The organism is Arthrobacter sp. NPDC057013 (assembly GCF_042674585.1).
Lineage (GTDB): Bacteria > Actinomycetota > Actinomycetes > Actinomycetales > Micrococcaceae > Arthrobacter.
The window spans coordinates 171,747-229,417 of sequence record NZ_JBHUSE010000004.1 but is presented as its reverse complement, the minus strand read 5'-3'; the positions used below and the strand labels follow the sequence as shown (position 1 = coordinate 229,417).

47 protein-coding genes, 1 tRNA gene and 2 pseudogenes (2 of these 50 cut by a window edge) are annotated in these 57,671 nt (G+C 65.2%); 18 read left to right on the top strand and 32 right to left on the bottom strand.

Annotated elements, in window-relative coordinates:
• Positions 1-792 carry the 3' portion of a restriction endonuclease subunit R gene (locus tag ACFTSA_RS08300; protein ID WP_377950795.1) on the top strand. 219 nt of this gene lie to the left of the window's left edge, so 792 of the gene's 1,011 nt are visible here — the last part of the coding sequence; the start codon falls outside the window, past its left edge; its stop codon occupies positions 790-792.
• 90 nt (positions 793-882) lie between these two features.
• Here the strand turns inward: ACFTSA_RS08300 and ACFTSA_RS08295 are convergent, their stop codons facing one another.
• The 14 genes from ACFTSA_RS08295 to ACFTSA_RS08230 form a co-directional block, all read right to left on the bottom strand.
• Positions 883-1,887, bottom strand: a complete 1,005-nt coding sequence (locus ACFTSA_RS08295) for a sugar phosphate isomerase/epimerase family protein (RefSeq protein WP_377950794.1) — start codon at positions 1,885-1,887, stop codon at positions 883-885.
• A gap of 9 nt (positions 1,888-1,896) precedes the next feature.
• Positions 1,897-3,084: a Gfo/Idh/MocA family protein gene (locus ACFTSA_RS08290; protein ID WP_377950793.1), complete on the bottom strand. Its 1,188-nt coding sequence runs from the start codon at positions 3,082-3,084 to the stop codon at positions 1,897-1,899.
• Positions 3,081-3,479, bottom strand: coding sequence for a DUF6379 domain-containing protein (locus ACFTSA_RS08285; protein WP_377950792.1), 399 nt, complete (start codon positions 3,477-3,479; stop codon positions 3,081-3,083). Before ACFTSA_RS08285 ends, ACFTSA_RS08290 begins: the two co-directional genes overlap by 4 nt.
• Before the next feature lie 203 nt (positions 3,480-3,682).
• The gene (locus ACFTSA_RS08280) at positions 3,683-3,979 is read right to left on the bottom strand and encodes a nuclear transport factor 2 family protein (RefSeq protein WP_377950791.1); all 297 of its coding nucleotides are present in this window, start codon (positions 3,977-3,979) and stop codon (positions 3,683-3,685) included.
• 10 nt (positions 3,980-3,989) lie between these two features.
• On the bottom strand, positions 3,990-5,015 hold the full coding sequence (locus tag ACFTSA_RS08275; protein ID WP_377950790.1) for a sugar phosphate isomerase/epimerase family protein: 1,026 nt from the start codon (positions 5,013-5,015) through the stop codon (positions 3,990-3,992).
• A 20-nt stretch (positions 5,016-5,035) separates the two neighbouring features.
• Positions 5,036-6,139, bottom strand: a complete 1,104-nt coding sequence (locus ACFTSA_RS08270) for a sugar phosphate isomerase/epimerase family protein (protein ID WP_377950789.1) — start codon at positions 6,137-6,139, stop codon at positions 5,036-5,038.
• On the bottom strand, positions 6,136-6,531 hold the full coding sequence (locus tag ACFTSA_RS08265; RefSeq protein ID WP_377950788.1) for a DUF6379 domain-containing protein: 396 nt from the start codon (positions 6,529-6,531) through the stop codon (positions 6,136-6,138). The genes ACFTSA_RS08270 and ACFTSA_RS08265 overlap by 4 nt, the downstream gene beginning before the upstream one ends.
• A 67-nt stretch (positions 6,532-6,598) precedes the next feature.
• Entirely contained in the window at positions 6,599-8,158 is a 1,560-nt protein-coding gene (locus tag ACFTSA_RS08260) for a GMC oxidoreductase (protein ID WP_377950787.1), read from the bottom strand.
• On the bottom strand, positions 8,155-8,931 hold the full coding sequence (locus tag ACFTSA_RS08255) for a TIM barrel protein (RefSeq protein WP_377950786.1): 777 nt from the start codon (positions 8,929-8,931) through the stop codon (positions 8,155-8,157). The genes ACFTSA_RS08260 and ACFTSA_RS08255 overlap by 4 nt, the downstream gene beginning before the upstream one ends.
• A 269-nt stretch (positions 8,932-9,200) precedes the next feature.
• Entirely contained in the window at positions 9,201-10,037 is an 837-nt protein-coding gene (locus ACFTSA_RS08250; RefSeq protein ID WP_377950785.1) for a carbohydrate ABC transporter permease, read from the bottom strand.
• 3 nt (positions 10,038-10,040) lie between these two features.
• Positions 10,041-11,000, bottom strand: a complete 960-nt coding sequence (locus tag ACFTSA_RS08245; RefSeq protein ID WP_377950784.1) for a carbohydrate ABC transporter permease — start codon at positions 10,998-11,000, stop codon at positions 10,041-10,043.
• Positions 11,001-11,054: 54 nt separating this feature from the next.
• A complete protein-coding gene (locus ACFTSA_RS08240; RefSeq protein WP_377950783.1) occupies positions 11,055-12,350 on the bottom strand; it encodes an ABC transporter substrate-binding protein in 1,296 nt (431 codons plus the stop codon).
• 722 nt (positions 12,351-13,072) lie between these two features.
• Positions 13,073-14,551, bottom strand: a complete 1,479-nt coding sequence (locus ACFTSA_RS08235) for a DUF6379 domain-containing protein (RefSeq protein WP_377950782.1) — start codon at positions 14,549-14,551, stop codon at positions 13,073-13,075.
• Positions 14,552-14,584: 33 nt separating this feature from the next.
• Positions 14,585-15,877, bottom strand: a complete 1,293-nt coding sequence (locus ACFTSA_RS08230; protein WP_377950897.1) for a DUF6379 domain-containing protein — start codon at positions 15,875-15,877, stop codon at positions 14,585-14,587.
• Positions 15,878-16,510: 633 nt separating this feature from the next.
• On the opposite strand from ACFTSA_RS08230, the gene ACFTSA_RS08225 reads away from it, so the two are divergent.
• A complete protein-coding gene (locus ACFTSA_RS08225; RefSeq protein WP_377950781.1) occupies positions 16,511-17,098 on the top strand; it encodes an HdeD family acid-resistance protein in 588 nt (195 codons plus the stop codon).
• Positions 17,099-17,410: 312 nt separating this feature from the next.
• Here ACFTSA_RS08225 and ACFTSA_RS08220 read toward each other — a convergent pair whose 3' ends face one another.
• From ACFTSA_RS08220 to ACFTSA_RS08210, 3 genes are all read right to left on the bottom strand, one after another.
• Positions 17,411-18,967 carry a CoA transferase gene (locus ACFTSA_RS08220; protein WP_377950780.1) on the bottom strand — a complete coding sequence of 519 codons (1,557 nt, stop codon included), beginning with the start codon at positions 18,965-18,967 and terminating at the stop codon, positions 17,411-17,413.
• Positions 18,968-19,245: 278 nt separating this feature from the next.
• Entirely contained in the window at positions 19,246-19,479 is a 234-nt protein-coding gene (locus tag ACFTSA_RS08215) for a DUF6480 family protein (RefSeq protein WP_377950779.1), read from the bottom strand.
• 246 nt (positions 19,480-19,725) lie between these two features.
• Complete coding sequence (locus tag ACFTSA_RS08210) at positions 19,726-20,547, bottom strand: MBL fold metallo-hydrolase (RefSeq protein ID WP_377950778.1); 822 nt, start codon at positions 20,545-20,547, stop codon at positions 19,726-19,728.
• Between the two features lie 565 nt (positions 20,548-21,112).
• Between ACFTSA_RS08210 and ACFTSA_RS08205 the strand changes: the two genes are divergently transcribed.
• From ACFTSA_RS08205 to ACFTSA_RS08175, 7 genes and pseudogenes are all read left to right on the top strand, one after another.
• Positions 21,113-21,613, top strand: coding sequence for a VOC family protein (locus tag ACFTSA_RS08205; protein ID WP_377950777.1), 501 nt, complete (start codon positions 21,113-21,115; stop codon positions 21,611-21,613).
• 38 nt (positions 21,614-21,651) lie between these two features.
• On the top strand, positions 21,652-21,819 hold the full coding sequence (locus ACFTSA_RS08200) for a hypothetical protein (RefSeq protein ID WP_377950776.1): 168 nt from the start codon (positions 21,652-21,654) through the stop codon (positions 21,817-21,819).
• A complete protein-coding gene (locus ACFTSA_RS08195; protein ID WP_377950775.1) occupies positions 21,816-23,186 on the top strand; it encodes a dihydrolipoyl dehydrogenase family protein in 1,371 nt (456 codons plus the stop codon). Before ACFTSA_RS08200 ends, ACFTSA_RS08195 begins: the two co-directional genes overlap by 4 nt.
• A 205-nt stretch (positions 23,187-23,391) precedes the next feature.
• Positions 23,392-23,784 (top strand): annotated as a pseudogene (locus tag ACFTSA_RS08190) (SDR family oxidoreductase); the annotation flags it as partial.
• Between the two features lie 235 nt (positions 23,785-24,019).
• Positions 24,020-24,481, top strand: coding sequence for a hypothetical protein (locus ACFTSA_RS08185; protein ID WP_377950774.1), 462 nt, complete (start codon positions 24,020-24,022; stop codon positions 24,479-24,481).
• Positions 24,482-25,355: 874 nt separating this feature from the next.
• Complete coding sequence (locus ACFTSA_RS08180) at positions 25,356-26,189, top strand: alpha/beta hydrolase (RefSeq protein ID WP_377950773.1); 834 nt, start codon at positions 25,356-25,358, stop codon at positions 26,187-26,189.
• A gap of 1 nt (position 26,190) precedes the next feature.
• Complete coding sequence (locus ACFTSA_RS08175) at positions 26,191-27,750, top strand: MFS transporter (RefSeq protein WP_377950772.1); 1,560 nt, start codon at positions 26,191-26,193, stop codon at positions 27,748-27,750.
• A 631-nt stretch (positions 27,751-28,381) separates the two neighbouring features.
• Here ACFTSA_RS08175 and selB read toward each other — a convergent pair.
• From selB to ACFTSA_RS08160, 3 genes are all read right to left on the bottom strand, one after another.
• Entirely contained in the window at positions 28,382-30,178 is a 1,797-nt protein-coding gene (selB, locus tag ACFTSA_RS08170; RefSeq protein WP_377950771.1) for a selenocysteine-specific translation elongation factor, read from the bottom strand.
• Between the two features lie 3 nt (positions 30,179-30,181).
• A complete protein-coding gene (gene selA / locus ACFTSA_RS08165; RefSeq protein WP_377950896.1) occupies positions 30,182-31,513 on the bottom strand; it encodes an L-seryl-tRNA(Sec) selenium transferase in 1,332 nt (443 codons plus the stop codon).
• Positions 31,514-31,550: 37 nt separating this feature from the next.
• Positions 31,551-31,645, bottom strand: a tRNA-Sec gene (locus tag ACFTSA_RS08160).
• Between the two features lie 44 nt (positions 31,646-31,689).
• On the opposite strand from ACFTSA_RS08160, the gene selD reads away from it, so the two are divergent.
• Positions 31,690-32,715, top strand: coding sequence for a selenide, water dikinase SelD (selD, locus tag ACFTSA_RS08155; protein ID WP_377950770.1), 1,026 nt, complete (start codon positions 31,690-31,692; stop codon positions 32,713-32,715).
• A 15-nt stretch (positions 32,716-32,730) separates the two neighbouring features.
• Here selD and nrfD read toward each other — a convergent pair whose 3' ends face one another.
• The 3 genes from nrfD to fdh form a co-directional block, all read right to left on the bottom strand.
• A complete protein-coding gene (nrfD, locus tag ACFTSA_RS08150; protein WP_377950769.1) occupies positions 32,731-33,819 on the bottom strand; it encodes an NrfD/PsrC family molybdoenzyme membrane anchor subunit in 1,089 nt (362 codons plus the stop codon).
• Positions 33,816-34,826, bottom strand: coding sequence for a 4Fe-4S dicluster domain-containing protein (locus ACFTSA_RS08145; RefSeq protein WP_377950768.1), 1,011 nt, complete (start codon positions 34,824-34,826; stop codon positions 33,816-33,818). The genes nrfD and ACFTSA_RS08145 overlap by 4 nt, the downstream gene beginning before the upstream one ends.
• A 104-nt stretch (positions 34,827-34,930) precedes the next feature.
• Positions 34,931-38,266 carry a formate dehydrogenase gene (gene fdh, locus ACFTSA_RS08140; protein ID WP_377950767.1) on the bottom strand — a complete coding sequence of 1,112 codons (3,336 nt, stop codon included), beginning with the start codon at positions 38,264-38,266 and terminating at the stop codon, positions 34,931-34,933.
• Between the two features lie 281 nt (positions 38,267-38,547).
• On the opposite strand from fdh, the gene ACFTSA_RS08135 reads away from it, so the two are divergent.
• Both ACFTSA_RS08135 and ACFTSA_RS08130 read left to right on the top strand, forming a co-directional pair.
• Complete coding sequence (locus ACFTSA_RS08135) at positions 38,548-38,997, top strand: rhodanese-like domain-containing protein (protein ID WP_377950766.1); 450 nt, start codon at positions 38,548-38,550, stop codon at positions 38,995-38,997.
• A 408-nt stretch (positions 38,998-39,405) separates the two neighbouring features.
• Entirely contained in the window at positions 39,406-39,693 is a 288-nt protein-coding gene (locus ACFTSA_RS08130; protein ID WP_377950765.1) for a hypothetical protein, read from the top strand.
• Here ACFTSA_RS08130 and ACFTSA_RS08125 read toward each other — a convergent pair.
• Complete coding sequence (locus tag ACFTSA_RS08125) at positions 39,673-40,002, bottom strand: gamma carbonic anhydrase family protein (protein WP_377950895.1); 330 nt, start codon at positions 40,000-40,002, stop codon at positions 39,673-39,675. The two genes, ACFTSA_RS08130 and ACFTSA_RS08125, sit on opposite strands and share 21 nt — an antisense overlap.
• 1,220 nt (positions 40,003-41,222) lie before the next feature.
• Positions 41,223-41,801 carry a TetR/AcrR family transcriptional regulator gene (locus ACFTSA_RS08120; RefSeq protein ID WP_377922903.1) on the bottom strand — a complete coding sequence of 193 codons (579 nt, stop codon included), beginning with the start codon at positions 41,799-41,801 and terminating at the stop codon, positions 41,223-41,225.
• Positions 41,802-41,894: 93 nt separating this feature from the next.
• Between ACFTSA_RS08120 and ACFTSA_RS08115 the strand changes: the two genes are divergently transcribed.
• From ACFTSA_RS08115 to ACFTSA_RS08105, 3 genes are all read left to right on the top strand, one after another.
• Positions 41,895-42,908, top strand: coding sequence for an NADP-dependent oxidoreductase (locus tag ACFTSA_RS08115; RefSeq protein WP_377950764.1), 1,014 nt, complete (start codon positions 41,895-41,897; stop codon positions 42,906-42,908).
• Positions 42,905-43,273, top strand: coding sequence for a hypothetical protein (locus ACFTSA_RS08110; RefSeq protein ID WP_377950763.1), 369 nt, complete (start codon positions 42,905-42,907; stop codon positions 43,271-43,273). The genes ACFTSA_RS08115 and ACFTSA_RS08110 overlap by 4 nt, the downstream gene beginning before the upstream one ends.
• 77 nt (positions 43,274-43,350) lie before the next feature.
• On the top strand, positions 43,351-44,484 hold the full coding sequence (locus ACFTSA_RS08105; RefSeq protein ID WP_377950762.1) for an epoxide hydrolase family protein: 1,134 nt from the start codon (positions 43,351-43,353) through the stop codon (positions 44,482-44,484).
• A gap of 186 nt (positions 44,485-44,670) precedes the next feature.
• Here ACFTSA_RS08105 and ACFTSA_RS08100 read toward each other — a convergent pair whose 3' ends face one another.
• Positions 44,671-44,802, bottom strand: coding sequence for a hypothetical protein (locus ACFTSA_RS08100; RefSeq protein WP_377950761.1), 132 nt, complete (start codon positions 44,800-44,802; stop codon positions 44,671-44,673).
• Positions 44,803-44,809: 7 nt separating this feature from the next.
• On the opposite strand from ACFTSA_RS08100, the gene ACFTSA_RS08095 reads away from it, so the two are divergent.
• Positions 44,810-45,355, top strand: a complete 546-nt coding sequence (locus tag ACFTSA_RS08095) for a hypothetical protein (RefSeq protein WP_377950760.1) — start codon at positions 44,810-44,812, stop codon at positions 45,353-45,355.
• A 132-nt stretch (positions 45,356-45,487) separates the two neighbouring features.
• Here ACFTSA_RS08095 and ACFTSA_RS08090 read toward each other — a convergent pair whose 3' ends face one another.
• The 5 genes from ACFTSA_RS08090 to ACFTSA_RS08070 all read right to left on the bottom strand — a co-directional run bounded on the left by ACFTSA_RS08090 (position 45,488) and on the right by ACFTSA_RS08070 (position 52,841).
• Positions 45,488-46,405, bottom strand: a complete 918-nt coding sequence (locus ACFTSA_RS08090; RefSeq protein ID WP_377950759.1) for a diguanylate cyclase — start codon at positions 46,403-46,405, stop codon at positions 45,488-45,490.
• Positions 46,402-49,494 carry a response regulator gene (locus ACFTSA_RS08085; protein ID WP_377950758.1) on the bottom strand — a complete coding sequence of 1,031 codons (3,093 nt, stop codon included), beginning with the start codon at positions 49,492-49,494 and terminating at the stop codon, positions 46,402-46,404. The genes ACFTSA_RS08090 and ACFTSA_RS08085 overlap by 4 nt, the downstream gene beginning before the upstream one ends.
• Positions 49,495-50,238: 744 nt before the next feature.
• Positions 50,239-51,315, bottom strand: coding sequence for a response regulator (locus ACFTSA_RS08080; protein ID WP_377950757.1), 1,077 nt, complete (start codon positions 51,313-51,315; stop codon positions 50,239-50,241).
• 369 nt (positions 51,316-51,684) lie between these two features.
• Complete coding sequence (locus ACFTSA_RS08075) at positions 51,685-52,368, bottom strand: nucleotidyl transferase AbiEii/AbiGii toxin family protein (RefSeq protein ID WP_377950756.1); 684 nt, start codon at positions 52,366-52,368, stop codon at positions 51,685-51,687.
• Entirely contained in the window at positions 52,335-52,841 is a 507-nt protein-coding gene (locus ACFTSA_RS08070) for a hypothetical protein (RefSeq protein ID WP_377950755.1), read from the bottom strand. Before ACFTSA_RS08070 ends, ACFTSA_RS08075 begins: the two co-directional genes overlap by 34 nt.
• 496 nt (positions 52,842-53,337) lie before the next feature.
• Between ACFTSA_RS08070 and ACFTSA_RS08065 the strand changes: the two genes are divergently transcribed.
• Together ACFTSA_RS08065 and ACFTSA_RS08060 are read left to right on the top strand one after the other, a co-directional pair.
• Entirely contained in the window at positions 53,338-55,482 is a 2,145-nt protein-coding gene (locus tag ACFTSA_RS08065) for a glycogen debranching N-terminal domain-containing protein (RefSeq protein ID WP_377950754.1), read from the top strand.
• A 442-nt stretch (positions 55,483-55,924) separates the two neighbouring features.
• Positions 55,925-56,683, top strand: a pseudogene (locus ACFTSA_RS08060) (plasmid pRiA4b ORF-3 family protein); the annotation flags it as partial.
• A 95-nt stretch (positions 56,684-56,778) separates the two neighbouring features.
• Here ACFTSA_RS08060 and ACFTSA_RS08055 read toward each other — a convergent pair.
• On the bottom strand, positions 56,779-57,671 hold the 3' portion of the coding sequence (locus tag ACFTSA_RS08055) for a low temperature requirement protein A (protein ID WP_377950753.1). The gene runs 361 nt beyond the window's last position; 893 of the gene's 1,254 nt are visible here — the last part of the coding sequence; its start codon lies off the right edge, out of view; the stop codon is at positions 56,779-56,781.

Genomic DNA, 57,671 nt, shown 5'->3' with positions numbered 1-57,671 from the left:
GGCGGGCGTATCAGCATCGTGGGTGCCAGCCTCGACGAATTCACCTCGCCGACGGAGCGCCGCTCGCTGCACGAGCGCCTGGCGTTCCTGGTCCCGCAACTTCGCGCCGCGCAGCGGGTGGGGGCCAGCGGGGTCCGTCTGCCCATCGGACAGGCCGGCGGCGAACTCCTCAGGCTGCTGCTGCCGCTGCTGCACGAGCTGGACCTGGTGCTGTACGAGGAGATCCAGGGGCAGCAGAACCCGGCCAATCCTGCCGTGGCTCCGGCACTGGATGAGATCGCCGGTCTCGACGACGGGCACGTCCGTGTCCTCGCGGACATCAGCATGCTGATGCCCGCACTGCCCGTGACCTACCTCGACGAGCTGCGCCGCGGCGGCGTGGACCCGGAGCTCCTCCGGCGCCTGGAGAATGACTGGCGTGATCCGGCCACCCTCGACGCCGTGACCGCGCTGCTCCGATCCGGAGGCGTTCCGCCCCGGATCCACACTCTCTTCATGAATTTGCTCATCAGGTTTGGCCGCAGCGATGCCGCAGACCTGCAGGGTATCCTCCCGCTGGTGGGTGCGTTCCACCTGAAGTTTTGGGATTTGGACGATGACGGCGGGCGGGTTTCGCAGCCGCTGCGTGACCTCGGCGGCGTGCTGGGAAGGCACGGTTTCACCGGCACCCTGACCAGCGAGTGGGGCGGCCACGAGTGGCTGAAGGAGGACCCGGCGGAGATGACGCGGAAGCATCTGGCGCTGGCCGGGTCGGCGTTGGTTGAGCCGGCCGCAACCCGCGTGGGAGGCTGAGCGGTTTCAGAACCAGCTCGACCCCGTTTTCCACCAACGCAAGGAACGGCCGGCCCTTCAAGGACCGGCCGTTCCTGGCATGCCGTGCTGCTACTTGGTGCTGAAGGCTGCGTCGAAAGCGGCGGCGGAGGGTTCGTAGCTGGCGAGCCTGCGCACGAATGCCAGCGCCTCGGGGGCGCCGTCCAGGCGGTTCATGCCGGCGTCCTCCCACTCCACCGACAGGGGGCCGCGGTAGTGGATGGAGTTCAGCATCCGGAACGCGTCCTCCCAGGGCACATCGCCGTGGCCGGTGGAAATGAAGTCCCAGCCGCGGCGCGGGTCGGCCCAGGCCAAGTGCGATGAAAGCCGCCCGCTGCGGCCGTTGGCCAGGCGCTTCTTCGTATCCTTGCAGTGCACGTGGTAAATCCGGTCCTGGAAGTCCCAGAGGAAGCCCACCGGGTCGATGTCCTGCCACACCATGTGGCTGGGGTCCCAGTTCAGGCCGAACGCCTCACGGTGTCCGATCGCTTCGAGGGCGCGGTGCGTGGTCCAGTAGTCGTAGGCGATCTCGGACGGGTGCACTTCATGCGCGAACCGGACCCCGACCTCGTCGAAGACGTCCAGGATGGGGTTCCACCGGTCGGCGAAGTCCTGGTAGCCGGCGTCGACCATCTTTTCGGACGCCGGCGGGAACATTGCCACGTACTTCCAAATGGATGATCCCGTAAACCCGGTCACGGTCTTCACGCCGAGCTTCGCGGCGAGCCGCGCCGTGTTTTTTAGCTCCTCGGCGGCGCGGCGGCGGACGCCCTCGGGGTCGCCGTCGCCCCAGACGACGTCCGGCAGGATGCCGCGGTGACGTTCGTCGATGGGATCGTCACATACGGCCTGGCCCTTGAGGTGGTTGGCGATGGTCCACACCTTGAGGCCGTGGCGTTCAAGAATGTCCAGCTTCCCCTGCACATAAGCGTCGTCATCCCAGCGCCACGGGTCCAGGTGGTCGCCCCAGCAGGCGATCTCCAGCCCGTCGTAACCCCACTCCCCCGCGAGCCGGGCCACCTCCTCGAAGGGCAGGTCCGCCCACTGGCCGGTGAACAAGGTGATTGGTCGTGCCATTTTCCCCTCCTAAACAGCCTGCACAGGAACGCCGGCGGCGACGCGTGTCCAGGCGGAATCATTCTCGGAACTGCGCTCCACGGCGTCGAGCACCCGCTGCACCTGCAGACCGTCAGCGAACGAAGGACGCGGGTCCGTGCCGCCCGCGATGCCCTCCACCAGGTCCTTGACCTGGTGGGAGAACCCGTGCTCATAACCGAGCATGTGGCCGGCGGGCCACCATGCCGAGACGTAGGGGTGCTCCGGCTCGGTGACCAGGATCTTCCGGAAGCCCTGCCGGTCTGACGGTGCCGTGCGGTCGTAGAGCTGGACGCTGTTGAGGTCCTCAAGGTCGAAGGCCAGGGCGCCTTTGTCTCCCGAGACCTCGATCTGCAGCGCGTTCTTCCGGCCGGTGGCAAAGCGTGAGGCCTCGAACGAGGCCAGCGCACCGGATTCGAAGCGGCCGGTGAAGATCGCGATGTCGTCCACAGTCACCTGGCCCTTGCCAACACCGGCGGTGCCGGACAGAGCTGAACCTGAGTCCAGGAGGGGCCGCTCCTTCACGATGGTGTCGATGACGCCGGACACCTTCTCCAGGTTCATCCCGGTGACAAACTGGGCCAGGTCGATGGCGTGCGCTCCGATGTCCCCCAGCGCCCCGGAACCTGCGTGCTCCTTTTGCAGGCGCCAGGCCAGCGGCATTTGCGGGTCCACCAGCCAGTCCTGCCGGTAAGAGGCCCGGACGTGGTTGACGGTTCCCACAGCCCCCTCGGCGATGAGGTCGCGCAGGAAGGTGACGGCCGGAACGCGGCGATAGGTAAAACCGACCATGGCCCGCACGCCCCGGGCGGCTGCCCGCTCGGCTGCTTCGGCCATGGCCTCAGCCTCCGCCACCGTGTTGGCCAGCGGCTTTTCGCAGAGGACGTGTTTCCCGGCCTCCAGCGCGGCGATCGCGATTTCGGCGTGGGAGTCGCCGGGGGTGACGATGTCGACGACGTCGATATCGTCCCGGCTGATCACTTCCCGCCAGTCTGTGACTGACTCGGCCCAGCCCCATTTTGCCGCGGCCTCGGCCACGGCTTCGGCGTTCCGCCCCACGACGACCGCCATCTCGGGCTCGGCGGTCAGGTCGAAGACCCTCGGGGCCGTGCGCCAGCCCTGGGAGTGGGCTGCCCCCATGAATCCGTAGCCGATCATGGCCACCCGCAGCGTTGTCATGCCAGTACTACCGTGCGTTCTACCGCGACGCGGTTGCCCACGTACCGCATGGGTGCGATCTGCATGTAGAGCAGGCGGAGGGTGAGGATGACCTCGACGTCGATCTCCTCGCCGGCGTCGGGGACGCGGTCCAGCGGGATGATCACATCGGGCTTGTCCGCCACGAACCAGAGCGTCTCCCACTGCTCCGGAAGTTCCGCGATGGAGTAGGACTGGCCCTGCAGCTCGAAGCGGAGGGAGTCCTTGGGAATCGCAACGCCATTGACGGTAGCTGCCACGTCGTCAACGGCAGACAGCCAAAGGCTGCGGTACCAGGGCAGCTGTACCGATACGGCAATGCCCTCGGGGTGCCTGCGGACGTCTGTGTCCTGGAACAGGGAATTGTGAGTTGCCATGGGCTTTCCTTACTTGAATGTATCGACGAAAGTGTCGTGGGGTACGGGCGGCAGCGGGTCGAGCGTCTGCTGGGTGTTCGGGCTGTACGTCGCCGAAATACATGAGGTCCAGCGCGAAGGCGTGCTGGTTCTTCTCCGCGAAGCTGATCCAGTTCTCCTCGAACGGTGCCCGCAGGAGCTCGTAGCAGCGGAACTTCCAGATCCTAGCCCCCCTTGGCGGTGCTGCCCCCCGCGGCCACTTCAATCACGGGAGTGGTGGTGTAGTGCAGGATGAGCTTGCCCCCTGGGCGCGGCCGGCCCTGGTGGTAGCTGATGACGCTCTCGTAGTCCGTGTACTGGCCTGAGTTGGTGTAGCGCGCCCGGATCCCGGGAGTGCCGGGCTTCACCCAGAGGGGAATGATCTGCTCGTCCTCGGAGGCGTTGTGGAGGTACATGTAGCGGTTGAACAGGTTTTCGATGTCGTTGGAGGTGTCGACGGCGGCGGCTTCTGTTGCGGACATTGGCGCCTCCTTAGGCGGGAACGACTGCTTCTTCGATGGCATTGCGCATCAGGGCGTGCTGTTTCTTCACCAGGTCGATGGGATCGGACTCGCCCAGATCGGCGAAGGCGTGGCCTTCCCATTCGCTGGACAGGAAGCCCTGGTAGCCGCCCTTAACGAACTGCCGAACGATGCGGGGGATGTCCATGGCGGGCTCGTTGCCGTTCCCGTCGATGTCGTAGAACTTGGCGTGCACGTGGAACATCTGCGGCATGATGTCCAGCCACTCCTCCGGGGCGACCAGTCCGTGCATGTTGAACGCCAGCCGGGTGAACGGGCCCAGCCGGGCGGGGTCGAAGTTGTTCTCCCGCAGGTAGTCCTCGAACTCCTGGTTGCGTTCCTGCATGGGCAGCGGCTTGCGCCAGATGTCCTGCATCACCGCGAAGTGCTCCTCCGGCAGGCCCATCTGGGTCAGGGTGCGGAACAGCGTGGGTGACAGGCTGTGCATGGTGGAGCTGAAGTCCGCAGTGAAGCCGAGCCGGTCGCTGCCGAGTTCCTCGTACATGTCTCGGATCTGCAGGATCTTGGGGTCGTTGGGGCCCTGCGGGGCGTGGATTTCATAGCCGAGCTTCTGGTCGTACTTCTCGGCCAAGGGCAGCAGCCGGCGCAGCAGTTCTTTGCCGGCGGACCGGATGACGATCCTGCGGAAGCCTAGGGTATTCGCCGTCTTCAGCTGCCGGGCGAAGAAGTCGTACTCTTCGTCCGGGGTCATGTCCCGTTCCTTGCGGCGGCCCATGTCCAGGTTGGTGCCCACGGCACTCGGAGTGAGGCCGTAGCGGTCCATGCTGTCGCGCCACAGTTTCACGAAGTCGTTGTCGACGTCGGGATACGTGCGCAGCATTTGGGCGATGTTGAACTCCACGCCCGGGCCGAGGCCTTCGTCGGCGACGGCCTTGATCAGCGTCTCGGGCGTGTACAGCCCGGCGGCGAACTCGGAGGTGAGTGAATAGAGTGTGATGCCAAGCTCGATGCCCGAGCCTGCAATGCCTTCTGACATGTGTTTGGTTCCTTTTGTTATCAGCCGCGGACGGGCTGGGCGAGGTGGCTGCCGAGGATGCGGCGGCCCTCGGAGGCTTCGGTGATCATGGCGGTTCCGGCGTCCGTGGCAGCGGAGCGCTGGACGGCCTGCTCACCGCGGATGATCTCGAACGGGTCCTGCCAGTTGTTCCAGTGCCAGCCTTCGTATTCGCTCGAGATCGCGCCGGAGTAGCCGTTCTCCACGAGCTGGCGCACCAGGCCGCGGACCGGCACGGAGGGCTCTTCGCCGTTCTCGTCGATGCCGAAGAACTTGCCGTGCACGTGCCGGACCCACGGCATGATTTCCAGCCAGGTGTCCAGCGGTGCCGGACCGAAGAGGCCGGTCCCGTTGATGGCGAAGTCGATGCCGAGGTCCGGCCGGCCGTTGCGGGCCGCCAGTCCGATGAAGGCTCCAAAGCGTTCACCGTGGATCCTTTGTGTGTTGGGCGGTCCTTCGGCGTAAAAGCCGTTCCACATCTGAACCACCTGCTGGAGCAGTTCCTCGGAAGCGCCGCGGCGGCGGTAGGCCTCCAGCAGGGAGGGTGCGAAGCCGGTGACGGTGGCACCCCAGTCGGCGGTGAAGCCCAGCAGCGGCGAGTTGAGTTTCTCGTAGCGGTCGCGCAGTGCGAGGACGCGTTCGTGGGCGCCGTGCTGGTCCGCGTGGACTTCCAGCGCGAGGGTCACGCCGTACTGCTCGGCGACGGGCAGCAGGCTTTCCATGGCGTCGGGGGTCAGTGAGATCTGGACCCGGGCAATCGGAAAACCGAGCCGGGAAGCCGCCTCGATCTGCTTGCGCATGTATTCGACCAGTTCGTCGTGGTTCATGAGACGGTCGCGGCGGATGCCGGTGTCCACGTTCACCGCGAGGGAGGTGGGAACAAGGTCCACCTCGGCCACGAGGTCGCGGAAGTGCCCCACGAAGTTATCGTCGAGGCGGTCAGGGAAGCCGCGCAGGCTGGAGAAGCCGATGATTTCGAGCCCGGGGCCGAAGCCTTCGGCGGCGACCTTCCGGATCAGGCCCTCGAGATCGTACTGCCGGCCGTGGAAGGCGCGGGTGAAGCTGTAGAGGGTGACGCCCTGGATCGGCGTGCCGAGGCTGGTCATCGCTGTGCCACCTTCATGGTCTTGGTGTCGTGCTCTTCGATGTGCAGCACGCCGTGGTCGGTGATGATGTAGGGGATATAGAGCTTCAGGTCCACGCGGACCTCGTGCTCGGCCTGCGGGTCATCCACGGGAAGGTCGCCGGAGAGGACTGCGGAGTCCAGCGGGTACCACCATTCGCCGGTCTCCTCCACAAGCTCCGCGAAGCTGAACGTGCGGTCGTTCATGGACCAGCGCAGCGAGTCCTCGGGTGCTGCCACGCCATCGACCGTCAGCGCCGCGCCGGCGATGCATGAGCCCGGAAGGGCGCGGTACCACGGGATGCGGACTTCGACGGCGGTGCGGCCGTCCTGGGTGGTGAGTGTTCCCTGCTCGATAATGCGGTCGGCGATCATCGAGACCTCCTTGTCTTCGGCATGCCTTGGGTGTGCTGGAGCGGAAGCGCTCCACTACACTTATTCATTATTTACTCATTCTAATGTCTGATTCTGACATAACTAAAGCGCTGCTGATGTCGCGGGCCATTTTTCGAGCTCCGCGAACGGCGAGCGCTACCGCCGTCAGGGTTGGATTACATGCGGTGGCGGTGGGAATAACACCGTTGCCCGCCACGAAGAGGCCGGGAACCTCCCACACCTGGCTGTCCGCCGAGCAGACGCTTGTGCCGTCGTCGAACGCGCCCATGCGAGTGGTGCCCTGGTAGTGCAGCGAGGCACCCGGGGGCAGGACGAAGGGCCGCTCGTCGAGCGGATCCCCCACCGCCTTGCCCAGCCTGACGATCTCCTGCTTGGCCCGTTCCAACACCTCATGGTCGCGGTCGGTGAGCCGGTAGTGGATGCGCATCGCGGGCATCCCATACCAATCGCGGGCACCGTCATCGAACGCGACCCGGTCCTCCGGCTGGAGGTCCTTGGCGCAGAACAGGCCCAGCCCGACTATGGAGCCCGGCAGCACCGGGTCATCCTCGGCCAGTGGAACCGGGGACGCGTCCAGCTGCATGATCTGGCCATGGAAGGGCGCGCCGTCGGTGTAGGGAACCCAGGCGACGCCGCTTTGCTCGCTGAGTGCGCCGTCCGCCGCCTGCGGCGCATCGTCTGCCGTGACGTCGCGCAGCCGGCTGGCGAACACCACCTGCGCCTGGTCATTGAGGTAGCGGCCCAGGGCCGCGGGCCGTATGCCGGAGGCCCACAGCAGTTGCGGCGTGCGCAGGGCATCGGCGCCCACCACCACGTAGCGGGCGGCCACCCGGGATGTGTCGCCGGTGCGGCGGTCCTGGACTTCGATGCCGGCCGCCACACCGTCCTCCACCAGCACGCGGGTCACCAGCGACTCATCAAAGAGTTCAAACTGCGGGTTGTTCCGCGTTGCGTCCCCCATCACGACGTCGGAGCCTGACCAGACGAGGCCGCCGTCCTGGCGCCGGTGGACAGCGAGGGGCATGCGCTGGACGCGGAAGGCGGGGTCGCGGCCTTCGTCGACGGCGGCTGCGAGCCGTTCGCGGACGAGGTCCGAGAAGGGGGCGCCGTCGAAGGCGCGTGTGGTGACGCCGAGCAGGCGGTCTGCGTCGTCGAGAAGCTGCTCCAGGTCGGGCAGGAACGCAATCCGCTCTTTGCCGCCCGGGCGCGGGCAGGCCGCCGTCCAGTGCGCGGCCATGCCGCCGACGTTGCTGGACATGGCCGCGACAGGCATGCCGTCTTCACCGGGCAAGACGTAGCCGTCCTGCAGCAGGTAGGTGCCGGGACGGGCCCGGCGTTCGCCGGCTTTGACGGCGCCGGGTGAGTTCACCGTGGCGGCGCCGGCCCCTGGGCCTTCCGAGGCGCGCTGCGCGAGACTGCGCGCCTGCTGGTCCGCGATGTTCTTGACATGCGCCCCGGGCGGGTCGCTGACGGTGGGGCCGACCTCGAACATGGCGATGGTGGCGCCGGGTGCTTCCTCGCTCAGGATCCGGGCATAGGCCGATGCCGTGGGGCCGCTGCCGACGATGGCGACGTCGACGGCCGCCGGATACCGGTTGCTGCTCACCGCCCGGCCACCAGTTCCTGGATGCGCCGGACAGACTTCGCGGAATCAATCGTCGGGTAATACTCCAATCCCACGGGGCCGGTGTAGCCGCTGTTCTCCAGGTCGGTGAGCCGGGCGGCCCAGTCAATGGAGCCGGAGCCAGGCTCGCCGCGGCCGGGCGCGTCTGCGATCTGCACGTACTTGATGAGATCGCCGGCGTTGGCGAGCTCGGCGGCCACGTCCTCGCCCTCCACCGTGGAGTGGTACAGGTCGTAGAGGACGCCGAAGTCCGGCGAGTTCACGCCCTTGGCCACGTAGACGGCCTCGGCCGTCCGGTCCAGCAGGGCGCCCGGGTGGTCCACCCGGATGTTCACCGGTTCAAGGACCAGGGTGATACCGGAGCCTGCAATGTGGGCGACCCCGCGGGTGAAGATCTCGATCAGTTCGTCGAGCTGGTCCTGGCGCTTCCGGCCGCCGAATCCGGTGCCGCTGCCCACCACGATCCGCGGGCAGCCGAGCTGCCGGGCCACCTCAACGCCGGCATCGAGGCCCGTGTAGAACGGCGCGTGGTCCTTGGGCGGGATCATGAACTGCATCCGCGGTTCGGCCAACTGGGCCGTGAGCTGGACGCCGGTTTCCTCAAGGACTGCCTTCAGGGCCGGGATGTCCTTGCCGGTAGGACCCCACATTTCGACCGCGTCAAAGCCGGCAGCGGCTGCGGCCCGCACACGATCGGCGGCGCTTTGGCCGGCTTCGCTGAACAAAAGATCAATATTTGGCGCAAGTCGGAACATGGATATCTCCTGACGGATCTGATGAAAATGGTTTGCTAGAACATGTGGTGATCGTGGACGGCGCCGTCCGGAACGGGCTGGAGTACGTCCCGGTGCTCCACCGTCCGGCCGTCCTCCGTGACGGCCGCCTCGGGACCGTCCTGGATGGTGGCATTGTGCTGGACTTAGCCGTCCGCGGCGAGGTAGTCGAACGCTTCACGGACCCGCTTTTGGGCGTAGATGAGTTCCACGAAGCGTTCGAACGCCGCGCGGTTGTCAGGTATTGCCGGTCAGCCTTTCAGGCCACCGGAGAAGCCCTGGATGAAGCGCTTCTGCGCGAACAGGAACAACGCAAGGATGGGGATCATGGACACGATCACGATGGCGAAGATCGAGTTCCACTGCGAGACCAGCGATCCGATGTAGTAGTACATGGCCACGGGCAGGGTCTGATTGGCGGAACCTCCCAGGAAGATCAGCGAGGTGAAGAAGTCGTTCCACACGATGAGGCCGGCGAAGATGGTGACCGTTCCGGTGGCGGGGGCCATCATGGGGAACACAACCCTGGAAAAGATCTGCGACTTGCTGGCGCCGTCGATGGTGGCTGCTTCCTCGAAGTCCCTGCCGAGACCGCGGAAGAAGTTCGCGTAGAGGAAAATCGAAAGCGGCAGGAGCATGCCGGTGTAGAGGATGATCAGGCCCCAGGCCGAGCCCGTGAGGCCGAGGGCGCGCGCCCCCATGTAGAGGGGAACGGCGCCGAGCTGGCCGGGCAGGATGATGGCCACCAGGAAGAGGTAGTAGGCGCCCTTGCTCCAGCGCCGGGTCCGGCGGGAGATGACGTAGCCGGTGAGGGACCCCAGCGCGATCAGTCCCACGATGGCACCGGCAGTGATGATGGTGCTGTTGACCAGGCCCAGTAAGACATTGGAGTTGCCGGTGGCCGTCAGGACGTCTACGAAGCTGCTCAAGTCCGGGCTTTTGGGCGGCGCCAGGGGCGAGGTGGTGTACATCTCGCTGTCCGGCTTCAGGGCAGTGGTGACCAGGAAGTAGAACGGTGCCAGGAAGACCAGGGCCAGGGCCCAGAGGCCGACTTCACGGAGAAGGGTGAGCTTGGTGTAGCGGAACATGTCTTAGTCCTCAGGGTTCTGCCGGGTCAGCCGCTGCTGGAGAACGGCGAAGATCAGGATGATGACGGCCAGCACCAGGGCCAGGGCGGCTCCGCCGCCGAAGTTGCCGAGGGCGAACGCCTGCTTATAGACCTGGGTGGCCAGGGTCTCAGTGGCACCGGCCGGGCCACCGCCGGTCAGGGCCATGATGGGGTCAAAGACCCGCAGGCCCTGGACGATGCCCAGCGTAGTGGCAATCGCGACGGCGGGCCGGATGGCGGGCAGCGTGACATAGCGGAAGCGCTGCCACAGGTTGGCGCCGTCGCTCGCGGCTGCTTCCTCCACTTCGACCGGAACACCGGCCAGGCCTGCCATGAAGATCACCATGGCGAAACCCGTGGAGGACCAGACCAGAACCACGAGGACCGTCCAGATGGCCCACTGCGGGTCAGCGAGCCAGGGCCTGGCGAGGTCACCGGCCCCAATGGATTTGAGGAAGACGTTTACAGGTCCGTCGAAGTCGAAGATGTACTTCCAGATGTAAGCGGTGGCCAAGGGGCTGAGCACCACCGGCATGAAGAACAGGGTGCGGAGGATGTACCGCGTTTTCAGCACCCGGTTCAGGCCCAGGGCAATGATGAGTCCTGCGATGTTGCCCAGGAGCACCGAACCGAAAGCCAGGAAGAGGGTGTTGGTCAGTGCACCGACCTTGGTGGGGTCCTTGAAGATGGCTTCGAAGTTCTGCCAGCCGACGATCTTGAACGCGCCGATGCCGGTCCAGTTGGTGAAGGCGAAGAAGCCGCCGATACCCGTGGCCACGTAATGGATGGCGATGACCAGGGCGATCCCCGGCAGCGCCCACCACCAATGGCCAAACTCGAGGCCCCTGCCCCGGGGACGGATGGTTTCACCCGCCCCCGGGGCGCGCCGGCCCCGCCGGGGTGCTTTGGCTGCTTCCGTCTTCGGTTGCATCGTCGCAGTCATGATTTTCCTTGCTTGTCCCGTTGGGCCGGTAAAACGTTGGTTGTCAGGATCCGTTTATCCCCAGGCCGCGTCCATGGCCTTGAGGACGTCATCGGGGCTCTTCTGACCGGTGATGAGTCCCTGGACGCCGGTGGCGAGTGCGTCGTAGACGGCGGAGTTGGGCCACTGGCTGTTTGGCAGCGGGCCGTAGTTGCGGTCCTTGATCAGGTCCCCGACGTTCTTGTAGGCGCTGGCTTTGAAGTCGTACTTATCCAGACCGGTTACCGGGAGAGCGCCGTCGATGTCGGCAAATGTTTTGGTCTGCTCGGGCTGGGCAGCCCAATCGAGGAACGCTTTGGCGGCTTCCTTGTTCTTGGAGGCGGCGTTGATGGAGAAGGCGTAGTTGGCGCTGGCGTAGACGAAGCCCTTGTCCGTGCTCCGGTCGGCAGGAAGCGCCCGGACGTTGAAGTCGGAATCTGCCGCGGCGGACTTCAGCTGCTTCCAGCTCGGCGCGGGAATGAATCCGGAGAGCGAGGTTCCGCTGGCAAGGCCCTTGGTGATGGCATCGAAGCCGGCACCGGCGGCGCCCTTCTGGAAGCAGCCCGCATCGTTCAGCCGTACAACGGCCTCAAGGGCTTCCTTCCAGCCTGCGGAGTCCGCGAACGTGGTTTCCTTGGCCGTGCGCTTCTCGTTCCACTTCGGGTCCTCGGCGTACACGCGGGTGGCGGCGAGGGACATGGCCATCAAGCCCGTGTTGGGTGCTGCGGAGCCGGCGACGGCAAAGAAAGACTTGCCCGAAGATTCGAGGGTCTTGCACTGATCCTGAAGGGCGGCAAAGTCGGTGGGAAATTCGGTGACGCCGGCCGCCTTGGCGGCGGTCTCGTTGGCGACCAGGCCCACCACGGTAATCTCCGCGGCCTGGCCGTAAACCTTGCCGTCCTTGCCAAAGAGCGCCTCGCTGCCCACCGGAATCTGGGTCTTGGCGGCGTCGTCCAAAGGTTCCAGGAAGTTTGCGTCCACCAGCGGGAGGATGCTGCGCCCGGTACCTGAGCCCGGCGCGGTGACGACGACGTCGGACGCGTTCCCGGCCTGGAGCTGGGTTCGCAGCGTCTGGTCATAGGAGTCGTTGGGCTGGGGGTTGAACGTGATCTTCACGTCCGGGTGCGACTTCATGTAGTCCTCAGCCAGCTTCTGGAACGGGCTTTCGATCGTGTTGGATGTTGCGAAGGAGAGGGAAAACTCCTTCGAACCGCCGGATGAGGACGCGCTGCCGGCAGAGGAGGAGCAGCCGGTCAGGGCGAGGGCAGCCAGGGTAGGAACGGCAAGGGCGCCGGCAACTTTCAAACCCAGGGAGCGTCGGTGCTGTGTCATGTTCAGCCTTTCAGACTTCATTGTCGAAGAACGTAGGAGCGGTGATCCCGGTCACTCAAATCAGTATGAAGGAGATGTGCAGAAAAAGCACATAAGTATTGCCGATGACAGACATAAGTCGGACGGAGGTTCGCAGAACGGTGCATCAAGTTTGCCTGACGATGAAGGTCGGCATATCGGATTTCAATGGCAGGGCCGGGTGACTCTAATCCGCCCTGAAAGAACGCGCCATGATGCGCGCTTCGCTTTTCAGGTTCGTCCTCGGCCTGCTGGTTTCGCCGGATGTGCTGATCAACCAGTGAGATGTGAACGAGGCGACCCAGGAGCCAGGTCCGGTCCATGCTGCACCACACCATGGTGGCGGAGGATGGCGCAAACCGACCCAATCAATGACGCGATGGTGCTCGGCGCGGCTTCCTCACTCTGCGGCCGATGGGTTGGTTGCCGTCACCTTCTCCTCCGACAATGCCGTTCGGGAAATAATCAGCATGGAAGACATCACAGAGCTTCCCTTGATGGGCACCTATGAGAGCCGCTCGGCAGCCACTCCGGCGAACGCCAGATCATGCAGGTTCCTGGCGGGCCGGGCTGGAGTCGCTGCGGGGGCTGTTCAAGGCGGCCCCAGACATTCGTGTCGGATTCGGCAGCCAGGGACACGCCTTAAAGGGCCAAGGCCCCGGCGGGGTTTCACCGCCGGGGCCATGCCGCGCCATTTGGACTGTCTAGGCTGAGGCCGGCACGGACCGCATGCTCTTGCGGATAAGGTCGTGCTGCTTCCGCACCAGCAGCAGCGGGTCCACTTCACCAAGCTCAGCAAAGGCATGGCCTTCCCATTCGCTGGACCAATAGCCGCGGTAGCCGCCCTCGACGAACACGCGGACCAGTTCCGGGTAGTCGATGGCGGGCTCGTTGCCGCGTTCGTCAATGTCGTAGAACTTGGCGTGGACGTGCAGGATCTGGGGCATAATGTCTGCCCACTCCCCCGGGCTGACGTGGCCATGCATGTTGAACGCGAGGTGGGCGAAGGAGCCCAGCCGGGCGGGATCGAAACCGCGGCCTTTGAGGTAGCCAATGAACTCCTCCTGCCGGGCCCGCATCGGCTCATCAGTGCCCCAGATGGCCTGGAGCCTTTCCACGGCCTCGCCGTCAAGGCCAGCGCGGCGGACGGCCCGGAGGAGCGTGGGCGACATGCTGTGCATGGTCGAGGAGAAATCGGCGACAAAGCCCAGCAGCGGTGAATCAAGCTCCGCGAAAACCTCGCGCACCTTCATGATCTCCGGGGAGTTTGGTCCCAGCGGCGCATGGATCTCGTAGGCGAGCTTGAGTTCGAGGTTCTCGGCGAGCGGGAGGAGCCGGCGCAGCAGGTCCGGCTTGGCGCTCTGGATGCGGACGAGCGGGAAGCCGAGCTTTTTTGCGCCGTGGAACAGCGTCTCGGTGAACCCATATTCCTCGTCCGGCGTCATGTCGCGGTCGCGTCGCCGGCCCATATCCAGGTTGGCACCAAACGAGCTTGCGGTGAAGCCGTGCTTGTCGAATGCGGCCTGCCATGAGCGGGCGAACTCATCTGTCACGTGCGGGTAGGCGGGGAGGACCTGGGAGGCCACAATCTCGATGCCGGGGCCGATGCCGAGCTCCGCGACGCGATTCAGCAGCCCGTCGAAGTCGTACCAACCGGCCCGGAACTCGGCGCTGGCGGAGTAAAGGGTGAGCCCCAGTGAGAACGGATCGTCCTGTGCCTTGGGAGGTGGCGGAGCCATGGCAACAGTCGTTTCCGGACCGGGAGCCTGCCGGTCCGTCACCGTCAGCTCCAATTCCTGATAAACGAAGTTCGGCACGTAGGTTCCGGGGTGGCCGTCCTCGCCCGGGGCGATTTGCATGTAGGGCAGGCGCAGTTTGCCGATCACTGAAATTTGATGCCGGTCCCCCAAGGAGACAGGGTTATTCCTCCGTGCGATCAGGAGCGGATGTTCCTGGAGGAACCAGAGCGTCTCGCTTTGTTCCGGAAGATCTGGGAGCGGGTATCGGATACCACCGAGTTCGAGGGACAAGTCCTCTGTCGGTATTTCCTCGCCGTCCACAACGAGCTTCAGCGTGGACACCGACGACAGCCATAGGCTTCGGTACCAGGGAAGTGTTAGGCACAGCGCGAGGCCGTCGGGATGCCTGCGCAGGCTTGATTCGTCAATGAGTCCGTTGGGCATGGGTTCACTCTTTGCTGGTGGTTTGCGGGTTGGTCAGACAAGTTCGTCGACGATGCGCCGGATGAGGGCATGCTGGCGCCGGACTTGTTCGAGGGAGCGCCAAGGGCTGCGTTCGCCCTCGTATTCGCTGGACAAGTACCCGGTGTAGCCGGAGTCCTTGATGGCCTGCAGCACGGGCCGCCATGGAATCTGCTGGTCTTCCAGCTGCTCGTTGATGTCGTGGAACTTCGCCTGGATGAACACCACGTATTTCGCGATGTCCTTGAAGTCGGCCGGGTTGACGCCAATGCCGTCAAGGAAGGCCGGGCGGGTTTGGCGTGTCTCGCCTTCGCGCAGCGGGATGGGCCGGTCCTGGAAGATCCCCGTGTCGATCAGGAGTCCGAAGTTCTTGGTACCGGTCCGCTCGATGAGACTGATGTAGTCATCAACGACGGGGTGCCTGATTGGCGTGGGTGAGTGGATCTCGGGGCAGACGATGATGCCCAGCTCGTGGGCCAGGTCGAGGGAGCGTTCCACGGATTCGGTCCAGATCGGGTCAGGAACCAGGTCGCTGGAAACAACTCCAATCTTGGGCCGCACGAAGCGGAAACCGAGCTCGCCGGCAAGCCGCAGGTCCCGCTGGAGCGCGGCGGCACCCTCGACGGCGGTCATGCCCCGGCCCGGGTGCAGGCGTGTGTCGATCCAGGAACCGTAGTTCGTGGGCTCCAGCGAATACTTCTCGAGCAGGCTGAACCAGTTGTCGATCCAGCCCGGGGAAGGTTCCGGATAGTGGGGGATGTGCCCCTCACCGAGAATCTCGACGCCGCTGGCGCCGACGTCGGCAACTGATGCCAGTGCCGTTTCGAGGTCCATGACCGTGCCGTAGTCGCCCATGAAGCTGTAGAGGGAAACGCCGTAGCGGAACGTGCCTTCGCCCCCTTCAGGGGCCAGCGTCACAGCGCGACTGAAACGGTGGACGGTCGGCTGGTGTTCGACCGGTATGTAGGACATCCGGAGCCGCAGCTCGACGGTGAGCTGGTGGACACCTTGCGGAAGGCCGCCGTCGAAAGGCACGGTGACCACAGCGGCTTCCTCAAGGGGCCAGCGCACGCCGTCACTCTCCCAGAGCTGCTGCAGCGTGTAGGTCCGGCCGCCGAGCGTCCAAAGCGGAACATCAGGACCGACGTCGACGATGTTTCCGATGCGGACAGCTATACCGTCGATCAGCGAAGCGGTCATGCCTCGGTAGGAAGGCATCCGGATCCGGAACTGGAAGCCGGTCACGCGTCCGTCCTCGCTGACGTTGCGGAAACCGACGGACTGGATGAGGTCTCTTTCGAGAAGCATCATGGCTCACTCTCTCTAGGTGCAAACCCAGAGTAACAGCATTATGTTGTTTTCATACATAAGTTTGCAGGTTTCATTCCAAACTAGGTGAGCGCAGATGTGGTCCCGCTCTTCCCGCATCCACCCCTGGCCGGCTCGGGAAACGAGTGATCCATGGCCAAGTGTTGAACGCCCTCATCCTCTTCGGGCCGTTCGGCGCCTATCCGGACATGGACCACCCGGCAGTGGACGGGCTCTCACCGTGGCTCACAGCCCGGCTCGGATTCCTACGCGTGCGGGGCGGCGGGTCTCTTGCCTGCCCATTGCCCACCGGGCCTGGCCGCCGTATGCGCTGCGGCGCCAGGCCTGCTCTCGAGCTTGGACTTCTAAAGGGATCAAACCGACTGTGCGGCGTGGTGGGGAAGTTCGGGCTGCAGGACGTTTCGCCTGCCTCTATGGTTTCGGTGCCTAAAGGTCAATACTGGAGAGGGGAGACCGCATCCCCCTTGAAGCTGGCCGGGCAGTTCTTCGGGTGGCCGAGGAACGTCCCAGACGCCGGCACGCGGCGAGAAGGCTCCGGCCGTCGCCCCAACGCTACGCTGACAGGCGTGGCCAGTTCACATAAAAGATTCAGTAGCACCGTGAGGTGAAATCATGTCCGACTTTGCGGAACAGAGACCTTTCGAGGGAGCGGGTACTGCGCTGTTCGTCCGCGGCGCCCTCGCCATCCTCTTCGCGATCGCTGTGATGCTTTGGCCTGGCGTTACCGTCCTGGCCCTGATTTATCTGTTCGGCTTCTATGCCGGAGTGGATGGAATCGCGAACATCGTCCATTATTTCTCCGACCGCCCCCGCCGGTCCGCCTGGGAACTGGTCGGAGGGATCGTGTCCGTGCTCGCGGGCATCGTCGCCTTCATTTGGCCGGGCGCCACAGCCGTGTCGCTGGCAGTGGTGATCGGCGCGTGGGCCCTCGTTCTGGGCGTAACCCAGATCGCACTCTCCGTGGAGGCGAAGAAGATGTTGACGTCCTGGTGGGCCTGGCTGGCCAGCGGTATTGTGACCGCATTGTTCGGCCTGTACGTCCTCATCCTCCCGGGCGCCGGCATCCTCAGCCTCCTTGGACTGCTGGCAGCGTTCGCCTTCCTGTTCGGCGTTCTGCTCCTGACAGCAGGCTTCCAACTCAGGGGCTTCGCGGCCGGACCGGCGTCGGAGCACCGCGGGCCCACGCCCTCGACGCCCTAGCGCCGCAGCATCAAGGGATCGAAAGAGTAGCTGGACCGGCAGGGACTTCCTAACAGAGGAAGCCCCTGCCACGCTCCGCCATTGCTGCACGTCGTGCTCCGAAGCCCTTCGGAACAGCACGGCCACGACTTGAAAAAGGCCGATGGGCAGAACCCGCTCTCCGGGTTCTGCCCATCCCCCAGCCTGACCATGCTGCTCCCGCAACATGGAGGCCGACCGGCGCTCTGGGATCTGGGATTAGTGGCGAAATCGCAGCATGGCCTGACGCAACGCGCCTGAAGTGCCCCCTCAGATCATGGTGTCCCCTGCGGTTCAGGCCGGTTGCGCTGCTGCGAGCGGCAACCATTCCGGCTGGTCGGCGCCCATTGGCTGCAGCACCGTGGTGGTGAATCCCTGCGGCAGGGAGGTGAATTCGATCTGATCGGTCATTCCCTGATAGATCCCGAGGGGGGTCTGTGCGGTGAACAGTTCGGGCGGGATGGCCATGTGTTCTGCACTGCTCCCTGCTGTGGCGGCGGCGAACTCCTTGTCGAAGATCCCCAGGGAGATCAGCCACAGACAGATGCGGGTGAGTGAGACCCGGACGCGGTAGGAGCCGCCCTCGACGGCTCGGCGGCGGAGCGCTTCCAGTATCCCGACCGTGCCGAACCAGCCGACAATGTTATCGACGATGGGCAGCATCGGTGGCATCTTCGGGTCTTCGAGGGTGCCTCCGAGGGCGAAGATACCGCTGACGCAGGCTCCGATCTCGTCGAATCCGGGGCGTGTCGCCCATGGCCCCTCGGCGCCGTGCAGCAGCACCTGAGCGTGGATCAGGCCCCGGTGGCCGGCCGCGACCTTGTCCGCGGTCAGGTCGACCTGTTCAAGGTGTCCGGGGTGGCGGTTGGAGAAGAAGACGTCCGATTCGCGCAGCAACTCATCCAGCTTGGCACGGTCGTCGCCGGTATCCGACAGGTACGTCGAGCGCATGCCGACCTGGGTGTCCCAATAAAACATTTCTACTTCACTGTCATCGGGCCGCCACACGTTCAGAACGTCGGCGCCGAAGGATGCCAGGTCCCGGCCCATCCCCGAGCCGGCAATGACATGCCCCATTCCCAGGGCCCGGATGCCTTCCAGCGGCGTAGACGCACCGGCCGCCAGCGGCTGCGGGTCGCCGTCGGCGATCTTCTCGACGGAGATGAGTGGCATGTGCTGCAACACCTGCTGGTACTGCGGCTCCTGGAGGAACTCCTCGGTCGAGCGCACCTTGGCGATGATGATGCCGGCATCGGCGGCCGCTGCCTCTAGCTCGTCGGCGTCCCGCTTCGCGATGGCCTCGTTGATTGCCTTGCCGTTGTCCGCGCAGTCCAGCAGCGTCAGTGCCTTTTGGTGCAGCCCCGGGTAGACGTTGAGCGCAACCACATGCCGCCCGTCCCGGGTGGCACGGAAGAACGGCAGTTCACCGAACGGGTTGTACTTGTTCCCTTTAACCGACGGCGGCCGGCCGTTGATCTGTTCCCAGCGCCCGTCCGCGAATCCGGAGAACCGCTGGAACGCCTTCCGAACGTCGATGGCGATGTCCTGGTCGCCGCCGCCTCGGTCGCGCCAGAGCGCTGAAGCGGCAACACCTTTGGCGCCGAGCGCTACCGCGGCCGCCGACGCGAAGCGGAACGGGCTGGCGATCAGCGGGTCGGCCCCGCCGTAGAACCGCACGTTCCCGCCGGCGTCCTTGACGCTGAGACCGACAGTACCCAGTACGTCGTCGAGGACCGCGGCGAAGTCGAAGTCTGTTGAAGTGAGGGGGTTGTTGACGCTGTGCCGGAGCCGGTCCGTGAGGCCTGACACTGCTGTTCCCTTGCCGTTGCCGTTCATTGCTGCTCCTTTCATGGGATTAGTCCGCATTCGATAAGACAAATCTGGCCTAACGACCTGCGCGGGCCGTCCATGGATACCACCGGTCGATCCGTGGGGGCTGCTGGTTCTGATGTAAGGATGAGCACTACCTCGTGGAGGTCGCGGACCCGGATCACGGTTCATCGCGGTATCTCAACGCATCGGCTCTCAAGATTCATGCTAGGTTTGCCGGTCCTGTTTGGGAACCCTGACTTTGGCACCTCAACCCGTCTGGACCCGCCGGACGACAGCATCTGGGGGACGGGCGAGCGCTAGTCCAGTAATCCCACGATGTAACCGACAAAGTACATCTGCCGCAACGGGACCACTGCCGCGATGGCGGCCATCCAGAGGATCTGGGTGCCCTTCTTTGTGCCGTTCTCATCGTGACCAATCGGCCCGGCTGTCGAGGCTTCGGCCGGAGGGGTCTCGCCTGGCGGCACTCCGCTTCCCGACTCCAAGCCGGTGACCTTATCCTCATACGGGTCGGGATTGCTTCCTGACACGGTCACTCCCTTGGTCGTGGTGCCGATGCCTTGATCAGGTGACCGGCGTGGCCGCGCCCAGCCTGAGCGGGCCTCAATTCCGGGCTTGGTCTTCGCATACTCGGGAACGTGCGCTGGTGCTCCTTAGCCAGATCAGCTCATTTACGGCCCTGCGCATCTGGAGTCCGCTCCCCTGGCCGACGGTGATCTCCTTCGCCCCGGCCAACACTCCTCCGCGGCGCGTCGTGAATACCTCGGTGGAGGCTGTCAGGCCAGGCCGAACATCAGCCACGCCTGGTGGGCGGCCCAGTCCGGATACAGCCGGCCCATGGCGTCGAACAGCTCCCGGTCATTGGAGGTCTCCTGTTTCAGGCGGCTGAAGTCGGTGAGGTAGCGCTTCGTCCATGTGATGGCTTCCGGCGTGTCCGGGGCGCCGGGTTTTTTGTGCCCGGCGACCGCGGTCTTCGGGTTCAGCGCCGCCAGCCGGTCCAGCGCGGCAGTCCAGTTCTCGCCGATCTCGGGGGTGAGCTTGGCGACGTACTGGTGGCACTGGTTGTAGACGACATCGCCGCCGACGAGGAGGTCGATCGAGGCCACGTGCAGGGAGGTGCTGTCTGGCGCGTCGGTGTGGCCCTGCTCGATGATGCGCAGTTCGTGGCCCTCGAGGTGGAAGACCTCCTCAGGGTAGGGCCCGGGCAGCGTGATCGCGGCCGGCAGCTGGCCGGGCAGGAGCTTGCGGTAGAACGCCACCGGCTGGTGGCGTGCCAGTTCCACCGTCTTCGGTGTGGCGATGGCGCGTGCGTCGGGGAAGTGGTGCAGCAGCACACTCAGACCCGCGAAGTGGTCGAGGTGACCGTGGGTGATGTAGATCGTGGTGAGGTTGCGGTGGTGAAGGTTGACCCACGCGGCCAGCGCTTCAGCCTCGGTGACGGTGGTGAGCGGGTCCACCAGGACGGCGTCGTGCTCGCCGTAGATCAGCGTCGAAGTCATCGGGTCCCAGGCCATCGGCGGGCCGAACGGCCGGGGCCTGTCCCCCGCCAGAGGCTTCTCCGGCGAGCCGAAAACGTTGAAGTTCAGCGCGGATGTCATGTCAATCGGTTCCTCTGTGAACATGCCCCGATCCCGAAGATCCGGCCAGGGCCTGCCGAAACGTTCGGCCCTCGGGGCGGTTCGGGAAGTGGCTGGCCTCCGGTTACTACTGCAACTGTTTCAGCCCGTCGCCGGGCCAGTGAGGCCGGTCCAGGGGCGGTCTGGTCAACCGGTGACGTGCCGGGCGCGCCCGTTCGGGGGCGGCCACCCCCGTACTTTCCATGGCTGCGACCATACTCCGATTGCGGGAAGTCACAAGGGGAACCCGTTGGAAGGGCAGGGGAAATGGCATTGGCGTTTCCCTGCGTCCAAGGCCGGGTGGTCCCCGCATCCGGCAGGTAGTCCACCCCCCTTGACTTCCACCGCCGACGAGGCCACTCTGGGGTCCCGAGGGCAGCGTCCCTGGCCGAAGAACGGCTGGGGGGCGACAAGGAAGAGCGCATGGCGACCCCCGCAACGCAAGCCCTGCTGCATTGGGCTGGTGCCCGCCGCAGGTATGCCTTCCCGGGTCGCCGGTGAGTCCGGTGCCGCCCTTTCATGGCGCGCCCGACTGAGGGAGGCCGCGATGAGTACTGTCGAAGAAAGCAAACAAGGTGTGGCGGGCAGCCCCCCGGTGAGGCCCGGGGAGTTCAGGCTCGAGGTCGTTGTCGTGCCGGTCTCCGACGTTGACCGGGCCAAGCACTTCTACGCGGGGCTGGGGTGGCGGTCCGACGCCGAAGCGGCCGTCGAGGACGGCTACCGGCTGATGCAGTTCACGCCCCCGGGTTCGGGCTGCTCCATCATCTTTGGTGAGGGAGTCACCTCAGCCCCGCCGGGCTCGCTGCAGGGGCTGCACCTGGCGGTGTATGACATCAACGAGGCCCGGGCCGACCTCATCGCGCGCGGGGTCGAGGTCAGCGAGGCGTTCCACGACCGCACCGGTGTCTTTCACCATGCCGGAAACGAAGGACGCCTGGAAGGACCGGCTGAGGGACACCGGGATTACGGCTCGTTCGCATCGTTCAGCGATCCGGACGGCAACGGCTGGATCCTCCAAGAGATCAAGACACGGCTCCCGGGCCGCTGAACGCTGAGCACTGAGCTGAGCACTGAAAGGAGAGACTGATGGCCACGACCTACGAATCCGCGGCCGAACTTGCCGAAGCCCTGAGGCGGGCCGCGGAAGCCCACGGCAAGCACGAGGAACGCACAGGCCAAGAAGATCCGAACTGGCCCGACTGGTACGCGCTCTACATGGTGCGCGAGCATGCCGGGGAGGAGTTGCCGACATGAACAGCGACTACGACGTGATCGTCATCGGCGGCGGTTCGCCAGGGGAGCATTGCGTGGGCGCCCTCGCAGAGGGCGGGCTGCGCGTGGCCGTAGTGGAACGGGAACTGGTGGGCGGGGAGTGTTCGTACTGGGCGTGCATCCCGTCCAAGACCTTGCTGCGACCCGGGGAGGCGGTCCATGCGGCCCGCGAGGCAGCCGCCACCGCCGAGGTCGACGCCAAGGCCGCACTTGCCTGGCGCGACTTCATGGTCTCGGATTACTCCGATGCCGGACAGGAACGCTGGCTGGCCGATAACGGCATCGACCTGCTGCGCGGCACCGGCAGCCTTGCCGGTCCCGGCGTCGTCGAGGTCGACGGCGTCCGGCACAGCGCCCGCCACGTGGTCCTCGCCAACGGCGCCGATCCCGTCGTTCCCCCGGTCCCTGGCCTGCGCGAACTCCAGGGGGTGTGGACCAGCCGCGAGGCGACCTCCATGAAGGCAGTCCCCCGCCGCCTGCTCATCCTCGGTAGCGGCCCGGTCGGCGTCGAAATAGCCCAGGCCGTGCACCGGCTCGGTGGCGAGGTGGCCCTCGTCGACCGGTCCGATCACGTCCTCGGACGGGAGCCGGCGCCCCTGGGCGAGGCACTCGGCGACGTTTTCCACAGCGAGGGCATTGAGCTGGTCCTGTCCGCCAGCACCTCCGCTGCCCGTCGCGACGGCGAAGACTTCGTCCTGGCCCTCAATGACGGGCGCGAACTGCGCGGTGACCGGTTGCTCGTGGCCACGGGCAGGCGACCCCGGGTCCGCGGCATCGGCCTGGAAACCGTCGGCATCGAGCCGAACGGCCACGGAGTCCCCGTCGACGCTCACCTGCGCGTGGCCGACGGGCTGTGGGCGATCGGTGACGTCACCGGGATCTGGCCGCTGACTCACGTCGGCAAGTACCAGGGAGATGTCGTCGCGGCGAACATTCTCGGGGAACCGCGGGAAGCAAACTACGATGCCGTTCCGCGGGTCACCTACACGGACCCCCAGGCGGCGGCGGTGGGCGCGGCCGAGGGCCGCTTCAGCGTGACGGTGCCGGTCTCGCAGGTGTCCAAGACGGCGACCTATACGCGTGCCTACGCCGAAAGCAACGGCTTCCTGACCCTCCTCAGCGACGGCGAACGGCTGACCGGCGCGTATGCGCTCGGCCCCGAGGCCGGCGAGTGGCTGCAGCAGGCCACACTGGCCATCCGGGCCCATGTCCCGCTGGATATCCTCAGCGACACGATCCAGCCGTTCCCGACGTTCTCGGAAATTTACGTCTCCGCGCTGAAGGCACTCCGCGGGCAAATCGCGGCAGCATCCACGGCAGTCAGCGCGGGACCATCCATCGCGGACTGAAGAAAGGCGATCCGATGAGCAGCGAAGCCGCCGGCCCGGCAGCCAGACGCGAGCCGGAATTGCCGGGGCAAACCGTGGTGGTGATAGGCGGAAGCGCCGGCACCGGTTTGGAGACGGCACGGCGTGCCAAGGCCGAGGGCGCCGAGGTCATTCTCGGCGGCCGTGACGGCGGAAGCTTCAGGACGCGGCAAACGAGCTCGGCGCGCTGGGCACGGCGGCATTCGACGCCAGCGACCAGGACGCCCTCGCCGGGTTCTTTGAATATCTCCTGGCACCGGTGGACCACGTCATGGTCACCGCCGGAGGTCCCTCCTATGCACCCCCTACGGTCATGGACTTCGACCAGGCGCGCCACGCCCTGGGGGCGTCCGTGATGCTGATGCTCGGCGTCGCCCGCTGCGCCCCCGGCAGAGTCCGGCCAGGGGGGACTTTGCTGTTCATGAGCGGGACCGGGGGCCGCGGTCCGGGCCCCGGTATCGGGATCATCTCGGCCGTCATACCCGCACTTCCCGCCTTGGCGGCCACCCTGGCCCTGGAGATCGCGCCCGCCCGGGTGAACTTGATCGCCGCAGGCTTCGTCGACACACCACTGTCCGCCTCGCTCCTCGGCGCTGGCCTCGACGAGCGCCGCAGCCAGCTCCGCACCACCTCGCCGATGCCGCCTCGTCGGACCGGCCGATGTTGCCGCGCTGGCCGTGCACATCACGCGGCCAACAACTCCTCGGAGGAAACTGACGCGGGCAAGTCCGCTCCGCGCAGCGCTGACATCGGCGGGCACGCAGATGCCGCCGGCAAGACCCCTGGAGCCGCATTGAGAATGAAGGAAGGAAAAAATGACCACCATCAAGCTGCACGAGAACACGAGTGCAACTCCCGAACAGTTCATCGCCGCCCTGACCGACTTCGGCCCCGGCCGCGCAGAGCTCTTCGGCAACAGTGCCGACAAGTACCTGCAGGTTCACGACCGCGGGAAAACCCAGGCCGACGTGACCGAGGGCTCCAGCGGAGTCTGGGAGCGGTTGCACTACGACTGGTCGAACCCGAGGCACGTCGTTCTAACCACCACCGATTCAAACGCATGGGGCCGAAACTCCGGGCACACCTACGACCTCAGCGTGAACCCGGACGGCACGACTACCGTGGACTACACCGCAGTCCGTGAGGGTAAGAACCTGCGCGGACGGCTCCTGGAAGTTGTTGTGGCAAGCATCGGCAAGAGCGTCCTCGTGAAGGCCTTCCACAACTCCGTGAAGGTCATCGAGGCCCGTGCCAAAGCCCACAAGGCGGCCGAGTGAGCGAGCGGCCCGAACCGACCGCGAACGGCATCGTCCTGCCAGCAGCGCGGCGCCTCTAAGGGGCGCACGAAGATGCTCACACCCGGAACGGCGGCCCGAGCTAGCCCAGCGGGCTGCCGGCGCCGTGCCGAAATCCGACTTGCCCGGGTTAGGCATCAGCCGCGCCACTGCCAGTACCTACAAACTGCTCCCTCTTCCGCATTGGTCCTCCACCGCGGCCACAGACCAAGACCATCTCCAGGCGGGCAGGCAGGGACTGGCTGAATAACGGTGGATCCACGGTTAGCCTGACACGCCGGGCGTTGCCTGGCGGGGAGGACTCATCATGAGCGACACGACACCATGGAACCCATGGCGGCTGGCGGGCGGACCGTCCGTGGCGGCTGGTCTTCGGTTGAGGAGCGCAATGGCCGCTGCGATCGCCACAGGCGCCTTCGCGCTGGTCACGAACACTGTTCGTGGCGGGGCAACTGACAGCACGAGTGGTTGTTTGGGGGCCGGCACCGGGAGACCTCAAGTATCTGTGTTCCGGACAAGGATTGGCGGGCACCCAAGCCCAAAGCATTGAGTCGAAGCAATGCGGTCAACGTAACAGCTCCTCTTCCACGGGGAGCGCGGCTGCGGCAACCCGGTGCGCGTCCAACGGATCGGACTTGCCAGTCCCGCGACGGCGCACGACATTCACACGTGAGGCTTCGGCGGCCGGAGTCTGTGACCGACCCGCTCACCCGTGCATATATTCCCCGATACGGCTCTAGCCATTGAGCCACCGCCCGGAGCACGCTTAAACCAGCGTCCGCCGCAGGGCCGCGGCCCTGAATCCGCTGCAGCCCCGATCATGCCGAAGACGCCGTTCGCAGGGAAAGAAGAGACCATGCCAGAGACCCCTCCTTCCGCACAGCAGTCCGTTGTCTTCATACACGGACTCTGGCTCCATGCCAGTTCCTGGAACCCATGGCTCGAACTTTTCCGTGCCCGCGGTTACACCGCGAGTGCCCCGGGCTGGCCGGGGGACGCCGATACCGTTGAGGGCACGCGCATGAATGCCGATGCTCTTAACGACGTCGGCATTGAGGCAATCTATCGGCACTATGCGCGGCAGTTGGCCGGGATGGAAGCCAAGCCCATCGCCATCGGGCATTCCTTCGGCGGGCTCATCGCGCAGGAACTGCTGGCCAACAATCTGGTCGCGGCCGCCGTCGTCATAGATTCCGCACCCATCAAGGGCGTCACGGCACTGCCGTTCTCGCAGCTGAAATCCGCTTTGCCGGTGCTGGGCAATCCGGCGAACCGCAAGCGGGCCGTTTCGCTGACGGCCGAGCAGTTCCGCTACAGCTTCGGCAACGCCATCCGCCAGGAGGAATCGGACCGGCTCCACCAACAGTGGACCATTCCGGGCCCGGGACGCCCGCTTTTCCAGGACGCAACGGCAAATTTCCACCGCCACTCCCCTGCGGCCGTCGATACCCACTACGCCGTCCGCGGGCCGCTGCTGCTGACCTCGGGCACGGAGGACCACACAGTGCCCAAGGTGGTCACGCAGCAGGTCCTCAAAATGTATGCCAAGAATGAATCGTCCGTCACCGAGCACCTTGAGTTTGCCGGCCGTGGCCATTCCCTGACCATCGACGGCGGCTGGCCTGAAGTTGCCGAAAGCATTCTCGAATGGGTCGCTCGCAACGCACCGACGGGATCGGGGAAGGCCTGACATGCCCGGCGACGGCGGTACGCCGGTGCCCGGCGACGGCGGCTCGGCTGGTCCCGGACCGGGTCCGGGTTCCGATCCCGGCGCCCGCGGGGGTCCCGTCCTGTGGGTGGCCATCCTGGCTTCATTCATCGCCTTTCTGGACGGGGCCATCGTCAATGTTGCGCTTCCCGCCATCACCACCGAACTGGGCGGTGGCATCGCGACTCAGCAGTGGGTTATCGACGCGTACCTGCTCACGCTGGGATCCCTGATCCTGGTGGCCGGTTCCACCTCCGACAGTTTCGGCCGGGTCCGGGTGCTGCGGCTGGGTCTGGTCATTTTCGGGCTGGCTGCCCTCGCCTGTGCCGTAGCCCCCGACGGGGCGGTGCTGATAGCAGCCCGCGCCGTTCAGGGCGCCGGCGCCGCATTGCTAGTGCCCAGTTCCCTGGCCCTGATCACCGCAACCTTCAGCGGCCCCGCGCAGGCAAAGGCGATCGGCAGCTGGACGGCGTGGACTGGAACGGCTTTCGTGGCCGGGCCGCTGCTGGGAGGCGTGCTGGTGGATGCACAGAGCTGGCGGTGGATCTTTGCCATCAATGTCCTTCCCATCGCTGCTGCTTTGCTGCTGCTGGGAAGGATCAGGGATCTGCTGGGCTCCGGACCCCGGTCACCGATCGACTACGCCGGCGCCGTGCTGGCCGCTTTGGGACTGGCCGGACCCGTGTTCGCATTTATCGAGCAGGACCGGCTTGGGTGGGGGCACCCGGCGGTCATCGTCCCGTTCGCCGTTGGACTGGCCTGTTTTGGTGCGTTCCTGTGGCGGGAGCGACACACCGACTATCCGATGATGCCGCTGGGACTGTTCCGGACGCGGAATTTTGGCTTCGGCAACCTTGCCACGGCATTCATCTATGCCGGTATCCCGCTCGGTCTTCTGATCGTGGTGCTCTTCCTGCAGGAGGTTAAGGGTTTCCCAGCCTCGCTCGCCGGCCTGGCGACCATCCCGGTCGCTGTGCTCTCACTCCTGCTCGCAGGGGTGTTTGGGGCCCTGGCCGGCAGTCACGGGCCGCGCCTCTTCATGGCCGTAGGCCCGGTGGTGGCCGGCTGCGGCTTCCTGCTCATGCTCGCTACCGGCAGCGCATTCAACTTTTGGCTTCAGATGCTACCGGGACTATTGCTCTTGGGCCTGGGGCTGGCCATTACCGTGGCACCGCTGACCGCCGCTATCCTCGGATCCGTTCCCCCGCAGGAGAGCGGTATTGGCTCGGCCGTTAACAACGCCGTCTCACGCGTGGCCGGTCTTGTTTCCGTGGCTTTCGTCGGCGTCCTAATAGGGGGGTCCCTTGATGTCGGTGGCTTCCGGCGCGTTGCCCTGACCGTTGCAGTGCTGCTGTTTGCAGGCGGTGCCGTCTCCGCATTGGGAATCAGGAACCCCGACGTCGAAGCCGCCCCGGTGCCACACGCCGCCACAGCGAACTGCCGCGACCGGGCGACCGCTGGCGGCGTCTCCATTTCGCGGGCCCCGGCGGGCGGCAGAATCGGTGGCGACGGCAGGAAGCATCACAGCCCCCGGACAGGATAAGGAGCGTTCGCAGCGCAGAGGCTTCCTCCAGTCCGACGCGCGGGGTTGCGCCCAAATGGGTCCATGCCGGAATCTAAGCGCGAACGGCTACCCCGGCATCCATGGCGGTGCACACGACACAAGGACTACGACCCACCTTTCGGCCCTCATCTTTGCGCAGTGTGTGGCTGTCCGTGGAGAAAGTTCAGTGCACCCCAACCTGACATTGCTGCCGTGCGGCCCTTGCCCGGCGCCAGAAACTGCTGAATCTAACTGATCAGTTCCTGAAGTCAGGAGCGGAATGAGTTGATCCGTACTCTATTCGCGGGTGTTGGCGGACGGTAGAGAATCAATTTTGACCAGGGCGCGTGCATCGCGCCAAGAATCGTGATGTACCCGCCCACCGCGAGGAGCGAACCAAGGACAGCGATGATCAGACGGATCACCCCGCGGTTCGCGTTTCCCGGAATACAGGACACACGTCCCGTGGGGTGGTCGTAGTAGTGCCGGAATTTTCGGGGACCCTCCTTGTGACAGGGCGGACAGTACGAGGGGGAAAAGGTTGTGGGGGCTGGAGCCGTAGAGCCCTGAGGCGTTTGAGGCCACGACGTTGAAGTAGCGCGGGGACGCGCTGAGCCCCTGGGCTCCGTGATCAGCGCACCGCCATGCGGTGACCGGCGTCCAACCGCTGAGTCCACCCCCGCGAATCGAGGTGCTCCAGCAGTGGAACCGCAATCCGGCGCGTTGTTCCTAGGGCCTGGCGCGCCTGGCTGGTGGTGAAGGGCTGCTCCAAGCCGGCGAGGGTGCGCATCGCAAGCGCCGGCGCCGTTGGCAGCAGCACCACGCCGTCACGCAACCTCAGCAGGCGACCCGTGCGTTCGGCGGCGGCCAGCTCGCGCGTGCCTAAGCCCAGTGCGGCAAGCTCCTCGGATTCCGGGGCCTGAAACGCATGGGCGGTGAGCCGGCGCTCCAGCTCGGCGATTGCCGGTTCGATGGGTCCAAGGTTGCCCCGGCTGCCGGGCAGCCGGATATAGCCTGCGTCCTGTTCCAGGGCAGCCCCGCGGATGACATGGGAAAGCAGCCTCTCGTCGGGCAAGCGAAGCAGGTCACCGGCTGCCCCCATGGAAAGGCCTGGCGCCAAGGGGTCGCGTTCCTGCAGCGCCTGGACTGCGTTGCGGAGCTGGTGCTGCCAGGCCTCAAGGACAGGAGCGTGCACCCACCAGTCACCAATATCCTCCACGCCGGGCGGGGCCTTAGGGCGGTGCCCGGACAGAAGCCCCAGCCGGCGCAGATGCTCCAGCTGAACGGCTTTGCGGGCTGCCACCTCCCCCAGCACGTCGCCCGCCGGGGCCATGCCTGCAAGCCGCTCGGCCCAGTGGGCGCCGTCGCCGCGCCGCCGCAGGGCCGGCGGATCGGCATCGAGGATGCGTGCCCCGCCCAGCACGGAGCGGCTCCCCGGATCACGCAGCACCAGCCGGTCTCCAAGAACGAGCGGGAGGTGCCTGTCGAGGACGAGCCGGGCGTGGTCGGCCCCGAAGGGACGCAGCCGGGCAGGCACGGCAGCAGTACCCACATGCACCGTGAGCTGCTCCGGCACATCCGTATAAGCCACACCGGTGGTGCGCCGGATGCCGACGACGTCGGTTGTGGGCCATGCACCGGGGGTAACCAGCGCATCTCCGCGGCGGATGTCCGTGGCGGAAACGTCCCGCAGGTTCAACGCCACCCGGCTGACCGGCTCCACCGAGGCGTATGAGTTGTCGCGGCTCTGCAGGCCACGGACCACGACAGGCCGGGAATCGACGTGACCGAGCAGCTCCAGCCGGTCACCCTGAGCCAGTGTTCCTGCTGCCAGCGTTCCGGTCACCACCGTTCCGGAACCGGTAATCGTGAACGAGCGGTCCACCCACAACCGGACCCGCCCGGTGGTGGTGGGGGCAGGCACGTGGGCCAGGACGTCGTCGAGCGCGGCACGCAAGTCAGCCAGGCCGGTCCCGTCGATGGCCGACACAGCTACTGCGGGCGCGCCCTGCAGACCGGTCCCGGCCAGCTCTGTCCGAGTCCTGGCGAGTACATCCGCAAGCCGCTGCCCGGATGCCCTGTCCGTGCGGCTAAGGACCACGACGCCATGTTGGATGTCCAGCGCAGCGACTGCATCCCGATGATCACTTGACTGAGCTTGCCAGCCCTCGTCGGCGGCGACGAGGAAGCAGACAACGGGAGCCGGACCGATTCCGGCAAGCATGTTGCCGAGGAAACGTTCGTGGCCCGGCACGTCCACAAATGCCACGTCCTGGCCTGACGGCAATGTTGTCCACGCATAACCCAGGTCAATGGTCAACCCGCGGCGGCGTTCCTCCTCCCAACGGTCCGGCTCCATGCCGGTAAGGGCGCGAACCAGGGTGCTTTTGCCGGAATCGACATGTCCGGCCGTGGCAACGACGTGCACTGATCAGCCCGCCCTGCCTGCATCCACAACCTGCAGGGTTGCCATCGCCTGCCGCACGGCGTCCAGTATGCGGTCATCATCAGTCGCGGGCACGCAGCGGAGGTCGACCAGGCACGAGCCGTCGTGGACGCGCGGCAGCACTGCCGGGTCACCGGCGCGCAAGTAACCTGCAAGTCTTTCAGGGAGCAGGAGCGCCCATCCCGGCAAGGGAACACCGGGGGCACCGCCGCCGCCAACCCGGCCATCATGGGCCACGACGGGTACCCCGAGGGCCTGGGCGAGCCTGTCGGTGCGACGCCGCAATTGCCCAGCGTCGGCGTGCAGCGATTGGACAACCGGCGGCGGTCCGCCCGCCACGGTGGCCTCCAGGGCGGCGAGGGCGAGTTTGTCGGCCCGGACTGCACGGGCGAGCGGATGGCGGGCCAGCCGCGTGATGATCTCCTTGCGGCCGAGGAGCAAGCCCGCCTGGGGGCCGCCCAGCAGTTTGTCACCGCTGGCGATGACGACGTCGGCCCCGCTCGCCAAAGCGGACGCGGCATCCGGTTCATCCGGCAGGTGCGGGTCGGGTGCCAGCAGCCCACTGCCCAGGTCGGCCACTAGAGGTACCCCGTTGTCCACGGTCAGCTGGCTCAGTTCGTGCAGCGGAACAGCTGACGTAAACCCGTCAACCCGGAAGTTGCTCGGGTGGACCTTGAGTATGCAGCCTGTGTCCGGTCCCAGAGCGCCGGCGTAGTCATGCAGATGCGTCCGGTTGGTCGTGCCGACCTCGCGAAGCGTCGCGCCCGTCGACTCCATCAAGTCCGTCAGCCTGAAGCCCGCGCCGATCTCAACCAGTTCGCCGCGGCTCACCACCACCTCCCGGCCGGCGGCCAGGGCTGTAGTGGCTAATACCAGTGCCGCAGCTCCGTTGTTGACCACCAGGGCATCCTCGGCGGCGGGACAGGCGGCGAGCAATGCGGCACGGGCGCCGGCACCCCGGCGGGAGCGGCTGCCGTCTGCCAGGTCCAGCTCCACGTCGACGTAGCCGCTGGCCGCGACAACAGCTTCTACCGCGGCTGCAGAAAGGGGTGCGCGCCCGAGATTGGTGTGGACGATCACGCCGGTTGCGTTCAGCACCGGGCGCAGGGTTGTCGCTTTGCGTGCAGCAAGGGCGCCCAACAGAGCTGGTTCGACCTGTCCGGGAGGCAACTGATCGCGCCGGGCCTGGTCCTGGACCTGCCGGACGAGTTCGCGGATGACCCGCTCGCTCAGGCGTGTCCGGGCCTCGTGGACGGCCGGCAGCGCCAGCAGGTCATTCGTGCGTGGAATCAGGCGGCGCGGATCGACCTCGTCCAGGGTCCCTCCTCATTTCGCGGCATTCTGTGCCGGCAGCTGGCGGTGGCGGACGGGAATCGAACCCGCCAGGCCGAGATGCTCAGCCTCACCGGTTTTGAAGACCGGGGGGCCCACCAGGACCCGGACGCCACCGCGCCTCAATATAGCAGGTTGCCCTGGAGGGGTACGCTGGGCGGGTGAATGAGGCTCAGACGTCAGTTCCGCGACTCGATGACGGTGCCGCCGGCGCGGTCCGGCTCACCGCCTATGCCCACGGCGGGGGCTGTGCCTGCAAAATTCCGCCCGGCGAGCTCGAAGATGCGGTCCGCGGCCTCATCGGCCAACCGGGCGCCGAGGTGCTGGTTGGTCTCGACAGTGGTGACGACGCGGCAGCGGTCCTGGTGCGCGACGACCTGGCGGTACTCACAACGGCCGACTTCTTCACGCCCGTCGTCGACGACGCTTTTGACTGGGGCCGCATCGCTGCCGCCAACGCCCTCTCAGACATATACGCTATGGGCGGCCGGCCGGTCACAGCTATCAACCTCGTCGGTTGGCCCCGCGGTGTTCTGCCGTTGGAGTTGATGACCGAAGTCCTCCGCGGCGGCCTGAGCGTGGCGTCAGAGGCTGGCTGCCCTGTGCTTGGCGGGCACACCATTGACGATCCGGAGCCTAAGTACGGCATGGCCGTCACCGGCGTCGCGAACCCCGACCGGTTGCTGCGCAACGACTCCGCCCAGCCGGGGTTGCCCATCACGCTTACCAAGCCGATCGGCGTCGGACTCCTCAATAACCGGCACAAGCAGACCGGTGAGGTGTTCGCTGAAGCGGTAGAGATGATGGCGGGCCTCAACCGCGACGCGGCCGAGGCCGCGGTGGCCGCCGGCATCCGGGCAGCGACGGACGTGACGGGTTTTGGCCTGCTTGGACATCTTCATAAGATGGTCCGCGCCTCGGAAGTGGGTGCAGTGATCGATCTGAAGGCGGTACCGCTGATTGACGGGGCACGGGAGGCGCTGCGTGACGGCTTTGTCTCCGGCGGGACCCGGCGCAACCTCGACTGGGTGCGGCCACACGTGGCCGCCGGTCCCGGCGTCGCTGAAGACGATCTGCTGCTTCTGGCCGATGCGCAGACCTCCGGAGGCCTGCTCGTAGTCGGCGAACTGCCCGGGCATCCCGTGATCGGGCACACCACAGCCGGTCGGGGCATCGAGATCCGCTAGACCACGGCCAGCGCGTCAGCCGGCAGTAGTGATCGAATCGCCGGTGACGCCCGCCGCGCGGCGGGCGGCGAGCCGGTTCTTCTGCGGTTCGATCGTGTAGCGCGGGTCCTTGGCCGAGGCCAGTCCCGCCTCGAACACGCCGAACCGGGTCAGTGCCGAAGCAGCCAGCAAAGCCACCCCTGAAGCCGCGGCCACTGCGCGGTTGCGCCCGGCCAGCAGGGCCCCCAGCCCGCCCGCGACCGCCAGCCGCTCGCTCCATTTCAGCATGGCACCCGCCTTGCCCTGATGCAGGGGCTCGGCTGCGACCGGGTCCATCCGGTGCTCCATCACCCGCGTCGCCGCCAGGTCGCCCACGACGCCGAGCACGGCGAGTTTCCGGGCGGGACCTGCCTCGTGCACCGGGGTCGTGATCATGGCGAGCCCGGAAGAGGCGAGGCACGCGGAGCTCACGAAGACAAAGGGCAGTTCCTCGTGCGCGGCGTTCCAGGTAGGTGTGGCCGTATCACCGAGCAGGACCGCCGTGTATGCCGCCAGCGGTGCCGCGAACAACGCGGCTTCAAAGCCTGCCGGTCCCTCGACAGCGTGCAGCACCTTCCGCAGCGGACCCAGCCGAAGCCGGGTCCCGCTCAGCCGGTCGATTTCCGCCACCGCCGAGACGGCTGTGCCGGCGCTGAAGGCGCTGAGAATCCACGAGCCCACACTCATCGGCGAGGTGACCTTGAAGGTCCGCAGCATATTCAGGAAGCGCTCGGGCCGGCCCAGGTCCTTCACCAACGCCACAGCGCCAAGGCTCACTGCTGTCAAGGCGCTCAACCGGGCATTCCGGCGCAGCGTCGGGCGGCCCGTCAGCTGCCCGCCGAGGCCAAGCAGTGCGGAACCCCCTGCGACGCCGCCAAGGAAAAGGTAAAGAGCGACGTCGTCGCCCCAGGGCGCCGGCTTGACCACGGGACGGCCGTAGTACGAGGTGAATTCCGGCTCCGGAACCATGGGCATCTCCCGGGAGCCATCACCGTTGTCGCGGCGGCTGGGGCCGCGCTTGCCGCCCGTGCGGCGCCGGCGCGCAGGCTCGGGTGGCCGGAAGCTGTCGAAGTCTGAGTGCGTCACGCGCGCCGTCCCAGGAAAGCGACCGCAGCTGCGGCTACCATGCCCGCGACGGCCACGCCTGCCCGCCGGTACATCTGCGGCAGGTCGGCTGTGGGGACGCGGGGGTCCGGCGGGAGCCCGTACACCTCGGGCTCATCAAGCAGCAGGAAGACCGATCCGGTTCCGCCGACACCGTCGTTCTCGTTCGCGCCGTAAAGCCTCGCTTCGGTCATGCCCTGCGCATGCAGCGTCGCGACGCGCTCCCGGGCCGTGTCCACCATGTCGTCGTGGTCGCCGAACTTGATGGACGTCGTCGGGCATGCCTTGGCGCAGGCCGGCGTCTCGTCGGCCACCAGCCGGTCGTAGCACAGCGTGCACTTCTGGGCGATGCCCTCGTTCGGCACGGTGGGATGCTTGGCGTGCTGTTCCTCCCTGCTGGCGGCGACCTTGACAGTGCCGTTACTGCGGCGCTCGATCACCCCGAAGGGGCACCCGGCCACGCAGGTTCCGCAGCCGTTGCAGACATCGTCCTGGACCACTACGGTGCCAAATTCTGTGCGGAAAAGGGCACCTGTGGGGCAGACGTCCAGGCATCCGGCGTGGGTACAGTGCTTGCAGACATCCGAGGACATCAGCCACCGGAAGTCTGCCGTGTCCGGGGGCGTCGTATCCGCCCCTGCCAGGTCCGTCGCCCCGGACCCAGCCTGGGCGGGAGGACCAACGCGGGGCATACCCAAATTGACCAGGGCCCGACCCGATTCCCGAGCCTCGGCAATGCGTTCCTGGCCTTGCTCAATGAACGCCACATGCCGCCAGGTGCTGGCGCCCAGCGATCCGGTATTGTCGTAGGAAGACCCCAGCAACTCGAGATTTCCGTCTTGCGGGTTGTGGTTCCATTCCTTGCAGGCGACTTCGCAGGCCTTGCAGCCGATGCAGATCGATGTGTCGGTGAAGAATCCCTTGCGCGGATGGTTGTGTTCCCAGTGGGCATCGGCGGTGGGGTCGGTCGGTCCGGACAGCTGGCCCATCTAGTCCTCCAACATGGGGTTGTTGCCCGGAACTCTGCCCCGAGGCAGGGGTTGTCCGGGCGGAACGTTGTGTGCTTCGGCCAGGGCAGAGGCGATCACGTTCATCAGCGCGGCCCGCCGTCTGCCCGGCCGTGGTCATCCGGAGCGGATTTGATGCCTTCCGACGCCGGATCGGTGACGGCACGGCTACCGGTCTCGATGGTTACTCCGGCCCGTTCCTGGTACTCGGCAACCAAGGCAAGCAGCTCCTCCCCGCGGGGCCGGCGGCCGGGCCGGATGTCGCAGGAAGCCACCTTGGATTCCTGGATCTGGACGTTTGGGTCCAGGGTGACACCCAACAGGTCGTTGGCGGCGTCACCGCTGACCACGGCATTGCTGCCGACGCCCCAGTGGTAGGGCAGCCCGATTTGGTGCACGGTGTGACCGCCAACAGTCAGGGGCCGCATCCGGTCTGTGACAAGCACCTTAGCCTCGATGGCGGAGCGGGGCGAAACAATCGTGGCCCACCCGTAGGGCTCCAAGCCTCGCTCGGCGGCCAGTTCTGGCGAAACCTCGCAAAACATCTCCGGTTGCAGCTCCGAAAGGTAAGGAAGCCAGCGGCTCATCCCACCCGCCGTATGGTGCTCCGTGAGCCGATACGTGGTGAAGACGTAAGGGTAGACGTCTGCCCCACTGGTTCCAGCGCTTGGCGCGCTGAGGTTATCCGCGCGGGGGAACACCAGCCGCGTAGGACTCTGCTGCTGCGGGTAAAGTGCGTTCGCCACCGGGGATTCCTGGGCTTCGTAATGGGTGGGAAGGGGGCCATCCATGAGGCCCTTCGGCGCGAACAACCAGCCCTTGCCGTCGGCCTGCATGATGAAGGGATCGTCTCCGCTGAGTGCGGCTGGACCACCGACAGAGGGATCGGGCTTGCTGCCCGGCGCCCGGTCAACCGGGAAGTCCGGAACGTCGTCTCCAACCCACTTACCCTGTTCCTCGTCCCACCAGATGTATTTCTTCCGCTCGCTCCACGGCTTGCCGGCCGGATCGGCCGACGCCCGGTTGTAGAGGATCCGACGGTTGGCTGGCCATGCCCAGCCCCACTCCGGAGCCGCAGGCCCCTGTTCTTGGCCCGGCCTACCGTTGGCCGCATGGTTGAAACCGTCTGCGAACACGCCGGTGTAGATCCAACAGCCGGCCTCCGTGGACCCGTCGGCGCGGAGTTCGGTGTATGCCGAGAGTGGCTTGCCGGCATCCGGGCCGTCCAGGTGGCGTCCGTTGATTTCCGCAAGCACGGCCTCGGCATCAGGCTCGCCATGCCCATCCGTGGGATAGTCCCAGGTGAGGTCGAGCAGCGGACGGTCCCGTTCGTCTTCCGACCCGGCCATCTTCTCGCGGATCCGCTGGCCCAGCTCGAAGAAGAACTGCAGCTCGCTTTGGCACTCCCCCGGCGGTGCCACCGCCTGGTGCCGCCACTGCAGCAGCCGCTGGGTCTGCGTGAAGGAGCCGGCTTTCTCGACGTGGGTTGCGGCAGGCAGGAAGAACACCTCGGTTTCAATGTCCTCCGTGCGCAGTTCCCCGGATTCGATTTCCGGCCCGTCTTTCCACCACGTCGCGGACTCGATGAGGTTCAGGTCACGCACCACAAGCCACTTCAAATGCGACATGGCGAGGCGCTGCATCCGGCCGTGGGCCGAACCCACCGCCGGATTTTGTCCGAGGAGAAAGTAGCCCTCCACTTCATCCTCGAGCATGCCCATCACCGTCTCGTATGTACCGTGGGCTCCGGTCAGCCTCGGAAGGTAGTCGTAAGCCCAGTCATTGTCGGCAGTTGCGGCGTCACCCCACCAGGCCTTCAGGAGGCTGATGGTGTAGGCGTCGGCGTCGGCCCAAAAACCCTTCTGCTGTTTCGAGCCAATGACTGACAGGTAGTCCTCGAGGCTGTCGTGGCGTCCGGCGCTGGGCATCGGCAGGTACCCGGGCAGAAGGTTGAAGAGGGTGGGGATGTCCGTGGAGCCCTGGATGCTGGCATGACCACGCAGCGCCATGATTCCGCCCCCCGGGCGTCCGACGTTTCCGAGCAGAAGCTGCAGGATAGCGGCTGCCCGGATGAACTGCGCTCCAAGGGAGTGCTGGGTCCAACCAACGGCGTAGGCGAAACAGGTGGTCCGGTCGCGACCGGAGTTTTCCGTGATGGCGCGGGCCAGATACTCGAAGTCCGCGGCGTCGATACCGCACATGTCCTGGACCATCTCCGCCGTGTAACGGGCGTAGTGCCGCTTCACGATCTGGAAGACAGTCCGCGGGTCCTGGAGGGTGTCATCGCGCTGTACTTCCGCATGCTCCAGCGGTGGGCCGCCGCTTCCAAAAGCGTGGCCGGCGGCCCTGGCCGTGGCATCGGCGCCGTGTTCCGAACCGGGCCCCGGCTCATCAATGGCACCCTCCCCTTTTTCCGCATAGGCCCACGATGACGTGTCGTAAGCGCGCTTCTCCGGATCAAAGCCGGAGAACAGGCCGCCCAGGTCCTCGGCGTCGCGGTAGTCCTCGTGGACGAGCGTGGCGGCGTTGGTGTACGCAGTGACGTACTCCCTGAACCACAGGTCATTGGTGAGGACATGGTTGATAAGCGCGCCGAGGAGAACCACGTCAGAGCCGGCCCGGATCGGGATGTGCTTGTCCGCGACAGCCGAGGTGCGCGTGAACCGGGGGTCGACGTGAATGACCTTCGCTCCGCGAGCCTTGGCCTCCGCGACCCACTGGTACCCCACAGGATGGCACTCGGCCATGTTCGAACCCTGAATGATGATGCAGTCGGCGTTGGCCATGTCTTGCAGTGATTGCGTGGCACCACCGCGTCCAAACGAGGCTCCCAAACTGGGAACCGTGGAGGAGTGTCAAATGCGGGCTTGGTTCTCGATCTGTACTGCCCCGGCAGCCGTGAAGAGTTTCTTGATCAGGTAGTTCTCTTCGTTGTCCAGGGTTGCCCCACCAAGCGAGGCGATGCCCATCGTGCGGCGCAGCAGCCGACCCTGGTCGTCTTCCTGCTGCCACGTCCTGCGGCGGGTCTCGATAAACCGGTCCGCCACCATCTCGACCGCTGTTGCCAAATCCAGATGTTCCCACTCGGTGGAATGCGGCGCCCGGTAGAGCACTTTGGTCTGCCGGCCCGGCGAGTTGACCAACTGCTCACTGGCAGAGCCCTTGGGACACAGCCTGCCGCGGGAGATCGGCGAATCAGGATCGCCTTCGATCTGGACAACTTTTTCGTCCTTGACGTAGACCCGCTGTCCGCAACCCACGGCGCAGTACGGGCACACGCTCTGCACCACGCGGTCTGCGGTGGCCGTCCGTGGGGCGATTGCCCTCGTCTGCGGCGAGGTAACCGCCGGCCCGCGCCCCAGCAGGTCGCCGGTGCTCAACTGACGGACGACCGGCCATTGAAGAAAACTTCGCGGTGCCATTTCAGGAGCATATCCCAGACCACGTCGCCAGCAACAGGACGAAAGTTGCGCGTGTTCTCCCCCAAGCGCTAAACGTGATTTTGACGGATACAGGAGCATCGTTGCAGACGTCGACAACAACAGGACCGGGCACGGCACGTATTGCGTGGCTGACGCGTGTTGACTTGACTCCCTCCATACCCTTGAAGTTGACGGCACCCTTGAAGTTGACGACCAAAAATAGCTGATCATTTCGCTTCGCGGCGGAAGGGCCGGCCGATCAGCGGGCAAGCGAGGAAACGGTGAAGCAGTGTCAAATCTCCGACGACGGCGACGTGGCCTGCCAACGCAGTCTGGATCCGAGCGATTCCCCCGGGACCCTTACGCTCAACCAATTACTACTTGAGAGCCGCCTCGGGCTCGAACGTGTTCACGCTTCAGATCTTGAGCAGGAGATGGCAGCGGGCGCCCTCGTTGTTGATACACGGCCGGTCGATCAGCGAGACCGGGACGGTCATCTTCCGGGAGCCGTGGTCATTGACCGAAACGTTCTCGAGTGGCGGCTCGATCCTTCCAGCCCCCACCGGCTCCCGATCGCTGACGACCCCGCTCGACGGATCGTGGTCGTCTGCAACGAGGGGTACAGCTCCAGCCTCGCTGCACACACCCTGCAACGGCTTGGGCTGACCCGTGCGACGGACCTTATCGGCGGTTTCCAAGCTTGGGCAGCGCTGCGCAAGCAGTCCGACTAACTTTATGGATCGGCGCTAATAACTGCCCCAAACCAGGCCCACCAGGGTTCCATCCGGTTGCCCGAGCCGGAGCTCGTCCGGGACCTGTGGGCTATCCCCTGCGCGAAGCTTGTTGCCTACATCGGCTTGGTCAGGGAACCGGGGTGGTGCGCCAGTGGGCCGACGGCGAACGGAAACCGGCCGAAGCCATCATCCGGCTGCGCCACGCTCAGGCAGTCCCTGGGCCGGCAGGGCAACTGGCTGGCACCTTCCAATGAAGCGTACGTCCTGATGCAGTCCGGAAACAGCCCTTCTGGCAAAGAAGATCAGGGGGTCAGAACGTGACCCAACCGTTAGCCCGAAAAGGGGTGCACGTGCTGCCGGGCACATTAGGGTCAACACCAACTCCTGAATGGAAGGTTGGGGACCATGACACTCGAACGGCTGGAAGTCGGGTTGCCGGACGGCCGCGCAGCTCGCGCAGAGACCGAGAACCGAAGGCCTGATCCACGAGACGGCATGGCCGCCGTTCTGGCGTCCCACCCAGGTTACAGCTGGGTCTGGACGGACGAAATTCGCTGCCAAGGCAAAGAGTGCGGCGCCAGTCTCGAGATCCCGTTGCTCAACAGCACGCCGCTAGTTGCGCATGCCGCATTCGTCCACCACCAGGAAAAGTACCTCCAGCAGAGTCTCACACTATCCCGGGCGGTCAGCTAACGAAGGCCGGTCCTGCGCGCTGTCCGCCCCAACGCGGGTGCCCTGAACGGGCGGACAGCTCTTGTTCCATGTGGCCGCATGGCTCAGGTCGACGGAGCACATGCAATCCGCGCAGCTTTCTCCTTGAGTGAGGGAACGGCGCACCTTCGCGGGGACGCCTGCCACGAGGGATCCGGGCGGGATGCGCATACCTTCAGGCACCAGTGCATTGGCTGCCACTAGGGATCCTTTGCCGACGTCGGCCCCGTTGAGCACTGTGGCATTCATGCCGATCAGGGCGCCCTCCCCTACGGTGCAGCCGTGGAGCACGGATCCGTGACCGATGCTCACGTTGCTTCCGATCCGAACGGGGATTCCGGCGTCCGCGTGGACGACCGCCGTGTCTTGAACGTCAGTTCCATCCGCGATGACGATGGATTCTTGTCGGCTCTGAGGACGGCACCCTAGAAGATTCCGGACGCCGGACCGACTTCAACGTCGCCGATAATGGCAGCGGTAGATGCGATTCAGGCGTCGGGGGCGATGTTCGGGGTTTTGACCCCTGATGGTGAGGATGGTGCCACGCACAGGCGTTCCTTTCCTATAGAGGTGTTGCTTGTGACGGACCGTTCAGGGTTTGCGTGGGCCGCCATGGTGGTTCGGGATGCTGCGCGTCGTCGGCTGACAGATGGATTCGACGTGCCGCCCCCTGGTAGCGGCGCCATCGGGGACTGTATTCGAAAGGCCTTGGGTTCCGTCAGCCGGGATAGTGCTGGCCGTGTCCACGGGATGGCGTGCAATTGGCCATCGGCCAGCCTGTCATCCTCAGCGGAGTCCGCACGCTGCCGTCCGCACTGCGTGGCGGTGCCATGTTCACTGATATTTGTTGTCGGAGTGAGTCGAGCGGCTCTTAGAGTTCAATCTGACAGAAACTGACCTGACTGAAGTGCTGTTCCGCATCATGGCCATGGTCTGGCTGGCTATAGCGTGCTGCAGTCCCTGGTGGGACGATGCCTGCATGGCGGAAAGCAACACTGTGCAGGCAGCTGTTGAGAGGGCGCGTGAGGAAATGCTTTTCATTGGACCGGACCACCCGTACTATCCGCTGCTGGCCGAGATGGAGACCGCGGTGGAGACAGCCTGGCAGCAAGGGTACGACGCGCATCGCAGTGGCAGACCTAAAGCCAACCCCTACAGCTGGCACCCAGGGACCACACACTGACAGCCCTCCTGGGGCAGTTCGGACCCGGACGCGTCGCGCGCCGTTGTCAGGTGTCTCTCAACAAACGATGAATACGCCGATTTCACTGGAGGGTTGCGAGACACAGTAATGAGAACACGTCAGTCGAAGGGCAGCCACACAGGATCCGAAAAACGGGATTGCGCAGGCGAGATATCAAAATTGCTCAGTGCGACGCCTTGCACCCCAAGGGTTATGAGATGCCGGCGTATGGCAGCCGGGCTCCTGTTCCTTCATCGCACATTCAACCGGGCCGGCTATGCCAGCATCTAGAGCCACCGTCGCGGTGTGTGCCGAGCCCAGTGCCGCGTTAGGCGGATTCGGAGAGGGAATCGCCGCTTGCCGGATTTATCAGGATTGCGCTTGCGATGATGTCGAAGAGATGACCGGCGCGGGTCGCGCTTGACGGCTGGTCGCCGAGCCAGGCGAGTGCGGTGACGAGCGCGAACAGGTCGGTGCCATCCATGTCAGGGCGGGCGGCGCCGGCGGCTTGGGCGCGGGTGAGCAGCTGCGAGCCGGCGCCGCGCAGCCTGACGCATGAGGCATGGAGCGCAGACTCCGTGTTTTCGATGGCGGCCATCATCATCTCCGTGACGCCCCGGTAGGTGCTGGAGAACAGGACGAAGTCGCGCAGCCAGACAAGGAGCGCGTCCGCCGGTGCGCTTGCCGCCTCAAGCTCGGCTGCCTGCGCTGCCAGCTTTTCAAAGCTCTCACGCAGCAAGGCTTCAAGCAGGGCCTCCCGTGACGGGAAGTGCCTGTAAAGCGTTCCCAATCCAACGCCAGCCCGGCGGGCGACGTCGCGCAGTGATGCCTCAGCCCCCTGCTCGGCCACAACAACGCGGCCAATGTCGAGCAGGTGCTCATAGTTTCTTTGGGCGTCGGCGCGCATCCCACATCTCCTTTTGACAACCGGAGCAGTGCTCCACTACATTGGGAGCACTGCTCCACTAATGGTACAGGCAGGCCACGGAAAGGACACACAATGCCCGCGAACACTATGAAGGCGATTCGAGTTCATCACTTCGGCGGCCCCGAAGTCATCCGCTGCGAGGAGGTACCGGTTCCCGAGGTGGGGCCGGGCGAGGTGCTCGTGCGGGTCTCCGCGGTGGGCGTCAACCCTCCGGACTGGTATATGCGTGAAGGGATGCCGGGCGTGCCGCGGGAGATGCTGCCGCCCATGAGCCTGCCCATCACCCTGGGCACCGATGTGTCAGGCGTCGTGGAGGCTGTGGCCGGGGACGTCGAAGGCTTTACGGAGGGTGACGAAGTTTTCGGCATGGTCCGCTTCCCCACCAGCCTCCAGGGCGGCGCCTATGCCGAGTACGTCACCGCGCCGGCCTCAGACCTTGCGCACAAGCCAGCGGGCGTCGAACACCTTCACGCCGCCGGTGCAGCAATGTCCGGGCTGACCGCATGGCAGTTCCTCGTGGAGCTGGGTCACGACCATCCCTCGCCTTTCCAGGCCGAGCAGCACCGCCCGGTCAGTATTGACTCCAGCACCGCGGTGCTGGTCAACGGGGCCGCGGGCGGGGTGGGGCACTTCGCCGTGCAGCTTGCGAAATGGAAGGGTGCGAACGTCATCGCGGTCGCTTCGGGAGAACACGAAGAATTCCTGCGAGACCTCGGCGCTGACCAGTTCATCGACTACACCCAGGACCGCCCCGAAGACGTTGCCAGCAACGTCGACCTCGTAGTTGACACCGTCGGCGGCCCCCAAAGTGGTCGCTTGCTCCGCACGCTGAAGCGCGGCGGTGCACTTTTCCCGGTCTACCTCGCCGAATTCGACCCCCAAGAGGTCGCCGAACGCGGAGTGGTGGTCTCTTCCACGCAGGTGCGCTCCGACGGCCGGCAGCTCGAACAGTTAGCGGCCCTGATCGAGGCTGGCACAGTGCGCGTTGCCGTTGACAGCAACTACCGGCTCGCCAACGCCCGGCAAGCGCACGAGCGGGCGGCCCGGGGACACATCCAGGGCAAGATTGTGCTCACCGTCCGATGACCACACTCAGAGACGCCTTGGCGGACCTCCTCGAGAACCACGGCCTTCCTGTAGACGAGGCAGCCGACCGGCATATCGCCCCCGGCTTCCGTCAGCGGACGAACGGGCAATGGGACGACCGGACCGGATTTCTCTCGCGCATCCGGTACCTGCGGAGCAGGACCCGGGAAGTCACAATCACCGTCCTGGACGAAATCACCGATGGCAGCCGCTACGCCGAACGCCACATCATCGATTTGCTCGGTGGTGATGGCCGGCGCACCGTCTACGAGGTCTACGTCTTCGCGTCCCTGGGTCCGGACGGACGCTTCGAGCGCATCGAGGAAGCCACCGTCATGGTCGGGCCCGCGGTGGCGCCTGTTTAAACCGGCCCCAAAGGAGAATGAAGGATCGCATGCTGCGATAGTTTTCGTTCAACCCCACCTGTATGCATCTTCTTGAAATGAGCGCCATGTCCCGTTCGCCCGCCCCCCTTCATCCGTCAAACGAAGAGGTCAACGACCTCCGGCGTCGGCTGCGTGACACGCGGTGGCCTGCCCCGTGGCCTGTGACCGGCTGGGACGCAGGCACTGACCAAAGAGAGCTGCGCCGATTGGTCTCGTACTGGGCGGAGGACTTCGACTGGGAAACGCAACGGTGCCGCATCGACGGACTGCCGTGGAATACGGTCGTCATCGATGGCACAGCGGTGGCATATCTTCGATACAACTCGGAAAAGCCGGGCGGCCTGCCGGTGGTACTCACCAACGGATGGCCCAGCACCGCGCTCGAGCTCGTGGCCCTCGCCGAACGGTTAGCGACTCCATCTCGTTTCGGGGGCAGCCCCGAGGCTGCCGTCACGGTGATAGTTCCAGCCCTGCCAGGCCTGCCGTTCTCCCCGCAGCGTCCGTCCCTGCACCAGCAGACACACGAACTCTGGCACCGGCTGATGACCGAGCACCTCGGCTTCGACCGATACGCGGCACACGGCGGCGACCTCGGGGCAGGAATAACCTCGCGCCTGGCACAGACCCATCCCGAAGCCGTTGTCGGCATCCATCTCCTCGCAGTTGCTGCCCCACTCCATCTTGACCCTGCGACGGTCAGCCCCGAAGAACAAGAACATCTGGAGCGCGTGAACGCCTGGGTTGCAGCAGAGGGTGCGTACCAGCATCAGCAGCAAACCCGTCCCCTTACCCTTGCTCCCGCACTGTCGGACTCGCCGGCAGGCCTGTTGTCCTGGATCCTCGAAAAGCACCGGGCCTGGAGCGACTGCGGAGGGGACGTCTCCACCCGGTTCAGCGATGAGTACCTCATCACCCTCGCATCCGTCTACTGGTTCACGAACGCCATCGGGACTTCGTTTCGCCCGTATTACGAATTCGCAGCGGGCTTCACTACGCGTGTGGATCAGGTGCGGGTCCCGACGGCAGTTGCCCTATTCCCGTTCGACCTCGCACAGCCACCCCGAAGCTGGGCCAATCGGTCATATCACGTCACCCGTTACACAAAGATGCCCCGAGGCGGGCACTTCGCTCCGCACGAGGAACCCGAACTCCTCGCCAATGACATCACCGCGTTCTTGCACACCCTCTGAGCAATAGATACATGCAGCCAACATCAAACGGTGTCTGGTAACCCGGGATGCCCCATAACCCTAAGGGTGCGAGACGGCGCGCTCCGGTTAGGGGAGTTTCAAGTGGGGAATCGAGCGGCAGCGCGGCGTCAAAACGCCGCCCCCAATCAGGGGGCGGCTTTTGGCTGGCGCTAAATACGGCCGAACCTAGTTCGGCCACCAACCGATGGTCGCGTGGTTGGTCGAGGTCTTCGGAGTGGAGGACGTGGTGCTGTCCTGGTCCTTCGGTGCGGCGTTAGCCGGAGCAGCGAACCCGGCTACGGCTAGAATGCCGGTCATTAAAAGTGTGGCGGCAAGTTTTTTCATCGCAATGTTCCCCCTCGTGGTGGTGCTGATGTTGCACGTGTTCACGTACGGCGTCAGTATATGGCTGCGTCGCCCTGAAGGGCAGCCCGCGGCAGAATCCCAGGCCCTGGCGACCCAGCGCCGGCTCGTCACGGATCGGGGCGGCACCTACCACACCGTTGTCGGAGATGACGCGGCCAAATCCCTGCTGGAATTTGCCCGAAGCGTGAACGCAACCCAGATCGTTGTCGGAGTCTCCCGCGGCCGCGTCATCACCCGTCTGCCGGGCAGCAGTGTCGGCTCCAAAGTCGTGAGGGGTTCCGGCGACATTGACGTCCACATGGTGTCCCATCCTCTGGGCGGCCGGGTTCTCCCCGGGCCGCCCTCCTGGGCATTGGGCAGGGCCCGGGCGACGGCAGGATTCATCCTCGCCGCGCTTCTCCCGGTCCTGATCACCACGGTGATGTCGCTGGCCCCCGACCGGAACTTCGCAACCCACGTGCTGGTCCATCTCACCGGGGTGATCCCGTGGCTGAGCAGAAACTGACGGAATCGTGTTATCGGCGTTGGAATTGGAGTACTGGGACGAACCTTCGGCCAGCCGCGATTTTGCTGGAGTTTCGCCAGATGGAGTCCATACCGCGACTGGCACGACCGGCGTGAACCACCTGGGGGTTAGTTAGTGGCCGGCACGAGTCAGTTCCACCCTGTTACGTCCTGCTGCTTTGGCCTGGTAGAGGGCCAGGTCAGCATCATTCAGCAGGCGCTGTCCGGCCGTCCACTTGCCCTGAACGGACGCGGAGATGCCTGCGCTAATGGTGAGTACACCGGATGGGTTACCGGAATGGTCAATCCTCAGTGACTCCACCCTGGCCCGTACCCGCTCGATGAGTATGCCTGCCTGGGCCAGGGACTGGTGGGGCAGCAGCAGGAGGAATTCCTCTCCGCCGAACCTGTAGACGCGGTCACTCCGGCGGACCTCAGCCGACAGGGCACTTGCCACGGACTGCAGCGCTTTATCACCGGCGGGATGGCCGTAAAGGTCGTTGTAGCTCTTGAAGTGGTCCACGTCGCACAGGGCAAGGCAGTAATCCTGACCGTAACGGTTGCTGCGGTTGTCCAGCTCGTCCAGGTCCTCGGTCAGCTTCAGCCGGTTGAACAGCTTCGTTAACGGATCCGTGCGCGCCTGTTCGGCCAACGCCACACGGTAGCGGGCCAGGTCCGCGTGCAAGGAGGTGACGCGGGATGCGACGAGGAGGCGGGTGTGCAGGGTGAACGGGTCGAGCGGTTTGCTGACATAGTCATCGGCTCCCGCCTGCATGCCGGCAAGCACGTCATCCCTGGACCGGTGGGAAGTCACCAGGACCAGGTAGGTGTAGGAGTCTGTTCCGTCATCACGGATCGCCCGGCACAGTTCCAGTCCATTCAGTCCGGGCATTTCCAGGTCGGTCACCACCGCTTCGGGACGCTCGCTCCGGTACAGCTTCCACGCTTCGTCACCGTCTTCTGCGATGAGGCACTGATGCCCCGATTGCTCAACGGCGGCTTTGGCGACCAAAAGCGACCCCTGGTCGTCATCGACGACCAGAACTTTCACGCGACCACGACCAATGCGTCTTCAAGAGCCCTGTCAACCTGGGCGAGTTCGGCCTCGAGCAGTACCAGCAGAGCCGGGTCCCCTTTCTTGTCGGATCTGGCGAGGTCTTCAAGCTGCCCGCACAGTTCCGCGGCGCGGCCCGCACCGATGTTTGCCGCGGCGCCTTTCAGCTTGTGTGCCGTGGTTTTCAGGGATTCAACATCCCCGTTCTTCAGCGCCTGTCTTAGTGCATCCAGGGTTGGTCCGATGCCCTGGCGGAAGGCCTGGGCTGCGGCGGGCAGCAGGCCTTTGCCGTCTGCTGGTCCGAGATCACGCAGTACAGCCAACCGTTCCGGGTTCAGAACTGGCGCGGCGGCTTTCCGCCCCACCTCCGGCACCCACCGGTTCAGCGCCTTGCCGAGCTCATCGATGTCCACCGGTTTGGTCAGGTAAGCATCCATGCCCGCGGCGAGGCAGCGTTCACGGTCTTCCTTCATCGCTCCTGCGGTCATTGCAATGATCGGCACCGACGCGCCCTGCCCCGCCCGGGCGCGTATGGCCCTGGTCGCCTCGAACCCGTCCATAACAGGCATGTGGCAGTCCATGAGCACCGCTGAGTAGCTGACTTCCGTGGTGCGGGTAAGGGCTTGTTCACCGTTCGTGACGACGTCAGCTTCAAAACCGAGCCTGCTGACCATGCTGCTGGCCACGAGCTGGTTCACGTCGTTGTCTTCTACGATCAGCACCCGGCCTTTGGACGGCGCTGCGACGCCGCCTGGCATGCGATGGCGGGGAGGAACAGCTGAGGAGGCTTTCGGTGCCATCAGACGCATGAGGCGGTCGTAGAACTCGGAGCTGCGGACGGGCTTTGTCAGCCATTCCCGTACCCCCGCGTCCCTGAGCTTGGCCCGCTCCACCTGCATGGTGGAGGTCAGCATGATGACCCGGATGCTTTTCAGCGCGTTGTCTGCGCTCATCTCCCGCGCCAGCTCCAAGCCATCCATTTCGGGCATGCACATGTCCAGCACGGCAACGTCGTATGGTTGGCCTGCAGCAACAGCCTCACGGCAGCGTGCCAAGGCGGTACGTGCGTCCGGAACCGCGTCGGTTCTCATCCGCCAGCCGTTCAACTGTGATTCCAGCACCAAGCGGTTGGTCGCGTTGTCATCAACGACGAGGACCCGCAGCCCGCTCAAAAGATCTTCATCCGGCGCAAACGATGCGACTGTTTCGGCGACGGGCAGCGGAAGAGTAAACCAGAAAGTACTTCCCTCGCCGGGGGTGCTGGTCAACCCGATCTGCCCTCCCATGGCCTCCGTCAGCCGACGTGAGATGGCCAGGCCCAGGCCGGTCCCTCCATAACGGCGGGTGGTGGAAGCATCGGCCTGGGCAAAAGATTCGAAGAGCCGCTGGTGGTCATCCGGGGCAATGCCGATCCCAGTGTCACGGACCTCAAAGCGCAGAGTGCTTCGTCCCGGTTCAGCCTCCAGGGCCGATACGCTGATACTCACTTCCCCGGTCTCGGTAAACTTCACCGCGTTGGAGGCCAGATTCAGCAGGACCTGCCGGATCCTGCCGGCATCCCCGACCAGTTGGGCAGGGACGTCCGGCTGGCAGTACGCGATGAGCTCCAGACGCTTGACCTGAGCGGCCTCGGCAAGAAGGGCGGCAGCTTCCTCCACCAGGGCTCTGGGATCAAAGCCGTCGGAATCAAGGTCAACCTTCCCGGCCTCGAGCTTGGAGAAGTCGAGAATGTCATTGATCAGGCTCAGCAAGGCTTCTGCGGCGCCCTTGACCCCCTGTGCATACTGCTGCTGCAGCTCATCAAGAGGCGTCTCAAGCAGCATCGCCGTCAGCCCCACCACGCCGTTCATCGGCGTGCGGATCTCATGGCTCATCGTTGCCAGGAACTCGGACTTCAGCCGGCTGGACTCGAGGGCAGCCTCGCGTGCAGCCATAAGTTCCTTCTCCGTACGCTGGCGCTCGGTGATGTCCTGCCCTATACTGCCGACGCCGTGGATACCGTTATCCCCCCGGATCGGGGACAACGTCACGGACATGGGCACCCTGCTCCCATCTTTGCGCACGCGAACCGTTTCGAAGCTCCGGATTTCACCGTCCTCGCGCACCGCTGCCATCTGGGCTTCTTCGTCCTCCCTCAGCTCTTCCGGGACCAGGACAGTAACGTGTTGGCCAATCATCTCCACAGCCCGGTAGCCGTAGATCTGCTCGGCGCCCGGATTCCAGCTGGTGACCACTCCCTCTGGGGTCTTGCCAACAATCGCGTCCACAGAAGAATTCACAATCGCTGCCAGGCCCTCAAGTTCAGCAGTCCGTTGGGCAACTTTCGCTTCCAGGCCATTGGTGAGGGTCACGTTTTCGAAGACAATCAGAATCTGGCGGGCGATGACCAGGACGAGAACCGTGAGCCCGGTCAGCAGCAGGAACGGGTCCCTGCCATCAGCCATGTCTGATGCGGAAAGCACAACTGCGCCGAGCACGGGAACGTAGGGCACCAGTTCCAGGGCCAGGCTGTACACACCCTTATCGGTCCGCGCGCCCATCTTGTGGGGGACCAGCCCCGCCAGCGCGACCAAAAGAAATGCAAGAATCCACCCGAGCGCCAGGGGCGTTCCAGTCACCCCGGTAACGCCGGTGAACGTCAGCCTCACATAGGTGCTGTCCGTGACGGCAAGAACAAGGAGGCCCCCGCCCAGGCACAGCCAGGGCAGGCGCTCCCCCGCCGGCCGGCGCATCGTAAGGACCAGCACCAGCGATGCCATCACAACATCCACGATCGGATACGCCAGGCCAGTGACCCGGCCGAGAATGTCGGGGCTTTCGGTGTTGTAAATGGGACCCAGGACGGTGGACCAACTGATGAACAACACTGCGCCGGCGATGACAGCGGCGTCCAGCAAAGTGCGCAGGAAAGCGACCCGGGACCGCTGTGCGAGGGGAAAGGAGAACAACGCCAGCGCCGCCGGGACTGCGTATCCGAGAAACGCCGCGTCAGCGGGCGACGGGAACGGATAGACATGGTCGCGGGTCAGGCCGTAAAAGGACCAAATGGACTGACCCGATGCCCAGACGCCGACGGCCAAAGCCATCAACCGCCACGCCCTGCCATTTTCCGGCTGGCGCCGGGCAGCACGCGCACAACTCGCAAGGGCACACAGGCAAGCCATAAGAATGCACAGGTCCCCTGCCGTCTGGGCTGCGGGGGAACCGGGATCAGAAACCAAAGCCGCAGTGAGCACACCCAATGCCGCGCCTGCTGCCAGCAGCACAGCCGATATCTTCCCCCGGTCCGGCGCTGACCACCGCCAGGCACTACCAGGCCCTGAAACCATGCTGATTCCTCCCCCTCGACCCGCATTCCGTTGCTGCCGGGCGGTCCAAGCGCACCCCGCACGGCTCCGAAACTACCGCTCCCACCTTGCCACGTCCCCCGAAGGAAAGGTGCAGGTATTGAGGCAGAAAAAGCACAGGATTTGCAAAGGAATCGCGGGCAGACCTTCCGCTGGCCGCAGGCTTTCTGTGCAAGAAGGACCGATGGGTCGCCAGCCACGCCCCCAGGACGTCCGCTCCATGGCGCACTCCGGGAGGCGTGACGAGGATGCCCGATTCCCACCCCTTATCCACACGCTCATCACCAGTTGATGTTGGCGCCCACGGAGGGGACCAACATCTGGTTGTGTCCAGGACTGCAGGCACTGGAGCCCGATGGAGGTATCTGACACCGCTACCCGCCCTGGTCCGCCGCGTCGTTGAAGCGGCTGGTCCCCTTGGCTTGCACACCAACGGGTGCCCTGGGAACCTGACTCGCCTTGATCCCTCCTGGCGCAGCTCGTCTAACTGCCTTCTGCCAGGTAGATACTAACCATCGTCCCGCCGGCCGGCCCGGGAGAGATCTCCAGCCTGCCCCCGTGCGCGGCGGCGATCCGTGCGCATGTGGCAAGGCCCAGGCCGGTTCCGGCGGGATCTCCTGGCCGGTGCAACCGGGTCAGAGGCTCCATGACCCGGCGTCGGTCCTCCTCAGCGATTCCTTTGCCGTTATCGGCGACCCGCACCACCACGCCGCCGGCGTTGGCTTCTGCCGACACGCGGATGACCGGTGGGACGCCGGGACGCCGGTAGGCTGCCGCGTTATGGATCAGGTTCTGCAACGCCACCCGCATCTGCACGGGATCAGCGGCGAGGACGAAGTCCTCGTACTCCACTACGGCGTCGGCGGCTTTCAACCCTTGGCTCAAGTCGGTGGTGACGTCACGCACCAGGTCCGCCAAAGACATCCGCGATCTTGACAATGACCCTCCGATAGAGGCGAACGCCAGCAGGTCATCGACCATGGAAAGCATCCTCCTGGCGCTGGCACCAATAATCTCCACATAGTCGCCCAGGCCCTGAGATTCCGTTTCCCCGTCCATCTCCGCCAACTCCACATATCCCAAGATGGAAGTCAACGGGTTACGGAGGTCATGGCTGACCCTGCCAGTAAACTCTGCAAGCCGCGCATTGCTGCCCCTGGCCTCGTTCAAAGCGTCGGCCAACTCCCCGTGCAGGGCCGTCACTCTACGGGCACCTAATAGCCGGGTGTGCAGGGCGAAAGGGTCAAGAGGCTTACTCACGTAATCATCCGCGCCGGCCTGCATGCCGGCGAGCACGTCTTCAGGAGCTCCGTGCGAGGTCAGCAACACCACGTACGTGTACGAATCGGTAGACGCTGCCCGGATTGCGCGGCACAATGCCAGTCCGTCCATGCCTGGCATGGCCAAGTCCGTGACCACCACCTCAGGCCGGTGCTCCCGGTAAAGCTGCCATGCGGCTTCCCCATCAGCCGCAACAATGCACTTGTGCCCGGACTTCTGCACGGCAGCCTGCGCAACCAGCAAGGACCCCTCATCATCATCGGCGACCAAGACGGTCATGGCATGCCCGGAGTCTAAGGATCTGTCGTCCTTCATGTCGTCTCCATCAGAGCACTTCCCTCAAAAGCGGCATCGTGAACGACATCCCCCGCTTCATGATCATCGAAACCACGCCCCACCTCCCGACACGCTCGTCAGGGCACCAACCGCTGACCTGCTCCACGAACAGGTTAACCGCTATCAGGGAGCCGGCGGCAACGAACCAGCCGTTTTGGCCGCCGTCACCGGCTTCAGCGCAGGCTTTGCCTGCCGGCGCCCGGCCAAAGAGCCCGGCCCCACCCTCCGAATTGTCGAACGGTCTTTACCGCAATCCATTAGAGTCAGACGGGATTACACCCCAACCTGACGGCAGGCGGCGGGTCCGAGCCGTCAGAGGTCTACCCGTTCAATGGTTTGGCTGGCGACGTATTTGTACTGACGGATTGTGTTGGCGAACTCCGTGAGCGTGGTATCCAGTCGTGAGAGTTCTTCGGCCGGGAGGCCGTATTTGGTGAATTCGGTGGTCGGCAAGGCGCGGTGACCCGTCATGGACGCAGCAAACATCTCGAGGTCGAGATGCGGGTCACGTCGCCGGCACAAGTCGATCAGCTGCCCCGGAGTGAACCGTTCACTGCTGATGATCGAATGCGCATCAAGGTAGTCCCGGGCGTAACCGCGAGAATAAACCGTCAGAAGTTTGGAAGCCGCCGAATCCTTCAGCGACATGACCGGCCCCAGATCCACGATCGCGGGCTTGTCCTCCCACCAGTCCAGGCCAAGGTCCATGACGACCGTCTTGTCGCCCTTGTCCACGGTCAGGCTGGCGAACGCCTGGTACTGGCGCGTGACCGCGGCCGTGTACCCGGCCGCTTCAAGGGCTGATTTCATCTTGTCCACGGACGCCGCGAACGTTTCAGGGGTGTGCCACCGGTACAGCGCGAACAGGTCGACGTCCTCTGACATCCGGGCGATCACGCCGTGTTCGGCCAGTGCCTGGCCGCCGGCGAGGATGAAGCCGTCATCGGCGAGAACGGACAGCGCTATTTCGGTGGCTGCGCGCTGAGCGTCGTCCACGAGGGATGCTCCCTGCTTTCACGGTGTTGGGGAAGCTGGGGGAAGGCCGTCTCCCAGAGGTGACGGCACCGGCTGGGCAGCCGCATCGAGGGCCACAGTGCAAGCAAGCGGCCGGCGTTTATGATCCCGCCCATCTCATCGACCGACCCCGAGTTCTGCAGCGTCAACTGGTACAGCGCGACGCAGCTTCCATCATCACCCGCGTCATAGACCCTGTCCGGTCCCCAGTCCACATGGATCGGCAGCCGGACGGTACCCGACGCCGGCCCTTTCAAATCCTCAAAGGCACCCGGGACCAGGTAGACGAGGGAATCAGCGATCGTATGCCGAGCCCCCGGCCCGTAAACATACTCCCGCAGCCCCGCCCGCACGCGTTCGGAAACGCTCGTACCTTCCCTGGCAGCCTTAGCCCGGGCCTGGTCCCACAAGTCGCCCTCAATACGGATCGTGTGCCTGGTAGTGCCGGCCGACATGGCACCCTCCCCCTCACTGCCTTCCTTGTTCCTCCGCTTTCAACGGTACAGGGTGTCATGACACAGAGGGAATGCTCTGCGAGCCGCAGTCTGCCCGGGAAACTGGGTTTGAGGCCTCCCGGAATCCGGAACTCTTGGGCATAAGGAGACGAAAGCCCCAATTTGATCCCTCACCGGGCTCTGACAGTCATGCGGCCAGCCTGGAGCCCTGCCATGAACACTCGTGGAGGCAGCAACAGGCAACGTCACAGCACGCAACAGGCTAACTCCGAACCCGGAAAAGGTCATGCAGTTCCCGCCCAGGTCGACCATGAATGAGCAGAACGCTCCCGTGCGCCCAAAGCCAGAGCGTAGAGTTCCTGATCCTGCTGGTGTGCAGATCGACCGGCGGTTAGGTCAAGGAGAGGGCTGCCGCGGCCCTCGCTGTTGTTTGTCCCCAGGCGTAGATTTAGTGGTCAGGTTGCACTTTGGTTCGTGGTTCGGTGAGGAGCCTGAGGTGGCTGGATGGAACGCAGACAATGCGGCTGGATCCATTGGCGAAGGGGCGGTCACCCTCGTCGCCGGGTCATCCTTTTGCATTTCCCTGCGTAACGGGGACATCTTCCCCTACCACCCGCACGGGGTTTTCTACCGGGACACCCGGATCCTGTCACGATGGTCCCTCACCGTTAACGGGCAGCCGGTGGAACCGCTGGGGGCGTGGACCCCTTCGCCCTACCAGGGCATCTACATGGGCAGGGCAGCGCGGGCTGATGGCCGCGCGGACAGCCCGCTCACTGTGGTGCGGAAACGCGAACTCGGATCCGGCATCGTCGAGGACATCACCATTCATAACTATTCGGTGCTCCAGGCCTCCTGCGAACTGGCCCTTGCCGTGGATGCGGACTTCGCGGACCTTTTCGAAGTCAAGGACGGCCGGCTCCAACGCAGCTGGGACGAAACAAGGACCGCCAAGGCAGGCATGCTTACTATCGACGGGACATGGCAGGAGACCAGAAAAGGGATCGTGGTTCGGATCCGAGACGCCGAGGTCACTACCGACGGCCTCCTCCTGCGAGTTGCCGTCCCCGCCCGCGGGCAGTGCAACATCCGGGCTACAGTGTTGCCGCTGCCAGCGGAAACTGAAATCGTTGAGGAATTGCCCACGCGCGTCCTTTCCGCCGAGATCATCTCGGCGCAGGCAGAGAGGCAGCGGGCTTGGGATGCACGGGTTCCCATGACCAGCGTCGAAAATCCGGCCGTGCAACGGAGCCTTGCCTGCAGTCATGACGATATCGGAGCCCTGCGACTGGTCGACCCCGACCACCCGGACCGGATGGTCGTCGCCGCCGGGGCGCCTTGGTTCATGGCGCTTTTTGGCCGCGATTCGCTGCTGACCTCATTCATGTACCTTCCCGTTGACGCGACGTTGGCCCTGGGTGCCCTGCAGACACTGGCCGACCGGCAAGGCAGGAAAGTGGACCCGGTAACCGAAGAGCAACCGGGCCGTATCCTGCATGAGGTCAGGCGCGACGTCGGGACCGGCCTGGCCCTGGCAGGCGGGTCGGCCTACTACGGAACGGTGGACGCCACCCCTTTGTTTGTCACGCTGCTGGGTGAAGCCAGGCTCTGGGGATTGCCGGCCGACGATATAGCCGCGCTCGTGCCCCACGCCGACCGCGCCCTGGAGTGGGTCCGGGACTATGGCGACCGGGACGGCGACGGGTTCGTTGAGTACGAGCGGCTCAATGACCAGGGCCTGGTCAATCAGGGCTGGAAGGACTCCTGGGACGGCATTAATTTTGCCGACGGCCGGCTCGCCGAACCACCGATCGCTTTATGCGAGGTGCAGGGCTACGTCTACAGCGCCCTCACAGCCCGGGCACGGATAGCGTACGACGACGGCGACCAGGCCCTCGCCCTCGATCTGCGCCACCGCGCCGAACGGCTCAAGAAACAGTTCAATGAGCAGTTCTGGTTACCGGAACGCGGATACTACGCAGTCGCGCTCGACCGCGAGAAGAGACCGGTGGACGCCTGCGCATCGAACATGGGCCACTGCCTGTGGTCAGGCATAGCCGACGCCGACAAAGCAGCACACGTTGCCCACCGGCTCCTGTCGCCAGAGATGTTCAGCGGCTGGGGGGTTCGCACCCTCGCCACCGACATGGGCGCCTACAACCCCGTTAGCTACCACAACGGCTCAGTCTGGCCGCACGACAACGCGCTCATCGTGGCAGGACTGATGAGGTACGGCTTTGTCAAGGAAGCCCAGCAGATCACCACGGCGCTGATGGACGCGTCCGAACATACAAACAACCGCCTCCCGGAACTGTTCTGCGGATTCAGCCGGTCCGAGTGCCCTGTGCCCGTCCCGTACCCGACCGCCTGCAGTCCCCAGGCGTGGGCATCAGCGACACCGGTGATGCTCGTACGCACCCTGCTGGGCTACGCACCGGACATCCCTGATGGCCGGTTCTGGATGCAGCCGGCACTGCCGCCATCGTGGGGCACCCTTCGCAGCGAGAATCTGCCCCTGAACGGTGGCCGCGTCACGATCGACGTGACCGGGACCCGGGTGAACGGCGTGGAGGGGCTGCCCTCCGGTGTGGTCTTCCGGAACGGGACCCGGCCACAGACCTGGAACTTCACCCCGTCCTGACCTGCCGTCACCGGCGCGGTCAAGACACCTGCGGGACCGGAACGACCACACCCGGGCTCACCTGGGATGGGCGAGCCGCTGCCCATCTCCGTCTTCGCCGGCTTGCCGAAGCCGCTCATCGTTGCGCTGACGAGTTCCCGGGGTCGGCGTTTGAGCCGTCGGGAACTTTGCGCCGCCGTCCCTGGCCTGGCGAGGATCCCCTGACCGGCGGCACGCAGTATCCAGGCCGACGAAGAGCCCCGCCGGATGGGCACAAGGCGGGGCACCGCTGGTGGTTCGGCCCCTCCGCCTGATGGGCCGCCATGCCGCGGGGCGATGAGAAGCCAGAGGAACGGCATTGCTGCTCCACGCGCCGCCGGCGATACCCTGGGCAGGCACGGGACCGGCAGGATGGTGCTGTGACAATGCGCGCCGCAGGTAAAGATCCCGCCAAGCGGCGGTAGGAGGACGGGATGCGCATTTGCATTCCTTCACCGACACCGATCCCCACGTTCGCCTGCGCACCATTAACGGCCACGTGCGTGAGCCCCGGCGCTGGATGCCCGAAGACCTGTTGGACAACAACGACGACGACCTGTCGGAGACCGCCTGGCCCCTGGGCGAGGTCCTCTCCCCCGAGACCGACCCCTTGTTCTACGGATACGACTTCGGCGACTCCTGGGTCCACCGCCTCGACGTCGTTGACAGCCTGCCCAGGCAAGCCGACACCCCGCCGGCGCGGCTCCTGGACGGGGCGCGGCGGGCCCCGTTGGAGGATTCCGGCGGGATCGGCGGCTACCAGGACCTCCCCGACGCCCTCGCGGACCCCGACCACGAGGATCATGACGACCCGGGGGCCAGGGTCGCCTGGACGGCCGGGCCATGGCTGGAATTTGATCCTGAACAGCTGGCCCGCGCCCTGGCGCACCGCCGCCGGCATGATTTTGGCCGCAACGCGACCCTGCTGCTCCTGCTCGAAATCGCCGCGGGCAAACGAACCGGATGGGACGACTACCTTGAGGCCGTCTGCTTCGGACTCGCCGCTCTCGGCTGGAGGAACCACAACAGAACAGAACTCGAACGAAGAACCGTCCAAGCACTCCTCACTGAACCCCTGGAAGTACTCCTGACCCCTGGCGTCTTCGACGACCGGCTCGAGCCAGAAACAACAAGCGACGTTCCAAACGGAAGAGCCTTCGCCCGTGCCGCCCTTCACTCATAACTCATGCGCTGCCGGAAAGGAGGCTCTCTCTCCGGCGCGGCGCCACCTTGACCGAAGACCGGTTGTTGGTGTTCCGTCAAGGCCGTTATGGGGCCTCACGTGTCCGATGCCGCCTTGAGCGTTAGTGCTTGCCTCAGGTAGCCGTGGCCGACTGTCTCGTAGGCGATGACTGTTACCGCAGGGGCGAAGGCCAGGACGAGGAGGGACCAGGGGACGGAGAGGCCGAGCGCTGCGCCGGCGATGGTGAGGATGATGACGCCTGCGGTCCCACCCAGAAGCACGAGGTGTAGCGGATCCTTCTGGCACAGGAAGATCGAGCCGATCGTGTAGAGCGCGAGGATGAAGATCGCGACCGGGACCGTGACGGTCAGGACCGTTGCTGTAGGCCCCAGCTTTGTCATGTCCTCGAGGAAGTACGCCGCGACGTGCAGGCCGGCGCCGGTTGCCGCGATCGATCCGAACAGCACGAGGTGACCGAGTCCCCACAGTGTCGATCGGTCTCGGTGCTGTGCGAGTACATCACCCCACGGCACAACGAAGTACATCCACCACAGGCTGACCGTGAGACCGATGCCGGCGACCGCGAACAGTCCCGCCTCGAAGGTCCAGCCGTGCTCGTTGTGGACGAGCGCGTCGAGGACGCTGACCGTGCCGAAGATCGACTCTCCAAGGGTGATGAGCAGCAGTAGGCCGTGTCGTTCCGCGATGTGGCGGGCATTCCACGGCGTTGGCCTGTGCCGCTCGGCCATGACCGGACCAAGCAGCTCGAGAGCCAGCAGGGGAGCGCCGGCGACAACGAACGCCCACAGGGGCAGTTGCAACAAAACGAGAGTCAGCCAGCCGGCTTGCGCCAGACTGATGGTCCGGATGTACCTGTATGCCGCGGGTGCGCGCTCCGGGTCGTGGCGAGCGACCAGGGACCAGAGCACCACCATGGGCAGGCGCATCACGACGTATCCGATGACCATCACTCTGACATCGATCGGCC

Excerpts from the sequence above, each read along its gene's own strand:
- ACFTSA_RS08265 (WP_377950788.1), bottom strand. The coding sequence starts at position 6,531 with ATGATCGCCGACCGCATTATCGAGCAGGGAACACTCACCACCCAGGAC.
- ACFTSA_RS08105 (WP_377950762.1), top strand. The coding sequence starts at position 43,351 with ATGAGCGCCATGTCCCGTTCGCCCGCCCCCCTTCATCCGTCAAACGAA.
- ACFTSA_RS08175 (WP_377950772.1), top strand. The coding sequence starts at position 26,191 with ATGCCCGGCGACGGCGGTACGCCGGTGCCCGGCGACGGCGGCTCGGCT.
- ACFTSA_RS08275 (WP_377950790.1), bottom strand. The coding sequence starts at position 5,015 with ATGTCAGAAGGCATTGCAGGCTCGGGCATCGAGCTTGGCATCACACTC.
- ACFTSA_RS08290 (WP_377950793.1), bottom strand. The coding sequence starts at position 3,084 with ATGACAACGCTGCGGGTGGCCATGATCGGCTACGGATTCATGGGGGCA.
- ACFTSA_RS08245 (WP_377950784.1), bottom strand. The coding sequence starts at position 11,000 with ATGACTGCGACGATGCAACCGAAGACGGAAGCAGCCAAAGCACCCCGG.
- ACFTSA_RS08235 (WP_377950782.1), bottom strand. The coding sequence starts at position 14,551 with ATGCCCAACGGACTCATTGACGAATCAAGCCTGCGCAGGCATCCCGAC.
- ACFTSA_RS08195 (WP_377950775.1), top strand. The coding sequence starts at position 21,816 with ATGAACAGCGACTACGACGTGATCGTCATCGGCGGCGGTTCGCCAGGG.
- ACFTSA_RS08200 (WP_377950776.1), top strand. The coding sequence starts at position 21,652 with ATGGCCACGACCTACGAATCCGCGGCCGAACTTGCCGAAGCCCTGAGG.
- ACFTSA_RS08130 (WP_377950765.1), top strand. The coding sequence starts at position 39,406 with ATGACACTCGAACGGCTGGAAGTCGGGTTGCCGGACGGCCGCGCAGCT.
- ACFTSA_RS08285 (WP_377950792.1), bottom strand. The coding sequence starts at position 3,479 with ATGGCAACTCACAATTCCCTGTTCCAGGACACAGACGTCCGCAGGCAC.
- ACFTSA_RS08270 (WP_377950789.1), bottom strand. The coding sequence starts at position 6,139 with ATGACCAGCCTCGGCACGCCGATCCAGGGCGTCACCCTCTACAGCTTC.
- ACFTSA_RS08225 (WP_377950781.1), top strand. The coding sequence starts at position 16,511 with ATGTCCGACTTTGCGGAACAGAGACCTTTCGAGGGAGCGGGTACTGCG.
- ACFTSA_RS08220 (WP_377950780.1), bottom strand. The coding sequence starts at position 18,967 with ATGAAAGGAGCAGCAATGAACGGCAACGGCAAGGGAACAGCAGTGTCA.
- ACFTSA_RS08255 (WP_377950786.1), bottom strand. The coding sequence starts at position 8,931 with ATGTTCCGACTTGCGCCAAATATTGATCTTTTGTTCAGCGAAGCCGGC.
- ACFTSA_RS08080 (WP_377950757.1), bottom strand. The coding sequence starts at position 51,315 with ATGACCGTCTTGGTCGCCGATGATGATGAGGGGTCCTTGCTGGTTGCG.
- ACFTSA_RS08240 (WP_377950783.1), bottom strand. The coding sequence starts at position 12,350 with ATGACACAGCACCGACGCTCCCTGGGTTTGAAAGTTGCCGGCGCCCTT.
- ACFTSA_RS08115 (WP_377950764.1), top strand. The coding sequence starts at position 41,895 with ATGCCCGCGAACACTATGAAGGCGATTCGAGTTCATCACTTCGGCGGC.
- ACFTSA_RS08205 (WP_377950777.1), top strand. The coding sequence starts at position 21,113 with ATGAGTACTGTCGAAGAAAGCAAACAAGGTGTGGCGGGCAGCCCCCCG.
- ACFTSA_RS08280 (WP_377950791.1), bottom strand. The coding sequence starts at position 3,979 with ATGTCCGCAACAGAAGCCGCCGCCGTCGACACCTCCAACGACATCGAA.
- ACFTSA_RS08185 (WP_377950774.1), top strand. The coding sequence starts at position 24,020 with ATGACCACCATCAAGCTGCACGAGAACACGAGTGCAACTCCCGAACAG.
- ACFTSA_RS08110 (WP_377950763.1), top strand. The coding sequence starts at position 42,905 with ATGACCACACTCAGAGACGCCTTGGCGGACCTCCTCGAGAACCACGGC.
- ACFTSA_RS08230 (WP_377950897.1), bottom strand. The coding sequence starts at position 15,877 with ATGCTTCTCGAAAGAGACCTCATCCAGTCCGTCGGTTTCCGCAACGTC.
- ACFTSA_RS08070 (WP_377950755.1), bottom strand. The coding sequence starts at position 52,841 with ATGTCGGCCGGCACTACCAGGCACACGATCCGTATTGAGGGCGACTTG.
- ACFTSA_RS08145 (WP_377950768.1), bottom strand. The coding sequence starts at position 34,826 with ATGGGCCAGCTGTCCGGACCGACCGACCCCACCGCCGATGCCCACTGG.
- ACFTSA_RS08250 (WP_377950785.1), bottom strand. The coding sequence starts at position 10,037 with ATGTTCCGCTACACCAAGCTCACCCTTCTCCGTGAAGTCGGCCTCTGG.
- ACFTSA_RS08085 (WP_377950758.1), bottom strand. The coding sequence starts at position 49,494 with ATGGCTTTGGCCGTCGGCGTCTGGGCATCGGGTCAGTCCATTTGGTCC.
- ACFTSA_RS08210 (WP_377950778.1), bottom strand. The coding sequence starts at position 20,547 with ATGACATCCGCGCTGAACTTCAACGTTTTCGGCTCGCCGGAGAAGCCT.
- ACFTSA_RS08295 (WP_377950794.1), bottom strand. The coding sequence starts at position 1,887 with ATGGCACGACCAATCACCTTGTTCACCGGCCAGTGGGCGGACCTGCCC.
- ACFTSA_RS08180 (WP_377950773.1), top strand. The coding sequence starts at position 25,356 with ATGCCAGAGACCCCTCCTTCCGCACAGCAGTCCGTTGTCTTCATACAC.
- ACFTSA_RS08100 (WP_377950761.1), bottom strand. The coding sequence starts at position 44,802 with ATGACCGGCATTCTAGCCGTAGCCGGGTTCGCTGCTCCGGCTAACGCC.
- ACFTSA_RS08120 (WP_377922903.1), bottom strand. The coding sequence starts at position 41,801 with ATGCGCGCCGACGCCCAAAGAAACTATGAGCACCTGCTCGACATTGGC.